Source organism: Micromonospora sp. BL1 (genome assembly GCF_003667485.1).
GTDB classification, from domain to species: domain Bacteria; phylum Actinomycetota; class Actinomycetes; order Mycobacteriales; family Micromonosporaceae; genus Micromonospora; species Micromonospora tulbaghiae.
On the sequence record NZ_RCVK01000323.1, the window covers coordinates 1 to 47,162 of the forward strand.

General features: G+C 67.6%; 38 protein-coding genes and 2 pseudogenes. 18 read left to right on the top strand and 22 right to left on the bottom strand.

Annotated features, from left to right (window positions below; genetic code table 11):
• Nucleotides 1–475 precede the first annotated feature (475 nt).
• From EAD96_RS24430 to EAD96_RS24440, 3 genes are all read right to left on the bottom strand, one after another.
• A complete protein-coding gene (locus EAD96_RS24430) occupies nucleotides 476–1,312 on the bottom strand; it encodes an LLM class flavin-dependent oxidoreductase (RefSeq protein WP_121685918.1) in 837 nt (278 codons plus the stop codon).
• A 62-nt stretch (nucleotides 1,313–1,374) separates the two neighbouring features.
• Complete coding sequence (locus EAD96_RS24435) at nucleotides 1,375–2,043, bottom strand: response regulator transcription factor (RefSeq protein WP_120571906.1); 669 nt, start codon at nucleotides 2,041–2,043, stop codon at nucleotides 1,375–1,377.
• Complete coding sequence (locus EAD96_RS24440; RefSeq protein ID WP_233586155.1) at nucleotides 2,040–3,197, bottom strand: sensor histidine kinase; 1,158 nt, start codon at nucleotides 3,195–3,197, stop codon at nucleotides 2,040–2,042. The genes EAD96_RS24435 and EAD96_RS24440 overlap by 4 nt, the downstream gene beginning before the upstream one ends.
• Before the next feature lie 169 nt (nucleotides 3,198–3,366).
• Between EAD96_RS24440 and EAD96_RS24445 the strand changes: the two genes are divergently transcribed.
• A complete protein-coding gene (locus tag EAD96_RS24445; RefSeq protein WP_199733286.1) occupies nucleotides 3,367–4,140 on the top strand; it encodes an ABC transporter ATP-binding protein in 774 nt (257 codons plus the stop codon).
• Nucleotides 4,134–6,563: an FtsX-like permease family protein gene (locus EAD96_RS24450; protein ID WP_121685921.1), complete on the top strand. Its 2,430-nt coding sequence runs from the start codon at nucleotides 4,134–4,136 to the stop codon at nucleotides 6,561–6,563. Before EAD96_RS24445 ends, EAD96_RS24450 begins: the two co-directional genes overlap by 7 nt.
• A gap of 249 nt (nucleotides 6,564–6,812) precedes the next feature.
• On the opposite strand, the gene EAD96_RS31050 is transcribed toward EAD96_RS24450, so the two are convergent.
• A complete protein-coding gene (locus tag EAD96_RS31050; protein ID WP_158614816.1) occupies nucleotides 6,813–6,977 on the bottom strand; it encodes a hypothetical protein in 165 nt (54 codons plus the stop codon).
• Nucleotides 6,978–7,242: 265 nt separating this feature from the next.
• Here EAD96_RS31050 and EAD96_RS24455 point away from each other — a divergent pair, with 265 nt between their 5' ends.
• Both EAD96_RS24455 and EAD96_RS24460 read left to right on the top strand, forming a co-directional pair.
• A complete protein-coding gene (locus EAD96_RS24455; RefSeq protein ID WP_121685922.1) occupies nucleotides 7,243–7,623 on the top strand; it encodes a hypothetical protein in 381 nt (126 codons plus the stop codon).
• A 45-nt stretch (nucleotides 7,624–7,668) separates the two neighbouring features.
• Nucleotides 7,669–9,834, top strand: a complete 2,166-nt coding sequence (locus EAD96_RS24460) for a tetratricopeptide repeat protein (protein ID WP_158614817.1) — start codon at nucleotides 7,669–7,671, stop codon at nucleotides 9,832–9,834.
• 325 nt (nucleotides 9,835–10,159) lie between these two features.
• Here EAD96_RS24460 and EAD96_RS24465 read toward each other — a convergent pair whose 3' ends face one another.
• Nucleotides 10,160–11,392, bottom strand: coding sequence for a hypothetical protein (locus tag EAD96_RS24465; protein ID WP_147457927.1), 1,233 nt, complete (start codon nucleotides 11,390–11,392; stop codon nucleotides 10,160–10,162).
• Nucleotides 11,393–11,602: 210 nt separating this feature from the next.
• Here EAD96_RS24465 and EAD96_RS24470 point away from each other — a divergent pair, with 210 nt between their 5' ends.
• The gene (locus EAD96_RS24470; RefSeq protein WP_233586159.1) at nucleotides 11,603–14,497 is read left to right on the top strand and encodes a BTAD domain-containing putative transcriptional regulator; all 2,895 of its coding nucleotides are present in this window, start codon (nucleotides 11,603–11,605) and stop codon (nucleotides 14,495–14,497) included.
• Nucleotides 14,498–14,664: 167 nt separating this feature from the next.
• Here the strand turns inward: EAD96_RS24470 and EAD96_RS31665 are convergent.
• A pseudogene (locus EAD96_RS31665) lies at nucleotides 14,665–14,766 on the bottom strand (hypothetical protein); the annotation flags it as partial.
• Between the two features lie 802 nt (nucleotides 14,767–15,568).
• Here EAD96_RS31665 and EAD96_RS24480 point away from each other — a divergent pair.
• The gene (locus EAD96_RS24480) at nucleotides 15,569–15,865 is read left to right on the top strand and encodes a helix-turn-helix domain-containing protein (RefSeq protein ID WP_121685927.1); all 297 of its coding nucleotides are present in this window, start codon (nucleotides 15,569–15,571) and stop codon (nucleotides 15,863–15,865) included.
• A 360-nt stretch (nucleotides 15,866–16,225) separates the two neighbouring features.
• The gene (locus EAD96_RS24485) at nucleotides 16,226–16,429 is read left to right on the top strand and encodes a cold-shock protein (protein ID WP_013283833.1); all 204 of its coding nucleotides are present in this window, start codon (nucleotides 16,226–16,228) and stop codon (nucleotides 16,427–16,429) included.
• A 206-nt stretch (nucleotides 16,430–16,635) separates the two neighbouring features.
• Here EAD96_RS24485 and EAD96_RS24490 read toward each other — a convergent pair whose 3' ends face one another.
• On the bottom strand, nucleotides 16,636–17,004 hold the full coding sequence (locus EAD96_RS24490) for a nuclear transport factor 2 family protein (RefSeq protein WP_121685928.1): 369 nt from the start codon (nucleotides 17,002–17,004) through the stop codon (nucleotides 16,636–16,638).
• A 143-nt stretch (nucleotides 17,005–17,147) separates the two neighbouring features.
• Here EAD96_RS24490 and EAD96_RS24495 point away from each other — a divergent pair.
• A pseudogene (locus EAD96_RS24495) lies at nucleotides 17,148–17,941 on the top strand (helix-turn-helix domain-containing protein).
• Nucleotides 17,942–18,512: 571 nt separating this feature from the next.
• Here the strand turns inward: EAD96_RS24495 and EAD96_RS24500 are convergent.
• Entirely contained in the window at nucleotides 18,513–19,481 is a 969-nt protein-coding gene (locus tag EAD96_RS24500) for a hypothetical protein (RefSeq protein ID WP_121685929.1), read from the bottom strand.
• 924 nt (nucleotides 19,482–20,405) lie between these two features.
• Between EAD96_RS24500 and EAD96_RS24505 the strand changes: the two genes are divergently transcribed.
• Nucleotides 20,406–20,927: a DUF4268 domain-containing protein gene (locus tag EAD96_RS24505; protein WP_121685930.1), complete on the top strand. Its 522-nt coding sequence runs from the start codon at nucleotides 20,406–20,408 to the stop codon at nucleotides 20,925–20,927.
• 59 nt (nucleotides 20,928–20,986) lie between these two features.
• Here EAD96_RS24505 and EAD96_RS31055 read toward each other — a convergent pair whose 3' ends face one another.
• A complete protein-coding gene (locus EAD96_RS31055; RefSeq protein WP_158614818.1) occupies nucleotides 20,987–21,139 on the bottom strand; it encodes a hypothetical protein in 153 nt (50 codons plus the stop codon).
• Between the two features lie 45 nt (nucleotides 21,140–21,184).
• Nucleotides 21,185–21,688 carry a DUF6308 family protein gene (locus tag EAD96_RS24510; RefSeq protein WP_147457928.1) on the bottom strand — a complete coding sequence of 168 codons (504 nt, stop codon included), beginning with the start codon at nucleotides 21,686–21,688 and terminating at the stop codon, nucleotides 21,185–21,187.
• Between the two features lie 161 nt (nucleotides 21,689–21,849).
• Between EAD96_RS24510 and EAD96_RS24515 the strand changes: the two genes are divergently transcribed.
• The 5 genes from EAD96_RS24515 to EAD96_RS24535 all read left to right on the top strand — a co-directional run bounded on the left by EAD96_RS24515 (nucleotide 21,850) and on the right by EAD96_RS24535 (nucleotide 25,787).
• Nucleotides 21,850–23,589: an AAA family ATPase gene (locus tag EAD96_RS24515; protein WP_233586156.1), complete on the top strand. Its 1,740-nt coding sequence runs from the start codon at nucleotides 21,850–21,852 to the stop codon at nucleotides 23,587–23,589.
• A 31-nt stretch (nucleotides 23,590–23,620) separates the two neighbouring features.
• On the top strand, nucleotides 23,621–24,076 hold the full coding sequence (locus EAD96_RS24520) for a hypothetical protein (protein ID WP_030504494.1): 456 nt from the start codon (nucleotides 23,621–23,623) through the stop codon (nucleotides 24,074–24,076).
• Complete coding sequence (locus EAD96_RS24525; RefSeq protein WP_011905833.1) at nucleotides 24,073–24,291, top strand: DUF2997 domain-containing protein; 219 nt, start codon at nucleotides 24,073–24,075, stop codon at nucleotides 24,289–24,291. Before EAD96_RS24520 ends, EAD96_RS24525 begins: the two co-directional genes overlap by 4 nt.
• A gap of 97 nt (nucleotides 24,292–24,388) precedes the next feature.
• Nucleotides 24,389–25,132: a helix-hairpin-helix domain-containing protein gene (locus EAD96_RS24530; RefSeq protein WP_158614819.1), complete on the top strand. Its 744-nt coding sequence runs from the start codon at nucleotides 24,389–24,391 to the stop codon at nucleotides 25,130–25,132.
• The gene (locus EAD96_RS24535; protein WP_121685933.1) at nucleotides 25,125–25,787 is read left to right on the top strand and encodes a 4Fe-4S single cluster domain-containing protein; all 663 of its coding nucleotides are present in this window, start codon (nucleotides 25,125–25,127) and stop codon (nucleotides 25,785–25,787) included. Before EAD96_RS24530 ends, EAD96_RS24535 begins: the two co-directional genes overlap by 8 nt.
• A gap of 262 nt (nucleotides 25,788–26,049) precedes the next feature.
• On the opposite strand, the gene EAD96_RS24540 is transcribed toward EAD96_RS24535, so the two are convergent.
• From EAD96_RS24540 to EAD96_RS24565, 6 genes are all read right to left on the bottom strand, one after another.
• On the bottom strand, nucleotides 26,050–27,090 hold the full coding sequence (locus EAD96_RS24540; RefSeq protein WP_121685934.1) for a restriction endonuclease: 1,041 nt from the start codon (nucleotides 27,088–27,090) through the stop codon (nucleotides 26,050–26,052).
• A gap of 183 nt (nucleotides 27,091–27,273) precedes the next feature.
• Nucleotides 27,274–27,714 (bottom strand): Mov34/MPN/PAD-1 family protein, encoded by a 441-nt coding sequence (locus EAD96_RS24545; protein ID WP_158614821.1) that lies wholly within the window; start codon nucleotides 27,712–27,714, stop codon nucleotides 27,274–27,276.
• Entirely contained in the window at nucleotides 27,711–29,285 is a 1,575-nt protein-coding gene (locus tag EAD96_RS24550) for a ThiF family adenylyltransferase (RefSeq protein ID WP_121685936.1), read from the bottom strand. Before EAD96_RS24550 ends, EAD96_RS24545 begins: the two co-directional genes overlap by 4 nt.
• The gene (locus EAD96_RS24555; RefSeq protein ID WP_121685937.1) at nucleotides 29,282–30,298 is read right to left on the bottom strand and encodes a nucleotidyltransferase; all 1,017 of its coding nucleotides are present in this window, start codon (nucleotides 30,296–30,298) and stop codon (nucleotides 29,282–29,284) included. The genes EAD96_RS24550 and EAD96_RS24555 overlap by 4 nt, the downstream gene beginning before the upstream one ends.
• A gap of 199 nt (nucleotides 30,299–30,497) precedes the next feature.
• A complete protein-coding gene (locus EAD96_RS24560; protein ID WP_121685938.1) occupies nucleotides 30,498–31,670 on the bottom strand; it encodes an SAVED domain-containing protein in 1,173 nt (390 codons plus the stop codon).
• 79 nt (nucleotides 31,671–31,749) lie between these two features.
• The gene (locus EAD96_RS24565) at nucleotides 31,750–33,036 is read right to left on the bottom strand and encodes an IS256 family transposase (protein WP_121685939.1); all 1,287 of its coding nucleotides are present in this window, start codon (nucleotides 33,034–33,036) and stop codon (nucleotides 31,750–31,752) included.
• Nucleotides 33,037–33,146: 110 nt separating this feature from the next.
• Here EAD96_RS24565 and EAD96_RS24570 point away from each other — a divergent pair, with 110 nt between their 5' ends.
• Nucleotides 33,147–36,347 (top strand): tetratricopeptide repeat protein, encoded by a 3,201-nt coding sequence (locus EAD96_RS24570; RefSeq protein WP_121685940.1) that lies wholly within the window; start codon nucleotides 33,147–33,149, stop codon nucleotides 36,345–36,347.
• Between the two features lie 128 nt (nucleotides 36,348–36,475).
• A complete protein-coding gene (locus tag EAD96_RS31060) occupies nucleotides 36,476–36,622 on the top strand; it encodes a hypothetical protein (protein ID WP_158614822.1) in 147 nt (48 codons plus the stop codon).
• Between the two features lie 250 nt (nucleotides 36,623–36,872).
• Here EAD96_RS31060 and EAD96_RS24575 read toward each other — a convergent pair whose 3' ends face one another.
• From EAD96_RS24575 to EAD96_RS24590, 4 genes are all read right to left on the bottom strand, one after another.
• A complete protein-coding gene (locus EAD96_RS24575) occupies nucleotides 36,873–37,571 on the bottom strand; it encodes a GIY-YIG nuclease family protein (protein ID WP_121685941.1) in 699 nt (232 codons plus the stop codon).
• 232 nt (nucleotides 37,572–37,803) lie between these two features.
• On the bottom strand, nucleotides 37,804–38,370 hold the full coding sequence (locus EAD96_RS24580) for a hypothetical protein (RefSeq protein ID WP_147457929.1): 567 nt from the start codon (nucleotides 38,368–38,370) through the stop codon (nucleotides 37,804–37,806).
• 38 nt (nucleotides 38,371–38,408) lie between these two features.
• Nucleotides 38,409–40,061 carry a helicase-related protein gene (locus EAD96_RS24585; RefSeq protein WP_121685943.1) on the bottom strand — a complete coding sequence of 551 codons (1,653 nt, stop codon included), beginning with the start codon at nucleotides 40,059–40,061 and terminating at the stop codon, nucleotides 38,409–38,411.
• Nucleotides 40,058–42,388, bottom strand: coding sequence for an ATP-binding protein (locus tag EAD96_RS24590; protein ID WP_121685944.1), 2,331 nt, complete (start codon nucleotides 42,386–42,388; stop codon nucleotides 40,058–40,060). The genes EAD96_RS24585 and EAD96_RS24590 overlap by 4 nt, the downstream gene beginning before the upstream one ends.
• Nucleotides 42,389–42,589: 201 nt before the next feature.
• On the opposite strand from EAD96_RS24590, the gene EAD96_RS24595 reads away from it, so the two are divergent.
• Nucleotides 42,590–42,847: a hypothetical protein gene (locus tag EAD96_RS24595; protein ID WP_121685945.1), complete on the top strand. Its 258-nt coding sequence runs from the start codon at nucleotides 42,590–42,592 to the stop codon at nucleotides 42,845–42,847.
• 830 nt (nucleotides 42,848–43,677) lie between these two features.
• Here the strand turns inward: EAD96_RS24595 and EAD96_RS24600 are convergent.
• Both EAD96_RS24600 and EAD96_RS24605 read right to left on the bottom strand, forming a co-directional pair.
• A complete protein-coding gene (locus EAD96_RS24600) occupies nucleotides 43,678–44,079 on the bottom strand; it encodes a very short patch repair endonuclease (protein ID WP_121685946.1) in 402 nt (133 codons plus the stop codon).
• A gap of 392 nt (nucleotides 44,080–44,471) precedes the next feature.
• Entirely contained in the window at nucleotides 44,472–45,776 is a 1,305-nt protein-coding gene (locus EAD96_RS24605; protein WP_233586158.1) for a DNA cytosine methyltransferase, read from the bottom strand.
• 149 nt (nucleotides 45,777–45,925) lie between these two features.
• On the opposite strand from EAD96_RS24605, the gene EAD96_RS24610 reads away from it, so the two are divergent.
• Complete coding sequence (locus EAD96_RS24610; protein ID WP_121685948.1) at nucleotides 45,926–46,351, top strand: DUF4259 domain-containing protein; 426 nt, start codon at nucleotides 45,926–45,928, stop codon at nucleotides 46,349–46,351.
• The last annotated feature ends 811 nt before the right edge of the window (nucleotides 46,352–47,162 follow it).

Genomic DNA, 47,162 nt, shown 5'->3' on the forward strand with positions numbered 1-47,162 from the left:
GGCAGCGTCAGATGTGTATAAGCGACAGGCCCGGCTACCCGCCCCCGCCGCCCGGCTACGGGCACGCCGCGTACGGCCACCCGGGCGGTCACCACAAGGAGCACCACCACCAGGAGCACCACGGCGGTCCCGGCATGGGTGCCGTTGCCGCGGGCGTGGTGGGCGGCGCCGCCCTGGGCTTCGCCGGCGGCATGGTCGCCGACGAGGTCTTCGACTCCTTCGGCGACGACGAGGGCGGCGACGAGGAGGCGTGAGTCAGTCCTCGTCCAAAGTGGACTGACGCGCCCGCTCCATGATCTAATTCGGCAGTTTTGTCCGTAGACGATCGGTTTCCACCGATCACGCCTTCAACATCACCACAGTCGGCGACCTGGGCCGTAACCCGTACTTCCGGACCGCCAACGCCCTGGTCGCCCTGACCGGCGCCAAGTGGCACCACCGTCGGCGAGCCCTACAACACACCCGATCCGGCCGGCTACCGCACCAGCGGACCGACCTGCTGTGCGGTGAACCGGACGAAGCCCTCGAGGTCGGGTTCGTCAGCGGTGGGCTGCAGGATCACGGCGTCGGCTCCGGCGTCCCGGTAACGGTTCACGACAGCGGCAACGGCGGCTGCGTCGCCGGCCGCTGTGGCGTCCCAGCCGTCCGACTCGTCCCAGGACTCCAGCTCGCGTGCCATGCGTGCCTCGGCGTCGGGGCCGGTCGCCGCATGGACGTACACGGTGACGGCCTTGGCCGTCGACCTGACGGCGGCCACCTCCTGCGGCGGCGTGCCGGCGGTCAGCAGGATCCCGTCGGCGACCTCGCAGGCGAGAGCACGCGTCTTCGGCCCGGTCGCGCCGGCGTAGATCCGGGCCGTGCCCAGCGGCGGGTAGTCCAGCTTGACCTTGTCGAGCTTGACGTAGCGACCCGACGTCGTGACCGTCTCGCCGGCCAGCAGCGCCTTCAACGCCTCGACGTGCTCGCGCAGCAGCGTCAGCGGCGAGCCCACCCGCGCGCCGACCTGCTCCATCCAGTCCTGGACGCCGTGGCCCACGGTGAGCAGCACCCGGTCGGGGAAGAGCCGGTGCAGCGTGGCGGCCTCCATGGCGAGTGCCGCGACGTTGCGGAACGGCACCGGCAGCAGCCCGACGCCCACCGCCAGCCGGTCGGTCCAGGCCAGGGCCGCGGCGGCGGTGGCGATGCCGCTTTCGAGGAAACAGTCCTCCCAGAGCCACAACTGGTCGAGGCCGGCTTCGTCGGCGGCGCGTGCGACCGAGCGGAGGCGTTCGGGTGGATTCTGGGGCCGGAACACCACACCGAGAGTCGTCATGACAGCCAAGCCTAGCCGCGGAATGGCCCGCCACCGATGCTCTGCCCGGGAGGGCGACCCGCTCAGTGTGGCCCGCCCGGCCCGACCAGGCCGGTTTCGTAGGCCACGATGACCAGTTGAGCCCGGTCACGTACCGCCAGCTTGGTCAGCAGCCGCCCGACGTGCGTCTTCACGGTGGCCAGGCTGAGACCGAGGTGCCCGGCCAACTCCGCGTTGGACAGACCCCGGCCGATCAGCGTGAGCACTTCCCGTTCCCGCTCGGTCACCCCGTCCAGCCGTCGCGGCAGCGGCCGGGCCGGCTCGGGCCGACGTGCGAACTCGTCGATCAGCCGGCGGGTCACCGTCGGCGCGAGCAGCCCTTCGCCCGCGGCCACCACCCGGATGCCGGCCAGCAGGTCCGCCGGCGGGGTGTCCTTGAGCAGGAACCCGCTGGCTCCGGCGCGCAGCGCCCCGTAGACGTACTCGTCCAGGTCGAACGTGGTCAGGATGACGACCCGGGTGCCGGCGGTGGCGGGGTCGCCGCAGATCCGCCGGGTCGCCTCGATGCCGTCCATCTCCGGCATCCGCACGTCCATCAGCACCACGTCCGGCCGGTGCTCGGCGGTCAGCGCCACAGCCTCCACGCCGGTGCCCGCCTCACCGACAGTGGTGAAGTCCGGGGTCGAGTCGACCAGCAGCCGGAAGCTGCCACGCAGCAGCGCCTGGTCGTCGGCGATCAGCACCCGGATCACGCGGCACCCCGGTAGGGCAGAGTGGCCGTCACGGCGTAGCCGCCGCCGGAGCGCGGCCCGGCGTGGAACTCGCCCCCGTGCAACGTCACCCGTTCCCGCATGCCGATCAGCCCGTGCCCCGTCCCGTTGCTCAGGACCGGCCGGCGGCCGTCGTCGGTCACTTCGACCCTGACCTCGCGAGGCGTGACGGTCACCGTCGCCCGGCACGCGGCCGGCCCCGCGTGTTTCACCACGTTGGTCACCGCCTCCTGCACGATCCGGTAGACCGTCAGTCCCACCGACTCCGGGACCGCGCCGGACGGTTCCTCCCGCCGTACGTCGAGCCGTACGTCGACCCCGCCGATCGCCGCCTGCCGGGCGAGCGCGGGCAGTTCGTCGAGCCCGGGCGCCGGGGCGTACGGGGCGTCCTCGCGCAGTGCGCCGAGCACCCGGCGTACGTCGGTCAGCGCGTTGCGGCCGGTCTCCTCGATCACCCGCAGCGCGGCCCCCGCCTCGCGGGGGTCGGTCTCGGCGACGTGGTTTGCGACGGCCGCCTTCACCACGATGAGGCTCAGGGTGTGGGCGACGACGTCGTGCAGCTCCCGCGTCACCCGCAACCGCTCCTCGGCGGCGGCTTGACGGACCAGGTGCTCGCCCTGCCGGGCGGCGAGGGCGCGTCGCTCGCGGACCAGCCAGCCGATCGCCCAGGCGGGCGCGATCATGACGGCGCCGTAGACGACGGCACCCGTCCGCGACCACAGATCACCCCCGGTCAGCGCCAGCGCGACGCTCACCAGAGCGAGACAACCGGCGGCACTGGGCAGCGACCGGCGGGTGGTCGTCGACACGGCCACCGTGTAGAAGGACAGACCGACGGCGAGTCCCGGCGCGGCGGCGGCGTAGTTGGGGATCACGCCGGTGATCAGGGCGACTGTGGTGACGGAGCTGATCACGGCGGCGACGGTGATCGGCCACCGGCGTCGGACGGCCAGCGGCAGCCCGAGGGCGAACCCGACCAGCACCGACACCCAGAGCGGCTCGCGTACGCCACCGTGCAGCGGCGACTCCAGCGCCGCATACGGACCGAGCAGCCCGCCGACCGCGACGGCGAGCACGGCGTCCACGATGTACAGCTCCACCGGCCGTAGTCGCCGGGTCAGCAGGGGAGCGGTCACCTGCACGACGGTATCGGCTGGCCGAGCCGGACGCGTCCACCCGCGGGTCGTCATCCCGGAGGACGACGTACCGGCGATCGCGGGCCGTCGCCTCCGACCGGGGAAGGGCCGGAAAGTGTCCGCGCCGGCACGACGCGCGGCACCCACCACGCCGGGCACCGTGGCGGTCATGACCACACACACGGTGACCCTGACGGGGCTGCGCGCGGTGTACGGCACCGGGACCCGGCGGGTGACGGCGCTCGACGGCGTGACGACCGGCTTCGCGAGCGGCACGTTCACTGCGGTGATGGGCCCTTCGGGCTCGGGCAAGTCCACCCTGCTGCACTGCGCGGCGGGACTGGACCGCCCGACCGAGGGGACCGTCACGATCGACGGCACCCGCCTCGACGACCTGGGTGAGGACGAACTGACCCGGCTGCGTCGGGATCGGATCGGGTTCGTGTTCCAGGCGTTCAACCTGGTGTCCACGCTGACCGCGGCGCAGAACGTCGAGTTGCCGCTGCGGCTGGCCGGCCGCCGCCCGCCGGCCCGGGACGTCGCCGCCGCGCTCGACGCGGTGGGGTTGGCCGACCGGGCCGGGCACCGGCCGAGTGAGCTGTCCGGTGGCGAGCAGCAGCGTGTCGCCGTGGCCCGAGCGTTGATCACCCGCCCGGCGGTGGTCTTCGCCGACGAGCCGACCGGCGCGCTGGACAGCGCGGCCTCCCGGCAGGTGCTCCGACTGCTGCGCGCACTCGTCGACGACCACGGGCAGACCGTCGTGATGGTGACCCACGATCCCGCCGCCGCCGCGTACGCCGATCGGGTCCTGCTGCTCGCCGACGGCCGCATCGTCGACGAGTTCGACGGCGGGATCACCGCGGCGGTGGTCGCCGCCCGGATCGCCGAGCGTGCGGCCGTCCCGTCCCAGCACGCGGCGACGCCTGCGGGGCCGTCGTGCTGAGCATCCGGCGGTCGCTGAGCGCGTTCGTGGCCGTGGCCATCGGGGTCACGCTGGTAGCGGCGGCCACGCTGCTTCTCGCCTCCGGGCGCCCCCAGGTGCCGGATCGCCTCGCGCGGGCGGCGGTCGTGGTGCAGAGCCCCGAAGCGGGCGCTTCGGCCGACTCGTTCGTGCCGACGCGGCCCTGGTCCGCGACCACGACGGCGGAGCTCGTCCGCCGGCTGGCCGCCCTGCCCGGGGTCGCGGCGGCCGTGCCGGACCGGACCTTCTACGCGCAGCCGCTCGTCGACGGCCGCCCCGCGGGCACCGACGGCCGGCGGGAGGACGCCCACCAGGGGCACGGCTGGTCCAGCGCCCGGCTCGGTGGACTGCGCCTCACCGACGGCGAGCCGCCCCGCAGGCCCGGCGAGGTGGTCGTGGACCGTGCACTCGGGCTGCGCCCCGGCGTGCCGGTGGCCCTGCTGACGGCGGCCGGCCCGCAGCCGTACACCGTCACCGGTCTGGTCGACGGGCCCGGCGTCCATGTCGCCGACGACGTGGCCGCCACCCTCGCGCCCGGCGTCCGGGCCATCGGGCTGCTGCTCGCGGCGGGCGCCCACCCCGAGCGGGTCGCCACGGCGGCTCGCGGAATCGTCGGCGCGGACGGATCGGTTCTGACCGGCGACACGCGTGGCGCGCTGGAGCCTCGCAACGACGCCCGCACCCGCTGGATCGGCATGCAGGTGCTCACCGCCACGGCGGCCCTCGCCGGCTTCGTCACGGTGTTCGTCGTGGCCTCCACCTTCGCGTTCACCGTCGCGCAGCGCCGCCGTGAGCTGGGCCTGCTGCGCGCCGTCGGCGCCACCGGCCGCCAGGTCCGCCGCATGGTGTACGGCGAGGCGCTCGTCGTCGGCACCGCGGGCGGGATCGCCGGCCTCCTGGTGGGCGGAGGGCTCGCGCCGCTGCTGGGCCGGCTTCTCGTCGACGCCGGATTCGAACCGTCGACCTTCCGGGTCGGGTACGAACACTGGCCGGTCGCGCTCTCGCTCGTCGCCGGCCCGGTGATCTCGCTGCTGGCCGTCTGGTCGGCCTCGCGCCGGGCGGCACGGATCCGACCGTTGGAGGCGTTACGCGAAGCGGCGGTCGAGCAGCGACCGATCGGACGGCTGCGCATCGCCACCGGTGCGCTGCTCGTCGCGGTGGGGGTCGCGCTCAGCGTCGGTACGGCGACCGCCGACGAGGCCCGCGTCGCGGCGCAGTACGCCCTGTACGCGGTGATGGCGCTGGTGGCCGGTGCCACAGTGCTGGCCCCTGCGGCCGTCGGCCCGCTGGTGCGGATGCTGCGGTGGCCGGTGCGTCGACCGGGGGGCGCGATCGGGATGCTGGTCCGGGCCGGAGCGTCGACCGCGACCCGGCGGACGGCTTCGATCGCCGCCCCGGTGCTGCTCACTGTCGCGTTCGCGGTGCTGGTCGCCGGAATGGTGCGCACCACCACGGCTGCCTACGCGGCGGGCCGGGCCGACAACGTCAACGCCGGCTGGATCGTCGTGCCCGACCGCGCACCGGGCCTGTCGGACCAGGCCGTCGCGGCGATCGGGGGCACGGCCCTCCTCCCGACGACGGTCTTCGAGAACTACCCGAAGTCGTCGCCGGAGAACCGGCCACTGACCGCGCTCGGCGTGGACCCGGCGGGCTTCGCCGCCGCGAACCGGGCACTCACCGTCGTCGCCGGCACACTGGACGACCTGAGCGGCGACGACACGGTGGTCCTTCCCGCCTCGGCGAACCGGCGGCCGACCGAGCCGTACGCGCTGGTCTTCGCCGACGGGGAGGTGGTGTCCCTGCGCGTCGTCGCGGTCGTCACCGACGACTCGATCCCCGGCGACCTGCTCCTGCCCCGATCCGTGGTGCGGGCGCACGACCCCTCGGCGCTCACCTCCGCGGTGTACGTCCAGGACCGGATCGACCCCCCGCTCGGCGGGAGGATCGTGGACGTGGCCGGGTGGGCGGCCGAGGCGGACCGTGCCGAGGATCGCCTCGTCTGGCTCTTCACGCTGCTACTGATCGGTGTCTCGGCCGGCTACGGGGCTGTCGCGGTGGCGAACACGTTGCTGATGGCCGCCGCCGGCCGGGTGGCCGACCTGCGGCTGATCCGGTTGGCCGGTGCCACCCGAAGGCAGGTCGTCTGGCTGGTCACGGCCGAGTCCGCCCTGGTGGTGCTGCTCGGCGCACTGCTCGGCGGGGCTGTCGCCTTCGTCGGTCTGCTGAGCATCCGCGCCGGCCTCGCCGAGCAGGCCGGTGTACCGGTCGACCTGGTGGTGCCGTGGTCGGTGGTCGGCGGGGTGGTGGGGCTCTGCCTGCTCCTGGCGATGCTGGCGAGCGCACTGCCGGCGTGGCGATCGCTGGGTCGTCGTACCGCGCGGTTCCCCGTCGGTGCCGTGGGGTGAACCGTATTGCCGCCCCTCCGGACTGCAGCCGGACTTATCGACATCGCAGCTCGGCCGCCGCGCACCGGTTGGAGGGCCTGAAGACGGTGGCGTCCGACGACATGCGCACGCTCCGCGCGCTCTGCTGGAAGCCGCGTGACATCGATGGCTGAGGACGTCATCCGGGTGGCGCTCTGAACGTGCGGCGCCGCCGGCCCTCGGCCGGCGGCGCATTCGCAACTGATGGAGAAGCGGTTCGTTAGATGATCGTCAGGCCACCCACTTCACCCAGAGGGGCGTCCACACAGTCGCATCGCTCAACTCGGCTACGCAGGAACTGATCGTCGTCAGCCCGAACTGGGCGAGCAAGTCCAGGGACTCTGGGGACAGCAAGGAGAGGAGGTCGGCAGCCACCAGGGCCGCGATGATCATCACGGCGTGAGACTACTGGTCATCCCTATCAGAGCAGAGCGATGCTCACATTATGGGACGTGTCGGTCATGGTGCCCCCTGTGTAACTTACCGCTAACTCTAGGTATTTAGATGAGTAACCATGACATGGAACGATATCAGTAATTCCAGCCACCTGTAGCGGCTGCGGCGGCTGCGGCGGCTTCGGCCGATTGCCTCTTGGCGTTAGGCTCGCCGGTGACGGCAGTGCGAAGCGTCTATATGAGTCGTGGTTCGTGGGAGGCCGTGCATGGAGGATCAGATCGTCCTGGCTGTCGCTACCACGCTGGCGACCAAAGGTGCGGAGGCGCTCGGCGTCGGTGCCCGGAACGCGATCGGTTCGTTGATCAGTCTGGTGCGTGATCGATTCGGAGCGGGGACGCGAGAATCGGCCGTGCTCGACGCCGCGATGGCACACCCGCAGGAGCGTTGGCGGCATACTGCGCTCGCCTCGGCTCTTGCAGACGTGATGGCACGGGACCCGGGCTTCGCCGATGCCCTCGGTGACGAATGGCGCAGGTTGGACGGGGCGGGCGTCGTCGCCGTCCAGGGCCAGGTGGTGAACCACTTCAGCGGAACGGCCGGGAAAGTCGTACAGGCGCGCGACGTGCAGGGCGACATCATCTTCTAGGTCCGGCCGGGTCGGGTGTGCGGCGGGCGGGTTGGGGCGCGGCGAGTGGGAACGGACTCCTACGGAACCGAGCGAACAACGCCGCCCGGTACGTCGAACGAGCAGTCCGGAAACGTGTCGGGATTGAGTGTTCAGGCCGGCGTCATCCACGGCGATGTGTACTTCGGTGGCGCTCCCGTCGGTCGTTCTCCGATTCCCCGGCAGCTACCGGCGCCGTCGCCGAACTTCACGAACCGAACCAAGGAACTGTCTGCTCTGGACGCGTACCTCGCCGAGCGGGGCAATCTCGTCGCTGTTCTCTTCGGGCCGGGCGGCGCCGGGAAGTCGGCACTGGCGAGACAGTGGGCACATGCCAGGCTGGACCTTTTTCCCAATGGGCAGCTCTACGCCGACCTGCGTGGCTTCAGCGGCGCCGAGCCTTCGGACCCAGGCGTGGTGCTGTCCGCCTTCCTCCGGGCCCTCGGGGTGGCCCCGGACCGGATTCCCGTGCATCTGGCCGAACAGGTCACCCTCTACCGCACGGTGACCGCGAACAGTTCCCTGCTGGTGGTCCTCGACGACGCGTACTCGGCAGCTCAGGTCAGGACGCTGTTGCCGGCGTCGGCGTCGGCGGTGGTAGTGGTGACCAGCCGCCGGCGACTGACCGGGTTGCTGCCGGACGGCGCCCGCCTGATCGAGGTGGGTCCGTTGCCGGCTCCAGAAGCGGTGGAGTTGTTGGGGCGGGCCGTCGGTCGGGAGCGGATTCTCAACGAGTTCGCGCCGGCCGAGGAGTTGGCGGGGATCTGTGGTGGTCTGCCCATCGCGCTCGTCGTGGCGGCGGCGCGGCTGGCCTCCCGTCCCAGGTTGACAGTTCGCCGGATGGTGGCCGAACTGACCGACGAGGCGCAGCGGCTGGCCCGGCTCTCGGTGGTGGACGGCTTGTCGATCCGGACGACGTTCCAGTTCTCGTACCAGGCCCTGACGCCGGAGGCGTCGGTGCTGTACCGGAGATTGGCTCTGCACCCGGGGGCGGAGTTCGGGATGGATCTGGTCGCGGCGGTGGCCGGAGCGGGTAGGGCAGACGGCACCCGCGCGGACACCGTGGTGGGGGAGTTGCTGGACGCGAGCCTGTTGGAGGAGGTGGCCGAGGATCGCTTCCGCTACCACGACCTGCTCCGGCTGTACGCGCGTGAGATGTCGGAGCAGGATGACCCGCCCGTCGGCCGACAGGCAGCCGTGCGCACGATGTTGGAGTTCTACCTGGCCGCGGCCCGCCGGGCGGATCTCGTGGTGACCCCCTACCGGCGGCGGCTGCCATACGTCTATCAGCAGGCATTGGACGGGCCGCCCGAGTTCTCCGACCGGTCTGCTGCCCTCGCCTGGTTGGACCGGGAGCGGAGCAACCTGGCGGAGGCCGGCCGGGTCGCCTTCGACCTGGGCCTCCATGAGCTGGCCTGGCAGCTCAGTGACGTGGTCTGGCCACTCCTTCTCTACTTCAAGGGCTACCAGGATCGCCTGGAGATCGACAAACGCGGTGTGCGGGCCGCCCGGGCGTGGGGAAACGTGTGGGCCGAGGCGGTCATGCTCAAACGGCTCGGCCGGGCGTATAGCCGTGTCGGCGCCCATGAGGCGGCCGAGCGGCATGGGCGGGCGGCGGTCGACCGGTATCGGCAGGCGGGTGACGCTCAGGGCGTCATCGACGCCGAGGAAGGGCTGGCCACCCTCTACGCCGATACCGGACGGGAGGAACAGGCGGCGGAGGCGTACACCCGGGTCCTGGCCGGACGGCGAACCCTGCCGAACGTCCGAAGTGTGGGCCTCTCCTGTCTCAACCTGGGCATGCTCCGGACCCGGACCGGCCGGCCGGCCGAGGCACTACCGCTGTTGGTGGAGGCCGGGCAGATCTTCGCCGAACTGTCCGAGGTCGACCCCTACAACGCCGCCCGGGTGCTCATCGGCCTGGCCGATGCGTACCTCGGGACCGACGACCTCGGTGCTGCCGAGGAGTCAGCCACCGAGGCGGTGCGACGAATGGCCGCGCTCGGAGCCGACAACGAGCGGGCAGAGGCTGTGTTCCTGCTCGGCCGCATCGCCCGGCGGCGCGGCGACGACGAGACCGCACGGCGGCACTATCGGATTGCCGCCGCCATCTTCACCGCGCTCGCCGCGCCCCGGCTGCCCGACGTGCTCCGCCGGCTCGGCGAGTTGAGCGGCGGCGCGGACGAGCAGTAGGACGTCTTGGCTGGTGCGCGGTTGATACATGGTTCCGGTGATCCACCGGCTGTGGAGCAGGCGAGCCGTAACGGTGAGCAGCCCGATCGTCAGCCGCCCGGGTGCGGTCAACTGGCCGAGCCGAAGTGGTCGGTCGCCGCGTACCCCGACGGCGACGTTCCCCGAGGGAGTGCCGACGACGGCGAGGGCCAGCCCGGGGTACGTCGTCAGCAGGGCCATTCCGACCTCGGCCACGTCGCCGCTGTCGATCATCGTCACGACGACGTCGGCCAACCGGGCCGAGCAGACCGCCTGCCGGTCGGCCGACAGCCCCACGACGACGGGCTCACCCCGCGAGGTCATGGGGGGCCTTCCCACTTCCGGAGCCAGGCGACGGCACAGGGCCCGTCTGTCGGTGCCGGCCGGGCTCGGTCAGGTGGAGCAGGCGGTACATGGTGCGCCGCAACAGCACGCCGGCGTGCCCCGGGCGGCTGGTCAGTGCGGCCATCACCGCTTGCTGGTCGACTCCGGTGGCCAGGGCGAGCTGTGGAGGAATCGGCCGGTGCGGGTCCAGGCGGTTGGCGCTCACAGCAAGCAGGTGCTGAGGCGTGCCGGCGGCGGGCACCGAGCGCAGCCCGGGCAGCAGCAGGGTCGGGCGTCCGATGGCTGCGGCGTACGCGGTGACAGAGCCGTGGTCACCGATGACGTGGTCGGCCGCGACCACCGGGCCGCGCCAGTCCTCTGTCGGGTCGGGCAGGACCAGCCCGACGTCGATGCAGTCCCGGAGCCAGGCCCGGATCTGGCGGTGCCCGTGCGCGTCCCAAACCGCCGGGTGCAGAAGCGCGGCGATCCGGTACCGGTCCGGTGGGAGCTGTGTCATCAACTGCGGAATCAGGTCGGGCCAACGTCCGAAGACGCCGTCTCGGCCCCAGGTTGAGGAAACGACGACGAGCTCCTGCCGGTTGCTCAGTCCCAGGCCCCGCCGGTAGTCCCGGCGCCAGGGGAGGCTGGCGACGAGCCGATCAGCGCACGGATCACCGATCACCACAGCAGCCTCGACTGCCTCCGGACACTGCCGGCGCAGCACCTCCAACTCGTGGTCGTGGGAGAGGGCGAGGGCCGTCGGAAGAACCCGACCGCCATGGGTCAGTCGCTGCGCGTCGAGGCCGTACACCGGTGGGTCCGCAAGCACCGGTCCGCCGTACGGCCCGGGTCGCACCCGTTTGCCGCGCCCTGCTCCGTGGGCCATCAGGAACAGGGGTGCGTGCAGTTGGTGAAGCCCGCCGTGCGCGGCGGCGAGACTGAGGTCGAACTGTTCCCGGATGGCCTGCTGCCAGGGGAGGACCAGTGCGCCCAACCGGTCTAGGAAGCGCTTCACCTGATGGTTGAAGACGTCCGGCGCCACGGTGAAGAGCAACTGCACCCTCGGGTCGCTCTCGACGTGCTCGATCACGTCCAGGAGACGCTGGCAGCTCGCGATCGTGTGCGCCACGACCAGCACCGTCCGGCAGCCTGGCCGGCTTGTCCAGCGGCTGGCGTCGATGCCGATGGGGGCGGATGGCCATTCCAGTGACGTCATTGGTGTCCCTCCAGCAATGGATGTCGGCGGCATCCAGCGTCGGGGGAGCCTGTTGCGGATCAGCTTGCCGGTCGCCTTGCAGCGGGCTTGCAAGCGGGTAGCAAGGCCGATGTCTGATTTTTGATTCTCCGGACAAACGTTTGAGGAGTCGGGTTGATGGAAGAAGAATGAATAGGTATTTGTCGATCAAGAGTGAGCGGGGTGGAGCTGATGGAGTTCGCGATTCTGGGTCCCACGAAGCTCATGGTCGAGGGGCGGTCGATTCCGCTGGGTGCGGCGAAGCAGCGCGGGCTGCTCGCCGTCCTTCTCTATCACGCCGGCAATCCGGTGCGGATCGAGACGATCGTGGAATTTCTGTGGCAGGACTCCGCTGTCGATGCTCGCCGCCCGCTGCTCTACACGCTGGCCAGCCGTCTGCGGGCCGCCCTGAGGTCGGTCGACCTCCAGGATGCCCTGGTGCGGGTGCCCGGTACCGCCGCCTACCGCTTGACCGTCGATCCCGAATTGGTCGACTACCACCGTTTCCTGCGATTGACCGCCGAGGCGCGGCAGGCTGTCGACCGGGATCAGCATGACCGATGCGTCGCCCTGCTCACCCGAGCAGACGAGTTGTGGCGGGGTGATCCGCTCGCGGACCTGAGGGGCGCGCGATGCGAACACCTTCGACGGGATATGCGGGAGAGGCAATTCGCCGCAGCCAAAATGCTGGCGGAAAGCGAGTTGGCCATCGGTCAACACAACCGAGCGCTGGCTCGGCTGGAACCGTTGCTGATCGACAATCCACTCGACGAGGGCCTGGCGAGATTGTGGATCGCTGCACTGCACGCCGCCGGTCGCACCTACGACGCACGGGATTTTGTGGTCGCCTACCGTCGCCGCTACCGCCGTACGATGCGCGTCGACCCGGTGCTCGACGTCGCGAATCTCCGGCCCACCGCATCCGCCAGGAACCACCTCGCCGCCGTCGAGGCGACGATGCCGGTACCCCGACAGTTGCCGAACGACGTACCCGACTACGCCGGGCACCGCCGGCTGCTGGACGAGTTGGACACCCTCGCCACCGGCGAGGGCACCTCCAAGGTGGTGGTGCTGACCGGGATGCCCGGGGTGGGCAAGACCACCCTCGCCGGGCACTGGGGGCGTCGCCGACAGGGGTGGTTCCCGGACGGGCAGCTCTACCTCAACGCAGAGGCGCACGGCCCGGTGCCGCCCATCGGCGCGCAGGCGGCGCTGCACCGCTTTCTCGTCGCCCTCGGCGTTCCGGCGGATCGGGTACCCTCCGATGCCCATCGACGCGCGGAAATGTACCACCGGCTGATGGATGGGCGGAGGATGCTCGTCGTGCTGGACAACGTGGTCGACTCCGACGAGGCACAGCAGCTCCTGCCCCGATCCGATACCAGCCTAACGGTGGTGATCAGTCGCAATCGCCTCCGCGGATTGAGTGTCCGCCACGGCATCCGCAGCCTCACCGTCACACCACTGTCGCACCTCGAACGACATCACATGCTCGCCCGGATCATCGGACCCGAACGCGCCGTGGCGGAGCCTGCGGCACTGGAGACGCTGGCCTGGCTGTCGGGCGGGCTGCCGCTCGCGTTGCGGGTCATCGGCGAGCACGTCGTCTCCCGGCCCCAGGCACGGCTCGGCGAATTGGCCGACGAACTCACCGGCCGGCTGCTCGACATCGAGGGCGACGACACGGACGAAATGACGCTGCGGACTGTCTTCGCCTGGTCGGTCAACGCGCTCACCCCGATGCCCACCCGGCTCTTCCGAGGACTCGGCCTCTTCCCCGGCGGCGCCATCGGGGCCGAGGCCGCAGCGGCGATGCTGGCGGTGGACGTCGCCGGGGCTGAACGGGCCCTCGACCGACTCGCACGCGCGCACTTGATCAATCACGACACCGTCCGGCGGTATCGGATGCACGACCTGCTTCGCCGGTACGCCGCAGACCGGGCCCGGGCGGAGGAACCCGCCGAGCAGCGACAAGCGGCACTGCGTCGGCTGTTGGACTGGTACCTGCTCACAGCAGTCAACGCCGTCACGGCCCTGGAGCCGAACCGCGCACCCGTTCCTGACCTGCCCGACCCGGGTGCGGTGACACCGATGACCTTCCCCTCGGAAAGCGCCGCTCTGCGGTGGTGCGAGACGGAACGGACCAACGTGCTTGCCCTGGTCCGCAGCGCGACCGTGGAGGGTTTCCATAGGCACGCCTGGCAGACCGTCGACACGGTCCACGAAGTCTTCGACCGCTCCGGAAGCCAGGAGGACATGCGGGAGATGCTGCGGATCGCCCTCGACGCCGCGACTGCCGACGGGCACGCCCTGGCCCGGGTGGGCACCCTCATCAATCTTGGAGCCACGTACTTCACAACTCACGACTACGATCGTGCCGGCAGCCTGTTCGCCGAGGCCTCGCGTCTCGCCGAGGAGAACGGCTTCGCCGAACTGCAGATGGTCTGCCGGCACAATCTCGCCTCCGTGCACCTGCGGACCGGGGCGACCGCCACCGCCATCGAGACCTTCCAGGAAGTCTTGACCGACTGTCGCGGGACGGGGAACGCGACGGGGGAGGCGTACACGCTCTACCATCTCGGTGACGCCCATCGTCAGCTCGGACGGTACGACCAGGCCCGTCTTCTCTACCAGCAGGCTCTTGCCGTCTGGAACCGGATCGGCTCGCTGCGAGGCCGAAGCCTCAACCACGTTCAGCTCGCCGGGCTCAGCCTCGACACGGGCCAGCCGGAGATCGCACTCGACCTCGTCCGTGTCGCTATCGACCTGCACGACCGTGTCACCGACGACACGATCCGCTGCGACGCTCTCACCGTCTCGGCCGAGGCTCACCTCCGCCTAGGGCGGCACCGCGACGCGTTGGCCGACGCCACCCTCGCCCGGGTGGTCGGCGACGAGCTGGGCGACCCGCTACGCCAGGCGCGCGCTCTCGCCGTACTGGCGGAAGCCCTCCGCGCCGTCGGCCACCACGACAACGCTCTCAGCCGGGGTCGGGAAGCCCTCGACCTGCTCGACGACACGGACGACCCGCAGCGAGTGGCCATCAGGGAGCGGATTGCCGCGCACCACGTCCACGAGGATCGGTGAACGCTGCCCGGGACGTCGCCGGTGCGGTCGACGACCTCCCGGCCAAGAATCGACGAGCATGACCCGCGCAGCGCTCCCGTCCACCTCCACCGGCGCACCGTCACGCAGCGCGCCACGATCGCGGCGTGCGACAGCAGGCCGTCGATCTCGGTGACGATGGCGGCCGCGACGCCGAGCAGCGGGGTCCACGCCGGGTCCGTGGTGCGGCACGCGAGGACGTCACCCGGCTGGACCCGACCGAATTCGGCGGAACCATTCACCACGCGCACCGCGATGCCGACGAGAACGACGGCGATGGCGAGGAGTGCGCGGGGCCGTACCTGCGGGCGAGGGCCTCCGGAGGGCTGCGTCGTGGGCGGTGGAGGCAACCAACGCGGCCGGCCCGGGTACGTCGTCGAGTGCGGCGGTCTTCATGGGCCGGTAGGTGGCATCGGTGTCGGGTCGTCGTCGCCACGGCTCGCGCACTGCGTGCTCGGTGGGCCAGTCATCCTGATGACTGTCGGCCAGGAAATCTAGGTTGAGACGACTAGACATCTTCCGGGCTGTGGCATACTCTTCTTCGAGTCGAGAGGAAAGATCCGTCAAGACGCAGACGGACCGTCCGGCCGTGAAGACACGACGGGCGGCTCGGGAGGAACATGCACCACCGTTCCTCCCGAGAGGCAGTAAGAGCACGTCACTTCCGGCGTGGCTTACGCCGGTTGCAGGTGGGGCCAAGGTTCTTTCAGGGCTCCAGCTGATGTTCGCCGCACGTGTCGGGGCTGTGAAGTCACGTGGGCTCCGGCGCCGGCAGACCGTACGACAGCAAGGGAAAGAAGTAGCAGAGGAAAGGGAGGGCCGTACACCGTTGGATCGCCCGCCGTCGGCCGTCGATTCAGGCCGGGCGGACACCGCAGTTTCCATCGAACGAGAGGTGGTCTCCGGTCACGCATACGCGATCCTCGCGCCCGAAGCCGTCAATGACGGCTGGTGCGGATACGACAAGCCGACGTTCCGGTCGGTAGATGGTGTTCTGACCCGTAACCCTGGGCCCCGGTGCTTGTGCGCCGGGGCCCTCGACGTGGAGGTGACATGGGGCGAAACCCCGAAGACGTGTTCGGCGATGAGAACTACCCGGCCTACACCATCGGGCAGGCCGCGGAAATGCTCGGCACCACACAGGACTTCCTGCGTCGCCTGGACGAGGCGAAATTGATCAACCCGCACCGCTCCAGCGGCGGGCACCGCCGTTACTCCCGCTACCAGCTGCGCCTGGCCGCCCGGGCCCGCGAAATGGTCGACGGCGGCACCGCCCTGGAGGCCGCCTGCCGGATCATCATCTTGGAAGACCAACTCGAGGAAGCCCTCCGGCAGAACGAGAAGCGGTAACGGGGCCGCGGCGACAGGACTGACCAGCCCAACCCTTCCTGCGAGGTCGTCGACGGGCGATGAGCGGGCCCCCGGAGCGAACGTCTGGGTGCCCGCCTCGGTCCGGAAAGCCCGTCGAGGACGGGGAGGAGTCAAGCTCAATGGCTGGGTTCACCCGCCGCCATCGGGCCGACGGCGGATCATGTGCTACGGTAACTGAGTTGCAGTTTTGATTTCCGTAGACGTTTTCCGGCGCCTGATGGGGCATCTGAAACCCATCCAGGCGCTTTTCGTTTTTCGTGTCGTTTCGGCGCGGGTGATCAACGCGGCGGCGTAAGGGTCCGCACAGTGCGGTCTCTGACAGCCTGCGAAGGAGCAGACATGACTACAGGTACCGTGAAGTGGTTCAACGCCGACAAGGGCTTCGGCTTCATCAGCCCAGACGACGGCGGCGCCGACGTCTTCGCCCACTTCTCCGCGATCTCGGCGAGTGGCTTCCGCAGCCTCGACGAGAATCAGAAGGTGGAGTTCGACATCACGCAGGGCCAGAAGGGCCCGCAGGCGGAGAACATCCGCCCGCTCTGATCCACATTCTCTGAACGGCGGCCCGACTGGTTCAGCGGGCCGCCGTTCGGCGTTTCATGCGCTCACCACGCCATCGCGTAAATCATCTGATCGGCAGAAGGCCGGCCATCTCGGTGTGGAGTCAGCCCAGTGTTGCCCCCGTGTTCTCCTCCCTGGATCGATTCGGACCTCGGGCGCTCGTCTGCCAAGCATCGCCCCGGGGGTCATTACGCCGCTGGGACTCGGTCTAGGAAACCCAGAACCTGGGTCAGCCGTCCGTTGCCGTCGGTTATGGCGACGTCGAAGCCTACGATCATTGCCTCGGCGTCTTCTGGCCCGAGCTCCCAGGTAAAGCGGGCTTGGTTGTGGTGGCCGTCGACTGGTCCGGCCAACCGGAACGTCATGCCGGGGAACTGGCTCTGCACTGCGGCGATCGTCGCGTCGATCGCATCCCGGCCCTCGGCGACGGCCAGCGGGTCGACGTATTGGCCCTCGGGTGCCCACAGGTCGTTGATGTCCCGGCGCCGCCTCGCCGGATCGGTCTCGTTCCAGATCGCGATGTACCGCTCGGTCAGCTCATCGAATATGGTAGCCATGGATCTCTCCTCGTTCGCTGGGAATGGGTTCGGCTTGTCGCCTCTGGAAGAGATGCTCTCCGGCGCCTTGGCGCGCTGTCGATTACGTCGCAGGTAATGGTCTGTGCGCCGGTGCGGTAAATAGGGTCGGTGGCGTGACGACTATGACCATTTCCGGGCGGCCACTCGGGGAGCTGCTGCGCGACTGGCGCCGAACTCGCGGGATGAGTCAGCTCGACCTGTCGATCGAGGCGGGCGTGTCGGCCCGGCATCTGAGCTTCGTAGAGACCGGGCGATCTCGGCCGAGCCCCGAATTGATCCTGCGGCTGGCGGAACAGCTCGACGTGCCGCTGACTGAGCGCAACACGATGCTGCTCGCCGGCGGCTACGCGCCCGCCTACCCCAGCCACGAGCTGAGCGACCCGGAACTGGCTCCGGTACGTGCCGCCGTACGGCAGATCCTCGACGGACACAGCCCGTACCCGCACTGCTCATCAACCAGCACTGGCATCTCGTCGAAGCCAATCCTGCCGTCGCCCTGCTCACCGCCGGTGCCGAGCCCCGCCTCCTAACCCCACCGATCAACGTGCTGCGGCTCAGCCTGCACCCCGACGGCATGGCCCCGCGAATCCTCAATCTGCCTGAGTGGTGCGCCCGCCTGCTCCACCGGCTGCGCCAGCAGGCCGTGGCAACCAACGACCCGGCCCTGTACGAACTGCACGAGGAGCTTCGCGGCTATCCCGGCGGCAACGGCCATGCGGCACCGATCAGCGACGCCGTTTCGCGCGTGGTCATCCCGTTCCGGTACCGCTACAACGACCAGGAGCTGGCCTTCTTCAGCACCACAACCCTCTTCGGCACGCCGCTGGATGTTACCGTCGCCGGGCTGGCCCTCGAGGCCTTCTTCCCTGCCGGCCCGGCGACCACCGAAACGCTCCACGCCCTCGCCAAGGCATGAGCCGGCATGGGCAGTTGACACTTCAACATCACTTCCGCCCGAAGAGAACCGGGGCTTCATTTCGCTAACGCCGCTCGCCGCTGCCTTCTCGATCCGCACGCTCATAGCCGCGGTGATCGCGCACCCAGCCTGTGTGGCATTGCCGTTGGCGAGACAGGCCCACGCAGACGCAGGGCTCGATGATGTGCGCGGTGTGTGCTCTCCAGCGGATACCAACCCGGGTGAGCCGGTGCCAACGCGGGTCACCGCGACCGACCGCCCGTCGCAAACCGGGATTCGTGTGCTCGGGCTACGGTCCTGGGCTGGGCGAACAGGGGTCCGGGTGACGTGGGTGAACGCCTGCCACTCCCTGCCACCCCAGGTGAAGCCCCAGGTCGCTAGACTAGGCCCTCGCGCCCTCGTAGCTCAGGGGATAGAGCATCGGTTTCCTAACCCGACGCTCCGCCTGTGGCCCTAGCGTGATGACCTGCGCTTCCTTGTTTCCTGCCATTGCGTGCCGGTCGCTGCGCGGCCCTGCTGTGATCGCTTGCTGAAGATCAGCTGGAGCATTGTGGATCCCGCGTGTGCAAGCTTATCGCTTCTTGCGGCGCCCCTTCCGTAAGGCCGACTCGGCTTCCTGGCGTCGACGGATGGCAGCCTCGTCGCGCTGAGGAACAATGGCCGCGTCCGAGAGGCGGGGGCGGCGGCCTCTGCTGTCGCGGACTCGGCGTGCGCCAGCCACTCGCCACTGCTGCAGGACGGTGGGCAGGCTTTCGCGGGTACGGAACCACGACACAGCTGCTGCGGTAGAGGGGTCGCTCGCGTCTTCCCACTCGGCCATCTTGTCGGGCTCGAAGAGGAAGTTCGCCGCGAGTTGGAAGTAGAAGTCGTCCTTGGCCTCGGCGAACTTTTTCATCGCCTGCACTTGGCGGATCCGAGGGCAGAACGCCGCGCCGATAAACCATGTGGCGCCGGCCATGACCGCGCCTGAGTCCTCGCCCTCCTCCGGCGTTGGCGCGCAGAGGAGGTCCACGATGCGCTGCTCGGCGTCGTCGAGCTGGATAGGGGCCTCGTCGTGGAGGGCGGTCTCGTACACCTGGCGGGCGTCGTCGGCACCGGTGAGGCGGTGCGTGCGACGCAGCCCGGCCATGTCGAACATCAGGATGCTCTTGCCAACCTGAAGTTCGCTGTCGTGGCCGTACACGGCGGCGGTGCTGTCGAAGCCGGCCAGCACAAGCGTTTCGGCGCGTCGCTGACCCTTGCGCTGTGCGTCGCCCAGCCGGGCGTGGGGCGACGAGACGAACGGGCACACCTGCGCGGCATAGAGCGCGCACACCTCGTGCACCGGCGCCTCGTTGAACGTGGGGGTCTCACCCATGTGCTGCAACTGGTCGTCGAACGTGACTTGCCAGCGCAACTCGTCCCGGAACGGCATGGCGCACACCGCGCACAGGTCGTAGGTGGTAAGAACAAGCTTGCGCTGCTCGGATAAGGCCCCAAAGTCCACTTCGCCCGGTTCCTGCGGAATGACCGCGATGATCGGGTACCCGCGGGGATCCACAGGGAGGTGCGAACAGCGCACGGGCGCCTTTACCTCTGCGGGCCGGGTGCCAACACCTGTTCGGGAGCCAGTGACCACGTTCCCAATCTACGACCCCAGAACATCCATCCTCCCGCGGCCCAACCTGTCGGCTCGATCATCCTTCCACTGGTGGTTGCCCCCGATCTACGGTGTCGCCAGCGTCACCGCCGGTGGTGTTGCAGATTCATTGCCGCCGTCGGCCTGCACGCCATCAGCGCGTTCGGCGCACGGCGCACTGGCCTGCAGCACGCTCGTCGGCTTCGGACTGGTCTCCCCATCGGGACGGTGCTGGCCGACGCATGGCTGGCGTGCTGCTCGGCTACGTGCGCGTCGTCAGGGGTGGTCTCCTTCTGATGCCTGCGGCTTCGCTGGTCCCGCCTCTTGCGGGAGGCGAGGTACGGGGAAGCGGGTTTGCGGCTCTCCTAGCGCTCCGGCGGCCTTGGGCCTGTGACTACTGCGGCACGGGGCGCAATCGGCGGATCGGCTGGCGAGGTTGGCAGCGCCCACCGGGCAGCGGCAGCCGCATTCATCGTGGTACACGGTCTACACGAAGAGGAAGTTCAAGGGCTCCTCCCGCAGGGCGGCGGGGCTCCGGTCTTGGCCAGGCTCGAAGTTGACGAACCCACGGATGACATCTACTGCGAGTTTGCCCTCGGTGGTCGCGCCTGGATACAGGCGAAGCACGAGCTGAGCGTGGGAGCCGATGGAAAGGGCCTCAGTGAGCGTTTGAGAACTGGAGTGGGGTTCGGCGGCGTGTCGTGTTGAACGTGGGTGAAGGCCCTCGGTAGGTCCGGTGGTGTCGAGCCAACCGTTTCGTGCCGAGGGCCTTCTGATGACCCCGATTGCTGACCGGCGGTCTGTGTCGCCTCGCCGTTGTCCGCCGCAGCGGATGCGGAGCTTCCCATGTTCGAACCGACCCGGTCCGCTGAATTGATTCCGGCTTTGGTGCGCTGGTCACCGTTCGAGCCGTTGGCCAAGCAGCGGGGCTGGACGAACGCGTCGGCGCCGGGGCAGAACTGGTGGACCATGCCGACTGGATCAACGGACGCGACCTGGGGCGTGTCCTACGCGCTGTTCGGGTGCCGATCGGAGTTGTTTTTCGGCCATCCTGATCCGGCGGTCAATCTGGCCCGGTGGCAGGTGCTCAGCGACCGCAAGGCCGAAATCATGGGGGCTTTCGGCGGTGAGCTGATCTTCGATGACCTGCCGAACAACAAGGGGCGCCGCATCGAAGCCCGGCTGATCGGCCCAAAGATCGGTGATCAGCGGAACTGGCCTGAGGTCATCGATTGGATGATCGACAGCCAAGAGCGTCTTCGGCAAGCGGTGGCGGCGGTCGGCGGGGTCCCGGGCATGGTCGCTCCTACTGCCACCGCGGGGGACTCCGATGCGACCGCCGTGACGGCAGAAGACGCGCGAATCTGAGGTCTCCACCAGGTTCGCAGACGGTTTGGGGGATCTCCCTGTAGTTCCACGAGACATGGTTACTGCGGACGTGTCATCGCCATCCACAGGAGGATGTCGTAGAGCCTCAGCCGTGGGAGGGGCACGCCCTGCTCGCGAGCAGCGATCTTGTCGAACTCGTCTGCGAGGACTGTGAAGTCCTCTGCGTGGGCGTGGATCTCGTCGTAGATCAATTGCCAGAGCGTGCAGTGTGCAGCTCGGGCAGCTGTCGCGATCGGCTATACCGTCTTGTTGTCGAGGAGAGGGACCAGCCGCGGGCGCTTATGGTGCAAGGCCTTGTGTACGCGGGCTATGTCCAATCCGGGTGTTGCCATCCCTTGTCGCCAGGCCTCTCGGAGATGCCAGCCCGCGCTTCCCTGGGGTGGGTCATCGCCTAGCTCTGGCCGGTTCAACAAGAGGAAGTCCGGTTGCTGGTTGTGCGCGGCGTCGAGGTAATTGGCGGCTCGATCGGCAAAGCTGCGTAGGGCGGCGATGGCGGGCACGTCGAGACGGGCATTGAGCCCGGCGGTGACGAGGAGGTCAAGGTCGCTGAACAGAGGGCCGGGCGATGCCGGCACGCAGTCGTAGGTGCGGTAGGCGTAGGCGGGGACCTTGTGCGTGGTGAAGGCATCCGGGAACCGCGTACCTGGAGTAAGGGATCGGGTGTCCAGCGCATAGCTCCGGATGGTGTCGAGCGCTTCAGCCTGCGGGTAGATGACCGCGCCGCCTGCCAGTGTGAACACCAAGGCCACCTTCCGGCTCGCCAACGTCAACAGTGATGGGCTGATGGTGACAGAGGTTTCAGCGCACCCCAAGTCCGCGCTGGCCATTTCCGCCAGCCCAGTGGGTGGGCAGGGCGCTGATAGATGGCATTTCACATGATCTTCAGTCTGTGTGAGGATTAATGCCGATTTCCCTGGATCCGGCCCTGCCTGTGGCCTGCTACAGTCGGCCGGCCTGGTGGCGGTCGGAGGGGGAGACGGCGATGACGAGGCCTTTCCGCGAGGCATTGTCGCAACTGCTCAAAGCGCGCTTCCCGATCCTCTACGTAGAGTCGTACGAAGAGCATCGGGTGGTCGCGGAGGTGACGGCCGTAGCCCGCGATGCGGCCCTGGTTCGTACTCCCAGGGCCGTCTGGACCTGGTCCGCGACAGAAGGACTGGTTCAGCCGGACGGTACCCCGAGGAAGGGCACGACGGACCCGGAGGATGCGCTCAACGCCGTGCTTCGGATCGACGAGCCCAGCGTGCTCATGTTCAGGGACCTACACGCGGCGCACGGGGGTGGCGACAGGCCTGGGAGCCCGGGTGTGGTTCGGCGGTTGCGGGATGTGGCGGCGGCCTTCAAGTCCGGCCCGGTCGCGCGGGCCTTGGTGCTTATCTCTCCCGTGCTGCGGATTCCGGTGGAGCTGGAAAAGGACGTCACGATCGTCGACTTTCCGCTGCCCAGTGAGCACGAGATCCGCATGGTGCTTGAAGGGATGATCGCGGCCAACTCCGCCAGCGGCCGGATCCGCATCGGCCTGGATGAGGTGGGGAGGGAGCGGTTGGCGAAGGCAGCTCTCGGCCTCACGCTGCAGGAGGCGGAGAATGCCTTCGCTCGTGCGATGGTCAACGACGGTGTGCTCGACCTTGACGACATCGCGGTGGTGCACGAGGAGAAGCGGCAGACGGTACGCAAGTCGGGACTGCTCGAGTTCGTCGATGTCGATGCCGACCTGGCCGACGTCGGTGGTCTGGAAAATCTGAAGCGGTGGCTGGCCAAAAGGGATAGTTCCTGGTTGGCGGAGGCGGCGGAGTACGGGCTTCCCGCGCCGCGCGGTGTGCTGATCACTGGCGTGCCCGGCTGCGGCAAGTCGCTCACCGCAAAGGCCGTCGCCGCTAGCTGGGGCTTGCCGCTGCTGCGCTTCGACATCGGTCGGGTCTTCTCCGGACTGGTCGGATCCAGCGAGCAGAACGTGCGCAACGCTATCCGCACCGCCGAGGCCACCTCACCGTGCGTTCTCTGGGTCGATGAGATCGAGAAGGGTTTCGCCAGCGGCGGCGCCGCTGGTGACTCGGGAACGTCATCTCGCGTGTTCGGCACCTTCCTCACCTGGCTGCAGGAGAAGACGGAGCCCGTCTTCGTCATCGCGACCGCGAACAACATTGAAAGCCTCCCGCCTGAGATGCTGCGTAAGGGGCGCTTCGATGAGATCTTCTTCGTCGATCTCCCGACCATCGCGGAGCGCGCGTCGATCTGGGCCGTGCACATCGCAAAGCGGATGACGCATCCTGCTGTCGCCAGAGACCTCACCGTCGACGACGCACTGCTGAAGGAGCTCTCGGGGCTGAGTGAGGGCTATTCGGGAGCCGAGCTCGAGCAGGCGGTCATCGCCGGCCTTTTCGACGCCTTCTCGGAAAGACGCCCGTTGCGCAAGGACGATCTAATCCACGGCGTGGTCAACATGGTGCCGCTCAGCGTGACCCAGGCGGAGCGGATCAGCGCCATCCGCGCCTGGGCGAATATGCGTGCTGTGGCGGCCACGGCTGCGGAAGACTGGGACCTTCCTGGCCGTTCCGGGACCACCATTGCGTCCACGGCTCCTACCCAACCCGGCGATGCACCACCCCCTCACAGTGGTGGAAGATCGGTCGAGTTTTGATGTCGACGACAGGACCGAGGGGAGTGCCACGTTGAGCGTCTCACTGATACTGGTGCCGCTGGCCGTGGCCACGGTCGCCGCCGTGCGCGGCGCCACCGCCAGCCGCGACGAGCGTGGCCGCGTCATCTGCCAGGTGCAGACGCGGATGCGGGATGAGACGTTGCTCTCGGCGGCGCTGCGCGAAACCAACGCCGTGGTCACCGCCGACCATCAGGAGATCGTGGCGTCCTGGGGCCGCGTACAGGCGACTTTCCAGCGCGGGCCGGACGCGGTGTGGTCTGCGCACCTCACGGGTGACGTCGACGAGCAAGGAGCCGTCGACATCGTTCGGGCCATCGACGCCGAGTACGGGCGGCAGGTGCAGCGTGCGGTGCTCGAGCGGCTGCGGGAACGCGCACCGGCCGCCGGACTTCGGCTCGAGTCGGAGACCGTCGCCGAGGATGCGAGCGTACGGATGGTGTTCGCTGTCGAGGGACGGCCGTCATGACGGAGAAGCCACAAATCCTGCTGACCGTGACGAGCGCGGGCATCGTGAGCGCCGAGACCAAGGGCCTGGCGGGAAGCGGCTGCCTCGACTACATCACGATCCTGGAAGATCTACTCGACGCACACACCATTGAAAGTGCCTACACCGCCGACTACACCAGAACGAACGTGAACACGCAGAACCTCCAGGAAGAGCGCAATGTCGAACGTGCCTAACGGGCCCTGGACACCTCCACTGCCTCCCGCCAACCCGGGCGCGAGCCTGCAATGGCGGATCCAGCACAGCTGGTGGCTCCTGCTCCCAATTTTCGGCATGGGCTGCCTCGCCGGAGCAGGCTTCCTCTACGTCGGGCTTCGCGCCCGACGGCCGGACTGGTGGATCCCCGGCATCGCCTACACCGTCATCGGTGCAGGCACCATCCCCTTCTTCGACGACCCAGGCAAGACGACCACCGTGGGCGGCTGGGCTGCCGGCACGCTCTTGGCCATCTGGGCGGCGAGCATCTTGCACGCCTGCCTCATCAACTCGGCGTGGCTGCGCTGGCGGGCAACCCACACTCCCTGGTACGCGCAGCCAACCGCACCACCGCCGATCTGGACCGGCAGCCCCTACCCCCCGGCGCCCCCCGGGCCATCGCGCTACACGCCGACATCCCCGCCACCGTCGGTCGCCAACATCATGCCGAACCCGGCCACCTACTACGGGGCTGGGCCAGCAGCAGTACCAGCGCCTCCGCAGCAGTCGTACGGCACGCCGCCGCAGCCCTTCACGGTCTCGCCAGCCACGGCCGGAGGCCCGGCGGCCATCGATGTCAACACGGCCACCTTCGAGCAGCTCGCTGCGCTCCCGCACCTCCACACAGACCGCGTGCACCGGGTGATCGCCGAGCGGCAGGCACGCCGCGGGTTCGGCAGCGTAGAGGAGATCGCCGCAGTGGCGAATCTTGCACCGCACGAGTTCGCCCATCTCCGGAACCTGCTGACCTGCACACCTCCGCAGTGGCGGCAGCCTGGCCAGGCGCCGCCACCACCCCACGGCCGTGTGCTCGATGTCTGATGACGAACTCGCTCCTCGACCTACCATCAACTCGGCGGTGGTGTCAGTAGCGAGGTTCCTTGGTTCAACTCACGCGGAGGGACCGGGCGAGCGCACCGCGGTCTGGGTGCAGGGCTGCGCCATCCGGTGCCCCGGCTGCTTCAACCCGCACATGTGGAGCTTCCGAGGCGGGGAACAGGTAGCAACAGACGACCTGGTGACCCGCATCCTCGACTCGGGCACCGCCGGGCTGACGCTGCTCGGCGGGGAACCCTTCGATCAAGCCGCCGCATTGTCCAAGGTCACTCGCGCGGTACGGAGCGCTGGCCGATCGGTCATGACCTTCACCGGATACACCGAGGCGCAGCTGCGGCAGGCCATCGAGGCGGGCCGCGCCGATGTTGCCGCGCTGCTCGGCGAGACGGACCTGCTCGTTGCTGGACCGTTCCTCAACGACCGGATCGACCCCGTTCGGCCCTGGGTCGGCTCGACGAACCAGGAGTTCGTCGTGCTGAGCGACCGCTTCCCGCATCTACTCGACCATCTGCGACGCACGCCCGACCGCGTCGAGATAAACATCGACACCTCCGGCCAGATCGCGATCAACGGGTGGGCGGAGCTGGAGTTGCTGGACGAGCTGCTCGCGCCAGTGGCCCGACCCCTACGCAACCGGTGACTCCCGGCAGTGTCTCCTGCGAATTGCATCGCAGCGTGGGTTACAGGGTGACTTGGCGGGCAGTCGTCCTCGGCCACAGGGCGGCGAGGACGATCCAGACCGCATAATCGCGAACGTCCTCACCAGGCATGCGGTTGACCGCGATGAAGACCGCTTGCTCCGCGTCAAGCCACGGCAGCTCGACGCCGACGCAGGCGATGCTGCCCAGTGTTGGCCGGAACAGGTGCGAGTTAACAGCAGCCCGCGACCGGACGGAGGGAAATTAACCCCGACGCCAGTCGGCCGCATCGTAGACGAGCCTGTAGACCTGAACATCCTGTCTAGCTGCGTACACGATTGTGATATCGGAGAGTAGTTGCTTATAAGTCGCACGCCGAGCCCGATATTTTTCCGGATCATCTGCCATCCAGCGTTCAATGCTGTCCGGAAGACTAAAGCGGAACTGAACCCGTGGGTCCACCGACTCAATTAACCAGCTTCCTGCAGTATCGGTCTCGCCCACATGTCGGAGCCTGACCCGCATGACTGGTCGCTGAGCCAAGGCATCGAGCGTCGCAGCCATATCGGTTACCAGCAAAGGCAGAATCAGCGGGGCGGCAGGGAAGCCGAGCAGCATTCGAGCTTTCCAGTCGTCGACTATGTATGCTGCGAACTCATCGACTATCCCGCCAAGAATCTCACCAGTAAGGCCCCCACTCGCAAGTTCGCCCGTGGCCTGACCGTCTGTGCCGAGTAGCCTTCGAAGCTCATTGCGTACCCAGCCCGTAGGAAAGCCGTCGCTCCCCCATGCTTCTACTAGACGCCGGGCCAAGTCGCGAATGGCCTTACTGAGGTCCTTGAATGTCGACGTCGAGAGATCGACGAGAACGATTTGATGGGCCTGTGCGTATTCTTGCGCGTCGCGGGTGAAACCCGAAGTGGAGAACATTGAGTAAAGATAGTGGTACCGCTGCTGGGGCAAGCTGGGGCGAGCTTGAGAAGCCCAGTTCTGATTTACATCGTGGATTACCCCGTGAGCGTTTCGGACCTCTCCCAGCCCGATAGCCCCAGATTTATGGCACTTAGCCTCTACAAACATGCGAAGCGGTAGCGAGAACGGTGGTACGTAGATTAGCTCACCGAGCACGTCGGCCTGATGTTCAGCGCCTCGGCCACGGACCCGTAGTCCATTTGGACCCGCTACCAACTCGTCAGGGTCATCGCTCGCTTGGGTCAGCAACTTGTAGCCACTACTTAAGAGCATCCACGCAATGATCTCTTCCAGCACATACCCGGCAAGTTGACCTGCCCCTATGCGAGCCATGCGCCATATTAAGACAGTGTGCGGTAAGCCGAACCCCCAGCGCTCCCGCCGCCCGCCCGGAACTCCTCTTGGAGCCGCTCACCGCGGTGAGCGTGCGCCTCTGCGCCGAGCAGTGATGCGCTGATCCGAGACGGGGTTTAGCACGTATCAACATGCTAACCACGATCTGGCGTGGGGAAAGCTTCAGGCAGTAACCTCGAGGACCGTCTGTGACCTGCCACGACGAGCCGCTCGTATGTCGAGGACGCCGCCGGAGCTGTGCACGATGAGCAGCAGCGGCTGGGGGTAGGCGCGGGAGGCGCTGCGGATGGATTTGAGGTCCTGCGCGCTTGCCTCACAGGGCGCCGGATGGCTGTGCCAGTCGCCGACATAACCCAACCAGGGGTGCCCGAGAGTGGCGATCGCCCGGTCGAGGGCCTGCTGGGCAAGGTTCTCGCGCCGGATCCACGAGGTGCCGGAGGCGGCCGGATCCACTACCTCAACGGCAGAACGGACGATCACCCTGTCGCTGTCCCACCACCCAAGAAGTAGACCGCCGGCCTCCAACGGTGCGGCACGTCCGGCCGCTTCGCTAATGGTCTGACGAGCGTCGGAGTGAATCACCACTGGAACAGGGCCGGTCACAATGCCACCGGGACGGAAACGGCATCCGATGTGAGCAGACCGAGCCGGTCGAAGGGCGGATCAGGCTGGGGCCGGCGCACGTCGGCCATAGTCGCCGGCAGGGCGCTTTGGTGGGTCGCCTCGTCAATGATCATCCGGCAGGCGAGTTCGGCGGCGGCGATGACCGCCGCTGGTGGCGTCCGCGAGACAGGTTCACCGCACCCGGCCTCCCGTGCTTCTGGGGGGACTGGTTCGCTGGGCAGGGCCGGTAGGTGTTGTTCTGCCCGACGCAGGGGGAAGCGGTCAGCCCTGATGATGTCGCCCTCGCGCTGTACACAGGCGGAGATGACCGTGTGACCGGTCCAGGCGCCGACGATGTCAGCGGCCGTCGCGAGCAGGCTGCTGGCACCGGCGTGGGCGGTGGCGTCGAGCACCACGTTGTGGGTCTTGACCAGTTCGACGGCGTCGCCCAACTGGGTGATGTCGCGGTTCCGCCGCTCCACCTCGCCGACGTCGAACCCCGTGGCCGCCAGCCGGTCCATGACCGCGGTGACCTTGTATTTCCCGACGTCGTTACTGCCGGCGAGGTGACGTACGACGTTGCCGGGACGCAGACGCTCACCGTCGATCAGGGTGAGACGGCGGACGCCGGAGCGGAACAGGATGTCGGCGGCGAAAGACCCGAGCGCGCCAGCACCGACCACGGCGATCCGGACATCAGCCAGTTCCACTGCGGTGTTACCCGCGCGTATCGACCGCGTGGCCAGGCTGGTGTCGGCGCTTTCGCAGGCTGTTATCGACGGAACGGGGCCGCGGCGCCGTACGGCAACAGCTAGGGCGGCGCGGTGGCCGTTTCGGGAGTACCGCAGCAGGAGGTAGCCGACGGCGCCGAGCGCGATCAGACGACTGACTTCATCGGCGCGTCCAAGAGTCTGCGCGAGATCGGCCCATCCCCGAGGTGGGGAGCTGACCTCCCCCAGATCATCGACCCACGCGAGTCCACGGTCCTTCGGATGTAGCTGCTGAGGTCCCCGCGGCGCGATGACTCCCGGCCGCCGGTTGCCGGTCACCTCGATGGTGCGCGGTGTGGGCCCCGGTGCCGTCTTGTAGAGCCCGACTTTTCCGGTGAGCACGTCGGCGTTGTAAAGCACGAAAGTGTCGGCGTCCTGCTCCAGGTACCGTTCGAGGTCGCAGGCATCGTCGTCCGGCCAGCTCACGGCCGTCTGCTCCAGCCAGTTTCGCACCCGATCCAGTAATACCTGGGGTTCTCGCCATGGCGCGGCGTCGACCGGATGGGCGCTGCCGTCCCAGAGGCAAAGGTTGCCGTGAAGCCCCGGCAGGGCGGGCCGGTCGATGTGGAAGGTCAGCTCCATCGTTGTTCCGGGATCGAGCACCCGAACCGCCGGCGCGGCGAACGGAAACCGATCGGTCAGCTCCACCTCGATGCGGGCATGGACGAGGCCGTGGACCGGGTGCTGCCACGCCAGGTCGCCGCGTAGCCGATGCCCGTCGTCGCCGAAGCCCAGTTCCCCGAGGCGCGCACGCCAGGAGTCGGCTTCGGCGACGAGGTCGCTCTGCCAGGAACTGCTCATGCGTAACGGCCGCTCCCGGCCGGAACGGTGGCCGCACCCCGGGTCACCGCCGATGCCTGCTTCCGGGTGCCATCGGCGTTGCAGTACTCCGGCAGCGGGAAGACGTACTCCTCGGTCGTGGTGTTCTTGGTCGTGCCGAACAGCTCACGCCACATCACCGCGGCCGGGCAGTCCTCCGCGTCCAGGGCGTCTTCGGCCAACGTCGCCGCCTCGGCGATCCGCTCGGCCGCGGCAGCCAACTGCTCTGCCGTGGCCTTGGTCTTGATCTTCTTGCCGTCCAGCGTCGGGTCGTCGAGGCCCTCGTCGGCGACGTCCACGAGCAGGTCGGCGATCTCGCGGAGCACGACGGTCAGGTACCTGGCGTACGTCGTCTCGTCCGGCTTGGCGTTGCTGAACGCGTGATACGTGAGAACCTCGAAGAAGTAGCCGCCGGGCTGGTCATCGACCCAGACCCGGCGGATCTGACGGACGAGCTTGACCACGGGAACGTAGACCCCGCTTCCGGGATCGTCGTCGTAAAGCAGGTAGTCCTTGTTCGCCTGCGTCGTCAGCTCGGCCATCTTGGTGGGGTTGGTCTCGACCCACCGGGCATTCCCGTCGTCCTCGATCTTCTCCGGGATCTCCCAGTGATCCCCGCACGGCCGGGCGATGACCACATCGACGGACAGATCGTAGTCCGGGAAGTCCACCATCACGGACCGGTGCTGGCGCGTGACCCGGCCGGGGAACGCCGCCTCCAGAACAGCCTCGACGTGGTCGAGGATCTTGCCGGGGCGCAGGTCTTTACCGGCCTTGCTCAACCGGGTGAACACATCGACGTCCTTGACCCGGCGAATCGACACGTGCCGGCCGTAGGAGCCGATCAGCAACGGATCGACCCCGAGCTTCACCAGGAGGTCGTCCGCCTCCAACGCCGCCGTGACCTCGGCATGCGCCGACTGGGCGTTCTTGGCATCCTCGGTGGGCTCGATGTTGCTCAGTGCCGTCTTGAAGTGGGTGGCCAGCGTGGCCATGTGCTCTCCGTTCCCTGGCAGGTGCGCCTGGTACGGCCGCCGAGGGGGTGAGGTCACGGCCAGTTTCTACGACGCTGTGGACGGCGCCCGCATTCCCGAAAGAGCCGAGCACCGACGAGACGGTACGGCGCGGGTACGACAACCTCGCCCCACCAGCAGGACCGGCCGCCAGCCTTGGGCGTACCGGCGGAACGCCACGTCAGCCGTTCGGGGGAGCAGGGAACGGCTCGTACACGTTCGCAACAGGGTTGAAGGTGTACGCCGTCCACTGCCCGGGGGTGGGCGCAGCCAGCCGGGCACCGAGCGCCACAGCGATCGCCACAGGGCCGCTCAGAAAGATCGCGTGGCGGCCCGTCCGCGCCTCGGCCGGCAACGGCGCGGCATCCCACGCGTCGCACGTCTGCGAGATGACTCCGTTAAACGTTTTCATGTCCTGCTTCAGCAGCCGGTTCTCGTTGCGAAGCAGCAGCAGCCACCCGATGCCGCGCTCACGGCACGCCTTCACCACCGCGTCCCGGAACTGATCCCCGCGACTCTGCAGATCGAGCGCGAGCGCCACCTTCGTCATGTCGCCGCCATCGACCGCCTCCAGCCGCTCCACCGTCAGCGGGGCGGCTTTCACGTCCACCGCCCGCAGCGACGTCGCCGCGAAGAACGCCGGAGACCCCGTGTCCTGCCGAAGCTCATGCACGGCGACATGCTGTGCGTGCGTGTACCCCAGCCGCGCGCCCAACCAGAACGCCACGTGCAGCGGCATCGTGGGGATCACATTGACGTGGGCTGCGTCGGGAGCGAGCCGCTCCGCGATCGTCGTGGCCCGTAGCGTCTCCTCCGCCAGCAGATCAACCAGTTCACGATCACGAACGGGATCACCCGACAACTCGATCTCCGCCTTCAGCGTCACCGCCGCTGAACCCTGGCTGAACCGCTCCGCCTGTTGATTCCGCTGCTCGGCACGGGCCCGACCGCGATGGACATCCACTGCGTTCACGATGATCCCCACCCGCAGCCCCATCCGAGCCCGGTGTCGCAGCCAGAAGCCGACCGCCAGGACGATCAAACCCACGACGACGGCAACTACGAACCCCAGCCGGCCCGGCTTCTCACCGGTCATCAGCGACTTGCCCGCCTCCGTCAAAAACGTTCCGGCGACCAGGCCCCCCACCGCGATGACCGCCGACCCATCGGCCACCAACGCACGCAAGCCCTGCGCACTGACGGGCTGCTCGCCCGCGCCCACCACCGTCAAACGCGGTGTATCGGAACGCTCCACGGTTGTCACGAGGCCACCACCGTCACGAAGAGAAGGGCCGGTCCAGGATTTGACCGACGCGTCGGACCAAATCCGGCGGTGCCCCGAAGCGTAGGACATGGGCACTCCCTCGTTCGACCTGCGCACTGTCCACGAGGGACGAGGGCTGTCTCGCTAACGGTGTTTCCGGCGATCTTGGTTAGTAGGTTTCAGCGGCTGGGAAGCGGTCGCTGAAGGTGATGGCGAAGGCGTTCAGGGCGGGTTTCCAGCGCATCATCCATCGGGTTCTGCCTGTGCCGGTGGGGTCCAACGATCGGGTCACCAGGTACAGACACTTCAACGCGGCCAGCTCGTCCGGGAAGTGGCCGCGGGCCTTCACGGCCCGCCGGTAGCGGGCGTTCAACGACTCGATCGCGTTCGTGGAACAGATGACGGTGCGGATCTCCAGGTCGTAGTCGAGGAACGGGATGAACTCCGCCCACGCGTTGTCCCACAGCCGGATCACCGCCGGATACCGGCCGCCCCACTTGTCGGCCAGGTCGTCGAACGCCGCCCGGGCGGCGTCGGCGTTGACGGCGGTGTAGATCGGCTTGATGTCCCGCTTGATCTCGTCCCAGTACTTGCGCGAGGTGAGCCGGAACGTGTTACGGATCAGGTGGATGACGCAGGTATGCACCACGGTCCGGGGCCACACGTTCGTGACGACCTCCGGCAGGCCTTTCAGACCGTCGCAGACGAGGAAGAACACGTCCTTCACGCCGCGGTTACGCAGGTCGGTCAGTACGCTCATCCAGAACTTCGCGCCCTCACCACCCGAGCCGGCCCACAAGCCGAGGACATCCTTCTCGCCGTCGAGAGTGACACCGATCGCGGCGTAGAACGGCCGGTTCGCCACCTGCCCGTCACGGACCTTGACCACGATCGCGTCGATGAACACTGCCGCGTAGATCTCATCCAACGGGCGATGCGACCAGTCGGTCATCTCCTCGATCACCTTGTCGGTGATCCGCGAGATCGTCTCCTTGCTGACCGAAGCGCCGTAGATCTCGGCGAAGTGCGCGCTGATCCCCCCGGTCGTCAAACCCTTGGCATACAGCGACAAAACGACCTCGTCGACCCCCGACAGGCGCCGCTGCCGCTTGCGGACGATCTGAGGCTCGAACGTGCCTGCCCTGTCCCGCGGCACGTCGATCTGCACCGGTCCGCTGGCCTCGGTCAGGACCGTCTTCGACCGGCTGCCGTTGCGGACGTTGCCCGACCCGGCACCGGCATGCTCATGCTTCTCATAGCCGAGATGATCGGTCATCTCCTCGTTCAGCGCGGTCTCCAGGACCGTCTTGGTCAACTGCTTGAGCAGCCCGTCCGGGCCGGTCAACGACAGGCCCTGTTCCTTCGCGGCCCGGACCAGCTCTGCGGCGGCCTTCGCCTCCGCCGACAGCTCGGGCCGCTTCTTCCGTCCGGTCTGGTCGTTCAGTGTCGCGGTCATCACGGCACCCTCCTCACCAGGCACAACGCCCGGCAGGTCGGGCCGGAAACACCGTTAGATCCACACTCCCAGGGACGGCGCGCGCCCCGGCTCAGGTTCATCATAGTTAGGTGGCATACGAGCTAAGCAGACTCGACGAGCGGCGATTCGAGGAGTTGTGTAGGGCGCTCGCGGTGCGGGTGCTGGGCCCGGCGGTCCAGGCTTTCGGCGCGGGACCGGACGGTGGCCGCGAGGCCACCTTCGACGGCGAGGTGTCGTTTCGGCCTGATTGGTGCGGCTACGGCGTCCTCCAGGCGAAGTGCCGCCGGACCGCTGGCGGTGTCGCCGATGCTCAATGGTTGTGCCAGACCCTCACGAGCGAGCTGGACCAGTGGCTTGATCCGCGACGGCGGCGCGTCACCGACGGCCGGATCCCGCAGTACTTGATTGTTGCCACGAACGTCCGCCTTTCCAGCGTCGCGGGGCGCGGCGGCATCGACCGTGTCACCGACCTACTCAGCGCATACGGGCAGCGCCTCGGCCTCAAGGGCTGGGCCTTGTGGGACGCCAATCAGTTGTCCGCCTACCTGGACGCCTATCCCGAGATCAGCCGACGTTTCGCGGAGTTCCTCACGCCCGGTGATGTCCTGGCTCAGGCCATGGACACCATCAATGATGTCAACGAGGCCCTGCGCGAGCGGTGGAGCGCGGCCGGAGCGCCGAAGCGCCGGGTAGTCGACTGGGAGCCCTTCGACCTGGGCGTGCACCGCTCGATCAGCCCGGCGGAGCAGATCGCGACGACGCTGCCGGACTACGTCGGTCGAAGCCATGACGCGAGCCTTCGCCGCCTGCTGCACCCCATGCCCATTAACGGGGTGTTCGTCGTCCTCGTCGGTGGCTCGTCGACCGGGAAGACGCGCACCGCCTACGAGGCGGTCCTGACGTGCCTGCCGGACTGGGCGCTGGAGTTCCCCACTACCGCGCTCGCCTTGCGGGATCGGCCAGCGAGTCCACCCTCAGTCATCTGGCTCGACGAGGCGCAGCGATATTTCAGCTCCCCGCACGGCGAGGCGGCGGCCGTCGCCCTGATGGAGATACTGCGATCGAACGCGCCTGTGGTCGTGATCGGCACCCTGTGGCCGCAGTACTGGCAACGCTTCACCGCGCAGCCGAACCCGGGCGACGCCGATCCGCACCATGAAGTTCGAACACTGCTGGCCCGAGCCGTCCGCATCGACGTACCGCCGACATTTTTAGCCGCCGATGTCGAACTGGCCCGGTCGCGCTCCGATTCACGCCTCCGCGAGGCCATCGCGACCGCCGGATCCTCGAACCGGATCACCCAAGCACTGGCAGCCGGCCCGGACCTCATCGCCGCTTACCGGGACGCCGATCCGTACGCCCGAGCGCTCATGCTCGCCGCAGCCGATGCCCGCGCCGCCGGTCGCGCCGCCCCGCTGTCGGCGGCCATGCTCGAACACGCGGCGGCAGGTTATCTCGACGAACAGCATCGGGCCCGTACGACGCCCTGGTTCGCCGCGGCTATCGCCTACGTCACCCGGATGGTCAAGGGCGTCATCGCTCCGCTGACGCCGGTGCGGTCTCAGCCCGATCTCGGCGAGCCCGACGGCTACGTGCTCGCCGACTATCTCCTTCAGCACCTGCGTCCTGAGCAACATATGTATCCGCTGCCTCCACAGTTGTGGGCCGTCCTGCTTGCGGATCCAGGTCCGCTTGAGGATCAGCTACGCCTGGCCAGGGAAGCCGAGGATCGCCACCTCTACCGCGACGCGGTAACGCTCTGCGCGTCGCCGGCCAATCAGGGCTCCCCCGGCGCGGCCATGGCCATCGGCGTGCTCCTCAGCCGGCTCGGCCGGCACGACGAGAGCGACCCCTGGGTAAGGCGCGCCGCCGCCCTCGGCCATAAGGGCGCCATCAAGTCGCTCGCACAGCGGTACGTGTGGGACGCGACCTCGGGTCAGGAGGTGCACGAAGACCCCGCCGACGCCGAGCGGCACCTGCGACAGCTCGTCGAAAACCCTAACGATCTCGATGCTCTTGTTCGGCTCGTGTACCTACTCACCGACAGCGGACGCAGCGACGAGGCCCGCAGCTTGTTGACGGGACGCGCAGAACAAGGCAATCCCACCGCGCTCGTCGTACTGGCAAAGGTGCTGTACGACCAAGACCAGCAAGGCGATCTAGAACCCCTGCTGCACCAGCAGACCGCCAAGGGCAGCCCGATCGCCGCGATCCTGCTCGCCGGCCTCATGGATGAACTCGGCCGCGCAGAGGAGAGCCAGACACTACGCTCGACCCTTGTCCAGAGGATCCCCGCGGATGCCCTTCAGCACTGCATCGAACTACTGATCGAGGCCGACCAGTGGCGCGAAGTGGACGACTTGTTGCGACACGCGGCCGAGGAGGGCCATGCCTGGGCCATGCAGCGGCTCGCCGGACTGCTCATCGACGACGGCATCGAACTCGACGATGACCCCGAGCTCTTCGAAGAAGGCGAAAGCTGGCTGCGGCGGGCCGCCGACGCCGGCGACGAGCACGCCAATCTGCTGCTGCCTAACCTGCTGGACCGCTTGGGCAAGACCGAGGATGCGGCGGGTATCCTACAGCAGCGGGCGGCCACCGACGACCAGGAAGTCCTTCTCGATGTTGCCGGCCAACTCATGCACCTCGGGCATCACGACGAGGTGAACGAGGTGCTTGGGCGGTTGACCGCCGCTGGCAAACCCCAGGCGCCGGTTCGGCTCGCGCACGTCCTGCGGCAAGCCGGTCAGCCCGAGCAGGCCGAAGCGCTCCTTCGTCAGACAGCCGCCGACGACCTGCACGCGCTCGTCGTACTGGCCGGCATGCTCGGCGAAACCGGGCGCACTGCTGAGGCGGAACAACTACTGCGCGGCGTGGCGCAACCAACGACAGAAGTGTTGTCGACGCTGGCCGATGTACTCGACATGGACGGACGCCGGACGGAGGCCGAACGGGCGCTTCGCGACGCGTGCCTTGCAGGTGACGACCTCGTCGATCTACAACTCAGCTTGACAGGAACCGAGGCGGACCAATTGCTCCGCTATGGGTTAGAGCCTGATGGGCGAACCGCAGCGCCGTGGCACGCCCCGGAACCGGCCCCAGAGGTGGGCACGGCAGTCGACGACTGTCCACCGTTCGCGGAGTGGTTTGGTCTGCCCTACCCCCGTTTTGCCTATCGGAACTCACAGGCGCCGACGGCCGTTGCTCGCGCGGCGAGCGCGGACGAAGCCTCCAAGCATCAGCCCCAGCCAGCTGGTGACGATGCCCAGCGCACCACCGGCTCTGGCTAGTCAATCGACGAGTGCATCGAGGAACTCGGCCATGCCCGTGCCTGAGCGCCCGGAGGCGAATTCGCTACGGCAATTTGGCCAGGATGAACGCGTCCCGCACAGCGAGTGGGATCGTTAAGGAGACGGTGATGGAGGTGACACCGGAGCTGGTGCTCAAGCGGGTGAGAGCGGCGCATGGCCGGCTCAAGCTAGAGGGCTTGGACGAGGAATCCCTGGCCGCGTGGCGACACGCGGCGAAGGTGGCCAAGCTGCGGTTGCTGCGAGCCGGTCGATAGAGATCCACAGCGCGCCAGGCAAGACGACCATCGCCATAGACGCATCGCTCAAGCCGACGGTGCAGGCCGCAGCCGTGATCCCCCGCTCGTCATAGGCCGTGGACTTGCTATCAAGCGGCCATTTTTCAGCGTCCGCTAGCAGCGAGGGCGTGTCGGGCTTCTGGGATGGGTCCATCGCTGACCGGCAACCCAGGCGAAGCCGAGCAGATCGCCGAGAACCTGAGGTGCCGACCCAACGTGGGCTGCCGCACTAGAGCGCAAATGGTATCTGACTGTAGTCCTTGCGTTGTTCGGCCTGTCGGAATAAGAACTCCACCTCCTCATTCATCAGGTCCGTGCAGTACCACAGGGAGTATGTGTCTAGGGCCAGGAGCCGGCGTGCATTCTCCCTTGCGGGCCAAGTCGCATTGAACATCAATTCGTCGGGATCTTCATCGTCTCCAATGAAGCCTAGGTCAATTTTCTTAGTTTCGAAGTCCTGGAGTGTTGGATGAGGTTGGAAGATTTGCTCCAAGTAGACGATGTCCTGGACCACGCTAATGTGTAAGGCCACAAGGTCTCTTCGTAGCCATCTCCGAAGGCGAGACTCCAACTGTGGAAGAATATCGACCTTTTCCTCGTGGGTGGCGTCGATGGGATGCATTTCGGCGGCTTGCTGAAGCGCCACGATTGCATCCTTGAGTGGAATGCGAAAGAATTCCCGGCGGGAATTCACGCGCCACTCTGCGAAGCGCTGGTGCAGGAGTTGCTCAACAGCTCCACAGTCACTCACAAGCTCCTCATAGGCAACCTCGAAGTCTTGTGGAACGCCGGTATGACGCGACAATTGGCGCGCTCGATTTAGCGGATCACCGACCGTCAGGCCTATCTTGACCATCCCGGAGAGGGCCGGGTTGATCAGGATGTAGACGAATCCCGGCCTCGCAGCCGGGTCAGGTATTCTGGCCACTTCAGAGGTATACCTCACTCTGCCGGCCGACGCTGCACCGGCTGGGCTGCGGGGGGCACTGCGTCAGGCCCATGCTCTGCGCAGATGCCGAGATTGCGTTCTGGATATGCGGCCCAGCTACCTCGTTGGCCAGCACTACCGCCCCACCTGCATCAGACCGGCAAAGGCAGCCCAAATCGGGCCGGCAGCGGTGATGCGTCGACGCGGGGGAGCGATAGGCGCGGCCCGCAGCCTAGTCTCGAGGCTTCCGGCTCACCGCGTACGTAATCTGCTGGCAGTTGGCGTCAACGATGGCGCTGAGCGCTTTCACCAACTCCCAGTCGGCGGGCGGCAGGGGCGCGCTGTTGGGTTTGGTGATGACCACGGTGATCGGCTGAAGTGGATCGCGGGCGCGAACTAGGCAGGAGTTCCAGATCAGGCTTTGAAGGGCGGTGAGCGGCCCCCAGATGATGAACATGGACGCGCCGGTGGGGCCGTCGGCGAAGCACCTCATGGGCTTTATCTCGATCGTGTCCGGCCTGGGTGACCACTGGTCTCCGAGCGCGAGACGGACGACGGACGCTGGGCCGGGGTAGGCGCGTTTCGTGAAGGTCGCGATCGTCCCGATGCCCTCGAGCGCGCGTCGATACTCCTTCGCCGGCCCGTCCTTGATCCAGACTCTGATTTGATGCGCCGTCATGAACGGCGCCAGTCTGCCGCCGATCTTCGGGTCCTTCACGAAGCGGTTGTACATATCGGTGGCGGCCGGTGCGGATAGTTCCTCCCAGCGTGCGGCGTCCATCTGGCCGACGATCTCCATGAGGACCTCGGTCCGCACCTGGGGTGGAAGCGCCGCCATCAGATTCCTCCAATGGGTGGGAACTCGAGGCGTACGCTGTCGTCGGCGCCACCCAGATCCCCGACGTCGGCCATCCACTGTTCCAGCAGGTTCCGCACGCGGAGGTCCTCGAAGACGAACTGATTGCGTCCGACCGATACCTGTTCGATCTCGGCCTCGGACACCTGCTCGCGCATGTCGTAGACCTCGGCGAGGCGCCTGATGTCGCTGACGAAGTCGAGAACTTCCACGCGGCTCTTGCCCTTCGATAGGCGTAGGCCTCGCCCGAGTTGCTGCACGAAGATCCGTCGGCTGTGGGTGACCCGGGTGAAGCACAGGATGTTGACATCGGGGACGTCAACACCCTCGTTGAGGATGTCCACGGCTACCAGGATCGGTACCTCGCCGGAGCGGAAGCCCAAGAGCCGCTTGCGTCGTTCTCTGGTCTTCAGGTTCGCGTGCAGCGTCGCCGCCCGCTCCCATCCGGGACGCAACGCGATCAAGTCGCGCATCCGCTCCGCGTGCTCGATCGTCTGGCAGAAGATGATGGCTCGGGGGTTCGGCGTCTGGTCCCAGATTTTCTCGATGTGCCCTTTGACGGCGTCGTCCCGCTCGGGGATGAACAGACGCTTGTTCAGGTCTTTGATGGTGTAGCCGTGCTCGGATGCCTCACGTACGAAGTCCCAGTCGATGTTGTCGGCGAAGACGCTGTACTTGACGTCGGCCAGGTAGCCGAGGTTCATGCCCTGCGAGATGGACACCCGGACGACCGGGTTTCCGAACGTCCGCTCGATGTCGTACTTGTCGCCACGCCACGGCGTTGCGGTCACCCCGAGCCGCTTTGCCTCGGGCAAACGTTCGAGCAGCGAGGCGTAGTTGCCGGTTTCGCCGACGTGGTGGGCCTCGTCCACGATGACGAGGCCGGGCGAATAGCCGGACTCGACGTAGCTGCGGGCCGTCGGAGCGACGCCGAAGGTCACGCCGGGCAAGGCGTGTGGCTTTGAGTTACCGTGGAGGAGCCGCGTGGGAACCTGTTTGGGGATGTCACGCCACATGGCGCGTTCCAGTTGCTCCACAAGATCGATCATGTGTGCGGTGACCAGCACGCGCGCGCCCGGGTTGGCTAGCAGGAAGCGTCTCAGGACTCGACCGGCGACGACGGTCTTGCCGAGGCCGGTGGCCAGGTATACCAGAGCTTGGCCGGCGTCGGTGAGGGCCTCCCATGTGGCCTCCACCGCGCGGTCCTGGTACAGATGCAGGTCGAACGGTTTGACGTTGTCGGGGGCGCGGTCATAAACGGTCGCGAGTCGGCGGCCATCCCATAGGGTGATGTTGATTCCGACGTCACGCAACGCCTGAACGCGCTCATGGGCTTTTCGGGTAAAAGCTCTGTTCGTCACAACCACCGCGCGGTGGATGCCGTAGTGGCGCATCGCCGTGTGGGCCTCGTCCACGGCGTCGTAGTCGACTGACCCCGACTTCTTCCACTTGGCCTGGAAGACCCAGTCCTGCCCCTTGAGGCGAGCGATGATGTCGGCGCCCTTGTCACCTGGGCCGTCGACGTTGACGACCTCAGTGAACGCGATGAGACCAAGCAGTCGTTCGAGCTGCCGCGTGAAGCCCTTCGGCCCCTCGTCGACCAGGAACGCCGGATCGAGAAACGAGTTCGTCATATCGTGACGATCTCGTCGTCGAGGAGATCGGCGGTCAGCAGCAGCCGAGACAGCTCCACCGTCTTACGTATGGGCGCTCCCGCGACCATCCTTCGCAGGTCGGCCAGCAGTGCTGCGATCCGGGAGATCTGGTCCGCCTGGGTGTCCTCGCTAAGGGAGGCGTAGGTGGTCCGGAACAAGGCGGCGTCGAGCACCAGGGCGGGACTGTTGGTCACCAGGTCGTAGACGCCGTCCGCGCTGAGATAGCGCGCGAACTCCCCATTTTCGACCGCGCCGCTCCAGTCGACGTCGGGCGTGATGCTCACCGCGATCGCCTCGGCGGCTCGCCTGGCTTCGGCGGACAGGGCGCTCCAGTAAGCGTGTGGACTCTTCGGCGCGAGATGGGCGAGGCGCTCGCGCATGTTCTCGAGCAGGGCGTCGCCGCGAGCCCGTACAGCGGCGGCGTCAACCCGGCGGTCGGGGAATTGCTCGAGGATCGAGGTCACCAGATTGTCGAAGGATCCCTCGACGGAGTAGACGTTTTTGAGTCGTGGCGCGCAGCAGACCAGGGCGAGGTTCAAGGGTGACCATCCGTACTGGCGGATGAGTGTCGCCTCGGCGTCGACGTAGATCTCGATCTCGCCGGCGACGATCCGAATGGCGGACGGCTGTCTCTGGCCGTCCATGCTCAGTTCGACTCCAGACGTGACGTAAACACGCAGAACGGGCTGCGCGTTGCCGATGCGCACCTCCCGGTCCGTGTCCGGCAAGAGCGTCGCGGCGGATCGCCACCGCGCGAACCGCTCCTCCTCGGTCTCCGGTGTGATCGGTTCCGGCTCATCGGCGGGCTCGTCCCTTTCCCCGCCGAGGTGACCGAGGCCTTCGTCGTCAAGCCAGTCGTCATCGTCCGCCGCCGCCGCTGGCGGCGGCGGACCGGGCGGCGGACCGTTTTTGATCCTTTCGTGCGTCTCGATGGCCTCGTACCACTTCTCATCGGTGAGGTACTCGGGATCGTTGGCGCGGAACTTGCTCGCCCAGCCCTTGGCGGTCTCATGGATCGAGGTGGTGCCGTTACCCGGGACGAGGTAACGAACTCCCGGCTTGTTCTCGCGGTAGGCGTTGAAGAAACGGCTCAACGGAGACGCGTTCTCGCGTCCGACCAGACGCATGGCGATCTGCGGCCGGAGAGGCTCCGGCCCACGGATCTTCTCGACCATGAAACGCCATTCGTGTGATGAGGTATCGAAGTTGTTCTTCCGCACGTTCACCGGCGCGTGGTCGAGATGGATCTCGCCGACGATCCGTCCCATACCGAGCTCCACCGGATACTCCAGCTCAAAGTCACCGTCCGGGGTCTCCCAACTGAACAGGGACTTGTCCTGGTACGTGATCGCCCGGCCGTGGCGCAGGAATGTCAGTCCGAAGTCGGACTTGTCGGCGTACCGCTGGATGCCGAGCCAGCCCCAGATCCGCCGTTCCCGCTCCTCGATGTCGGTACTCTCGCAGTCGACGCACTCCTCGTGGGCCACGCTGTACCAGCGGCCGCAGTTCATGCAGGCGTACGCGTTGGTGAGCGGGATGTTGATTCTGTCGCCGGCATGGACGTCCGAGCCCTTATAGGGCACGGAACGGCTTGGGTCCCAGACGCATGGAAGGTGGGGCGCGACCGGGCGACCGTTGACGTACAGGCGCTGATTGGCCCCACCCATAAGCTCGGCACCCGAGTGGCCAGCCTGTGGGTTCCGCAGCATGTACGTGTACACGCGTCCCAAGAGGCTCATCGTCTCTTTGATCGCGCGTGTGGACTTCAGCCGAGTCACCATGTCTTCGCGAAGTTTGGTGACGGTGACCAGCGTGCCGTGCTCTTCACGCGACTTGTCCTCGTAACGCAACGGGACCTGATAGGTGGACTCGCGCTGCATCGCCCTGAGATCGATCGTCGCGATCACCCACTGATCGTCACCCCGACACCCGGTCCTGACCTCGGTGACGGCTCCGAGACGCGCCGTGGCGATGTTGAATCCCATGCCGAACAGGCCGAGACTGCCAAAGCGCTGCTTGCCTGAAGTGCCGGCGCTAAGCGCCCGCTGCAGCCGCTCGGGCGACATGCCCCGACCGTTGTCGCCCACCGTAATGACCGACGACTTTCCGGCCGCGCCGGAGGTCGGCAGCGTGATGTCGATCCGAGGCTCCAGCGATCGGTCTCGCGTCGAGGCTTCGATCAGCTCGTCCAACGAGTTGTCGATCAACTCTCCGAGGCATTGATGAAGCTGCAGGTCGACCTCGGCGATCATCTCCAATATTCGTGGCGACGGCGTGAGGTTGAGGCTGCTGAGCCGAGCAGTCATCGGTCGCTTATCTCCCGAGTCAACGAGTTGTGGACGCTGCCGGCGATGACTCGCTCGAGAAGCGCGGGGACCGTGTGGGGCGTCCTCTGCCCACGGATCGTGGAACTCGAAGTCTAGATCTAGATGTCAACGCCGCCCCAAACCTTGGCTCTGGCACACATTTGTCAGTCGCGTTGGTCCGTAGTTCGGGTGGGGTGCCGGATGGAGATCATTCCGGCGTTGCTGCCGCATCTGACGGGCCTGCGTTGGAAGCGGTGGTGGTCCGGGGCGAAGATGGCCAACCTCGACGGGAGCCGACGCGACGGCGCTAAGCACGAGGTCGAGGTCGCGGCTCAGCTCCTGTGCGAGCCGGGGCGGGTCGGCGCTGTCTACCGGCTCGTCCTGATGGCCGCGCGTGACGTCGATATCACGCCGGAGGCGTTGCCTGACTTCCTCGGACTGACGATGACAGGGAACTAGTTCTTATCGGCCAGCGCGAGTTGGACGAGGTAGATGTCGCCGCCGCCGTGCGGCCGTCGGCGGCGGCGGGGTGGTTGCGGGAGCGGAGTGCCCTGGAGGAACGGGTGACCGAGCGTCTCCTGGTCGCCGCACTACGGATCGGTCAGCATCGGTTCGCCGGGAGGTGCTCCGCAACCACGCACCGATGCGTGTTCTGCGGGTTGTCAGTCGACCTATCGGGCAGCCGGGCGGCACAGATGCTTGTCGCCCAGCCACATCAAGCCGTGGCGAGTGAGCAACACGCCGAACGGCTCGACGCGCGTAACGGGCTGGCCGCTTGCCCGACCCATGATGTCGACACCGGCCTGATGACCGTCAACGGCGGCCTGCGTATTCACCTCAAGCCCGCGCTCGCGGCAGCGGCCCGGGCCGACCCGGCCACGCGGGCGGCGTTCGGTCGTCCTCCGCTGGCGGAATGGCTTCTGCTGCCCGACGCCGCCTCGCCGCCCCAGGAGAGGTACCTGTGGTGGCACCACCAGCATGCTTCGGTGAGATCATCCCGTCGACCGAGACCTGCCGGGATGTCCCGGCTGGCTCGATGTAAGAGAGGCACCGGACCCTGTTAGGCGAGGATTCTCGCGGTGGGCCGCACGAGCTGAATGTGGCCCCGCCTGGAGAGAAGAATGGGTAAAGATATCCCTGAACATCACCGTCCAGGTGGCGCACGACCGTCGCCGACCTCTGGCCGCAATCCGGCGACCTAATCCTCATCCCAGGCCGGACGACCTGATGTCCTGCCCCGCCGTGTCGGCAGGTACATTCGGTGCCGACCGCAGCGTGTCGCCCGTACCTCAGGCCGGTCGCGCGGCCCGCCGCTCATGCGACGCCCGGCGGACGATCTGACCGATGCGTTCGGCTGCGTTAACGGGGTTCTCATGTTCCCAGGCTCGGACAACAACCCATCCGGCATCGGCAAGCAGTTGGTCCGTTTCCCGGTCTCGGGCGCGGTTCCCGTCGATCTTCTCGCGCCAGAACTGATCATTGGCTCGAGCGGGACGGTAGTGGTCGGGGCATCCGTGCCAGTAGCAGCCGTCCACGAAAACCGCGACACGAGCGGTGGGAAACACGATGTCGGCGGTGCGTCGGAGCGTGGGTAGTGGGCGAGCGTTGACCCGGTATCGCAGGCCCGCCTTGTGGAGCAGCGTACGAATTCGTCGTTCTGGGCCGGTGTCGCGGCTCTTGTTGGCACGCATTACCGCTCTTACCGCCGGGCTCTTGGCCCATGAGGTCTGGGCGGTGTCCGGTGCCGCGAGGAGCCCTCGCGCCCACGCGAGTCGCCATCCCTCGGCGAGATTCTCCGCCCGGCTGGCGTGTTCGACCGGCCCAAGGTAGCGGGCGGGTGAGCGACCACGATCCGACCAACGCAGGTAGGCGCGAATTCGCCGCGTGCGCGGTAGCAGTTTGAGTTCGACGGAGGCTCGTGCCCGGCGTCCATCGCCGAGGTCGACCCACCGACGGTCCGCCCCGCCCGCGGCTCGGTCCTGCTCGGCTGCGGCCGCTCGTCGGTTACGGCCGTTTCGCCCTTTCCACGCCCTCGGCTCCGGTGGCTTCTCCGCCCAGTGCTGTTCGGCCCGTGCCGATGTGGTCACGGCTTGCTCTCGGCCTCGTCAAGGGCTGTGGCGATGGCTCGGGCGAAGAACTCGCCGAGCATGACGGGGACGGCGTTGCCTAGTTGGCGCATCTGCTCACCACGGGGGCCGGCGAGCTTCCAGGTGTCGGGGAAGGTCATGACTCGCGCTGTCTCGCGTACGGTCATGTAGCGGTGGCGGTACGGATAGGCGGCCCCGTCGACCGGTTCGGGTAGTGGGTCGTCGGTCAGGAGCACCGACTCCCCGCCGGGCACCCCATGTACTCCGGCTTTGACAGTCTTGGCTGGTCGATCGAGCTCGTTTGGAGTGTGGCCGGCGTAGATGCGGGCTTCCGGCCAGCCGATGTGGTCGGTGACGCCACCGAGGTGGTACTCGCGTCGGTCGAGTCGGTCCCACGGCACTGGGGGAAGGGAGGATTGGCCGTCGAGTCCTTTGATGGCGTCCCGCAGGGTACGCCATGGAAGGGTGTCGTCGGCCCTGGGTGGTGTGTCGGGCAATCGGGACATGACGCGTCGACGCACATGGGCGGGGACGTCCCGATGCCGCTTCCAGTAGGAGCCGTCCAGCATTGACCGGATCAACGCCGCTTCCGAGTATCGCGGGCGCACGGCCTCCTTGAAGCGGTTGATATCGACACCAAGGTCGGACCTGAACGCCACGATGATGATCCTGTTGCGGACCTGAGGGACACCGTAGTCGGCGGCGTTGACCCTCGTGGTCACGACCTCGTACCGCCGCTTCGGGTCCGTCGGGGCCTCGTCGAGTCGCTTCCGTAGCACCTCGTCGTGCTCGCGCCACGTGGTGTCCTCGTCGCGCTCCTCGAACGGCAGGCGCAACTCCCGCTCGATGTAGTCGAAGTACGGTTTGAAGGACGGACGCAACAAGCCACGCACGTTCTCGCAGATGACTGCCTTCGGCTGGAGCTGGCGGATGGCGCGGAACATCTCCGGGAACATGTTGCGCTTGTCCTCGTCACCCTTGGCGACGCCACCCAGACTGAAGGGCTGGCAGGGCGGCCCTCCGGCGAGCAGGTCAACGCGGTCCCACAAGTAGTCGAAATTGACGTTACGTACGTCTCCCTCGACCAGAGGCCATCGCTCACCAGGAGAGGGGATATGTTCGGTCTCGCCCCGGGGGGTGGCCGCGTTGGCTTTGAGGGTCTCGCACGCGTACTTGACGAGTTCGTTGATCAGAAGGGGACGAAAGCCGGCGCGATGGACGGCCATCGCCAAACCGCCGCCACCCGCGAAGAGCTCTACCGAGGTGCGGTCCATGATTGGCTTTCCTGGCGGCTCGGACACGACAGGAGCATACCGCGGAGTTGTCGATCTTGGGGGTAGGCTCTGGGCGCGTCGCCGCTCGCCCCGACGCTTGTGGACAAGCGGCGACCGATCCCGCAAGTGGTCGACGTTGTGATTTTGGTTTGGTTACGCGGGTCAGAGGAGGTGCGATGGCGGTCTGGCAGCTCGGTCCGTTCGACAACGACGATGCGGTCGAGTGGTGCGGCGCCCTGGAGGCCAGCGCACCCGACCAACGCACCGAGCATCTGCGGCAGGCTCTCGCGGCGGCTGTGGCGAGCGGGTCGAACCTCACAGCGGGCGAGGCCGCTCGCGCGGTCGCCGCTGCCGCGACTGCGCTGCAGTCGCTCACCGGCGCGCCGGCCTCGAACTCGGCCTACGCCCCGTGGTTCCTCGTCGGACGCGGCGACATTCAAGTCAGCTCGTCGCTGCTGGACTTGGCGACGCGGGCACTCGATGTGGTGCTCACCGACGGCTCGGCCTGGCGCCATCGCTGGGCCGGCGACGTCGAAGAGGAAGAGGCCCTCAGCGTCGTCGAGGACCTGCGACGCCGCCTCGCGTCAGCGACGATGCCGTAGAACGGGCTGTCGGCTCCCGCAAGGCTACGGCGGGATCCGACGAGTTTGACGAGCTATTTGGCGCGGCTGGCGGCGGTGCGGGAGAAGGTTGCGTTCCAGTATCAACCAGGCGCTGGTCGTCAGGGGATGGCCTGTGGGGTGTCGGTGTTACGCGACGTGTCGCAGTGATGTGATCGGTCTTCGCCGGGATCCAGGATCAGGCAGTTCGGTAGCCGGGGCCGGCTTGGGTGTCGTGAACCAGCCGATGAAGTCCCTGCTGGGTCGTGCGGGTGGTCTTGGTGCCGCTCCCCGCTGTGCTGGGAGGGGTGCGGGGTTGGCGGGGCGTGTGGCTGTTCGGGCGAGTGTGAGCGCTCGGCGGGCGTTGGATGCCGCGGTGCAGATGCCGGTTTGCCCGGCGCACTGCAGGTTGCGGCAGTTGCCGTCGTGTTCGGGTTGGTGGGCGGCGAGGACGTCGATGGCGAGGCGCCATAGCAGGGGGTCGGTGATGTCGTCGGGTACTGCGGCGAGGCGTCCGGGTCGTTCGCGGTGAGGCTTGGGCATCGGTAGGCCCTTCGTCGGGGGCACCCTCATGGGCTTGCCGGATGCGCGGTGGTCACGGTGTCGCCGCGCGTCGGCTCTGGCGGGAGCCATCCACGCTCACCTCCTGGTGAAGGTCAAGTCGCCCGGGAGGTCGCCGCCGGCTTGGTCAGCTCGGCGGCTTGTGGGTGGTGGGCGTTGTGGAGGTGGTGGTGGCGAGGTCGGCGAGGGCGAGTGGGCCGGGGTGGCCGTGGAGTTGCCAGATTGGTCCGGCGGGGCGGTGGCGGGTGTGGGT

What these genes read in the sequence shown, in the direction of transcription:
- EAD96_RS24430 (WP_121685918.1), bottom strand. Translation starts at nt 1,312, where the DNA reads ATGACGACTCTCGGTGTGGTGTTCCGGCCCCAGAATCCACCCGAACGC.
- EAD96_RS24445 (WP_199733286.1), top strand. Translation starts at nt 3,367, where the DNA reads ATGACCACACACACGGTGACCCTGACGGGGCTGCGCGCGGTGTACGGC.
- EAD96_RS24455 (WP_121685922.1), top strand. Translation starts at nt 7,243, where the DNA reads ATGGAGGATCAGATCGTCCTGGCTGTCGCTACCACGCTGGCGACCAAA.
- EAD96_RS24465 (WP_147457927.1), bottom strand. Translation starts at nt 11,392, where the DNA reads ATGACGTCACTGGAATGGCCATCCGCCCCCATCGGCATCGACGCCAGC.
- EAD96_RS24470 (WP_233586159.1), top strand. Translation starts at nt 11,603, where the DNA reads ATGGAGTTCGCGATTCTGGGTCCCACGAAGCTCATGGTCGAGGGGCGG.
- EAD96_RS24480 (WP_121685927.1), top strand. Translation starts at nt 15,569, where the DNA reads ATGGGGCGAAACCCCGAAGACGTGTTCGGCGATGAGAACTACCCGGCC.
- EAD96_RS24485 (WP_013283833.1), top strand. Translation starts at nt 16,226, where the DNA reads ATGACTACAGGTACCGTGAAGTGGTTCAACGCCGACAAGGGCTTCGGC.
- EAD96_RS24490 (WP_121685928.1), bottom strand. Translation starts at nt 17,004, where the DNA reads ATGGCTACCATATTCGATGAGCTGACCGAGCGGTACATCGCGATCTGG.
- EAD96_RS24505 (WP_121685930.1), top strand. Translation starts at nt 20,406, where the DNA reads ATGTTCGAACCGACCCGGTCCGCTGAATTGATTCCGGCTTTGGTGCGC.
- EAD96_RS24515 (WP_233586156.1), top strand. Translation starts at nt 21,850, where the DNA reads ATGCCGATTTCCCTGGATCCGGCCCTGCCTGTGGCCTGCTACAGTCGG.
- EAD96_RS24525 (WP_011905833.1), top strand. Translation starts at nt 24,073, where the DNA reads ATGACGGAGAAGCCACAAATCCTGCTGACCGTGACGAGCGCGGGCATC.
- EAD96_RS24530 (WP_158614819.1), top strand. Translation starts at nt 24,389, where the DNA reads ATGGGCTGCCTCGCCGGAGCAGGCTTCCTCTACGTCGGGCTTCGCGCC.
- EAD96_RS24535 (WP_121685933.1), top strand. Translation starts at nt 25,125, where the DNA reads ATGTCTGATGACGAACTCGCTCCTCGACCTACCATCAACTCGGCGGTG.
- EAD96_RS24540 (WP_121685934.1), bottom strand. Translation starts at nt 27,090, where the DNA reads ATGGCTCGCATAGGGGCAGGTCAACTTGCCGGGTATGTGCTGGAAGAG.
- EAD96_RS24550 (WP_121685936.1), bottom strand. Translation starts at nt 29,285, where the DNA reads ATGAGCAGTTCCTGGCAGAGCGACCTCGTCGCCGAAGCCGACTCCTGG.
- EAD96_RS24555 (WP_121685937.1), bottom strand. Translation starts at nt 30,298, where the DNA reads ATGGCCACGCTGGCCACCCACTTCAAGACGGCACTGAGCAACATCGAG.
- EAD96_RS24560 (WP_121685938.1), bottom strand. Translation starts at nt 31,670, where the DNA reads ATGTCCTACGCTTCGGGGCACCGCCGGATTTGGTCCGACGCGTCGGTC.
- EAD96_RS24565 (WP_121685939.1), bottom strand. Translation starts at nt 33,036, where the DNA reads ATGACCGCGACACTGAACGACCAGACCGGACGGAAGAAGCGGCCCGAG.
- EAD96_RS31060 (WP_158614822.1), top strand. Translation starts at nt 36,476, where the DNA reads ATGGAGGTGACACCGGAGCTGGTGCTCAAGCGGGTGAGAGCGGCGCAT.
- EAD96_RS24580 (WP_147457929.1), bottom strand. Translation starts at nt 38,370, where the DNA reads ATGGAGATCGTCGGCCAGATGGACGCCGCACGCTGGGAGGAACTATCC.
- EAD96_RS24585 (WP_121685943.1), bottom strand. Translation starts at nt 40,061, where the DNA reads ATGACGAACTCGTTTCTCGATCCGGCGTTCCTGGTCGACGAGGGGCCG.
- EAD96_RS24590 (WP_121685944.1), bottom strand. Translation starts at nt 42,388, where the DNA reads ATGACTGCTCGGCTCAGCAGCCTCAACCTCACGCCGTCGCCACGAATA.
- EAD96_RS24595 (WP_121685945.1), top strand. Translation starts at nt 42,590, where the DNA reads ATGGAGATCATTCCGGCGTTGCTGCCGCATCTGACGGGCCTGCGTTGG.
- EAD96_RS24600 (WP_121685946.1), bottom strand. Translation starts at nt 44,079, where the DNA reads ATGCGTGCCAACAAGAGCCGCGACACCGGCCCAGAACGACGAATTCGT.
- EAD96_RS24610 (WP_121685948.1), top strand. Translation starts at nt 45,926, where the DNA reads ATGGCGGTCTGGCAGCTCGGTCCGTTCGACAACGACGATGCGGTCGAG.